The organism is Cyanobacterium sp. T60_A2020_053 (assembly GCA_015272165.1).
Classification (GTDB): Bacteria; Cyanobacteriota; Cyanobacteriia; order Cyanobacteriales; family Cyanobacteriaceae; genus Cyanobacterium.
In genome coordinates this window covers 1-57,671 of sequence record JACYMF010000098.1, presented here as the reverse complement: position 1 = coordinate 57,671, position 57,671 = coordinate 1, and the positions used below count along the sequence as shown (strand labels likewise).

53 protein-coding genes and 4 pseudogenes (1 of these 57 running past the window's edge) are annotated in these 57,671 nt (G+C 35.7%); 30 read left to right on the top strand and 27 right to left on the bottom strand.

Going from position 1 to position 57,671, the window contains the following annotated elements; all coding sequences use genetic code 11:
• The 12 genes and pseudogenes from IGQ45_13255 to IGQ45_13200 form a co-directional block, all read right to left on the bottom strand.
• Positions 1-635: pseudogene (locus IGQ45_13255) on the bottom strand (ABC transporter ATP-binding protein) (it extends 1,131 nt beyond the left edge of the window).
• Positions 636-730: 95 nt separating this feature from the next.
• Positions 731-1,183, bottom strand: a complete 453-nt coding sequence (locus IGQ45_13250; protein ID MBF2058144.1) for a hypothetical protein — start codon at positions 1,181-1,183, stop codon at positions 731-733.
• Complete coding sequence (locus IGQ45_13245; GenBank protein MBF2058143.1) at positions 1,183-1,422, bottom strand: hypothetical protein; 240 nt, start codon at positions 1,420-1,422, stop codon at positions 1,183-1,185. The genes IGQ45_13250 and IGQ45_13245 overlap by 1 nt, the downstream gene beginning before the upstream one ends.
• Before the next feature lie 198 nt (positions 1,423-1,620).
• Positions 1,621-2,001: a type II toxin-antitoxin system VapC family toxin gene (locus IGQ45_13240; GenBank protein ID MBF2058142.1), complete on the bottom strand. Its 381-nt coding sequence runs from the start codon at positions 1,999-2,001 to the stop codon at positions 1,621-1,623.
• A 237-nt stretch (positions 2,002-2,238) separates the two neighbouring features.
• A complete protein-coding gene (locus tag IGQ45_13235; protein MBF2058141.1) occupies positions 2,239-2,571 on the bottom strand; it encodes a DUF1636 family protein in 333 nt (110 codons plus the stop codon).
• A gap of 4 nt (positions 2,572-2,575) precedes the next feature.
• Entirely contained in the window at positions 2,576-3,400 is an 825-nt protein-coding gene (locus IGQ45_13230) for an iron-siderophore ABC transporter substrate-binding protein (protein ID MBF2058140.1), read from the bottom strand.
• 235 nt (positions 3,401-3,635) lie between these two features.
• Positions 3,636-5,168: a TonB-dependent siderophore receptor gene (locus IGQ45_13225; GenBank protein ID MBF2058139.1), complete on the bottom strand. Its 1,533-nt coding sequence runs from the start codon at positions 5,166-5,168 to the stop codon at positions 3,636-3,638.
• Entirely contained in the window at positions 5,117-5,659 is a 543-nt protein-coding gene (locus tag IGQ45_13220; GenBank protein ID MBF2058138.1) for an AMIN domain-containing protein, read from the bottom strand. Before IGQ45_13220 ends, IGQ45_13225 begins: the two co-directional genes overlap by 52 nt.
• 228 nt (positions 5,660-5,887) lie before the next feature.
• Positions 5,888-6,034, bottom strand: a complete 147-nt coding sequence (locus IGQ45_13215) for a hypothetical protein (GenBank protein MBF2058137.1) — start codon at positions 6,032-6,034, stop codon at positions 5,888-5,890.
• A gap of 61 nt (positions 6,035-6,095) precedes the next feature.
• Complete coding sequence (locus IGQ45_13210) at positions 6,096-6,896, bottom strand: Rpn family recombination-promoting nuclease/putative transposase (GenBank protein ID MBF2058136.1); 801 nt, start codon at positions 6,894-6,896, stop codon at positions 6,096-6,098.
• A gap of 34 nt (positions 6,897-6,930) precedes the next feature.
• Positions 6,931-7,968 carry an iron ABC transporter permease gene (locus IGQ45_13205; protein ID MBF2058135.1) on the bottom strand — a complete coding sequence of 346 codons (1,038 nt, stop codon included), beginning with the start codon at positions 7,966-7,968 and terminating at the stop codon, positions 6,931-6,933.
• A gap of 6 nt (positions 7,969-7,974) precedes the next feature.
• Positions 7,975-8,685: pseudogene (locus IGQ45_13200) on the bottom strand (iron ABC transporter permease).
• Between IGQ45_13200 and IGQ45_13195 the strand changes: the two are divergent.
• The 14 genes and pseudogenes from IGQ45_13195 to IGQ45_13130 all read left to right on the top strand — a co-directional run bounded on the left by IGQ45_13195 (position 8,684) and on the right by IGQ45_13130 (position 22,802).
• Positions 8,684-9,445, top strand: a complete 762-nt coding sequence (locus IGQ45_13195) for a TonB-dependent receptor (protein ID MBF2058134.1) — start codon at positions 8,684-8,686, stop codon at positions 9,443-9,445. The pseudogene IGQ45_13200 and the gene IGQ45_13195 sit on opposite strands and share 2 nt — an antisense overlap.
• A gap of 504 nt (positions 9,446-9,949) precedes the next feature.
• Complete coding sequence (locus IGQ45_13190) at positions 9,950-10,990, top strand: iron-siderophore ABC transporter substrate-binding protein (GenBank protein ID MBF2058133.1); 1,041 nt, start codon at positions 9,950-9,952, stop codon at positions 10,988-10,990.
• Positions 10,991-11,108: 118 nt separating this feature from the next.
• Positions 11,109-11,390, top strand: a complete 282-nt coding sequence (locus tag IGQ45_13185) for a hypothetical protein (GenBank protein ID MBF2058132.1) — start codon at positions 11,109-11,111, stop codon at positions 11,388-11,390.
• Positions 11,390-11,746, top strand: coding sequence for a hypothetical protein (locus IGQ45_13180; GenBank protein MBF2058131.1), 357 nt, complete (start codon positions 11,390-11,392; stop codon positions 11,744-11,746). Before IGQ45_13185 ends, IGQ45_13180 begins: the two co-directional genes overlap by 1 nt.
• A pseudogene (locus IGQ45_13175) lies at positions 11,676-13,362 on the top strand (TonB-dependent siderophore receptor). The gene IGQ45_13180 and the pseudogene IGQ45_13175 overlap by 71 nt, the downstream one beginning before the upstream one ends.
• 143 nt (positions 13,363-13,505) lie before the next feature.
• Positions 13,506-14,483: an iron-siderophore ABC transporter substrate-binding protein gene (locus tag IGQ45_13170; protein MBF2058130.1), complete on the top strand. Its 978-nt coding sequence runs from the start codon at positions 13,506-13,508 to the stop codon at positions 14,481-14,483.
• Positions 14,484-14,491: 8 nt separating this feature from the next.
• Positions 14,492-14,872 (top strand): DUF1636 domain-containing protein, encoded by a 381-nt coding sequence (locus IGQ45_13165; GenBank protein ID MBF2058129.1) that lies wholly within the window; start codon positions 14,492-14,494, stop codon positions 14,870-14,872.
• A gap of 220 nt (positions 14,873-15,092) precedes the next feature.
• Entirely contained in the window at positions 15,093-16,376 is a 1,284-nt protein-coding gene (locus tag IGQ45_13160) for an MFS transporter (protein MBF2058128.1), read from the top strand.
• 162 nt (positions 16,377-16,538) lie between these two features.
• Positions 16,539-17,531: a sucrase ferredoxin gene (locus IGQ45_13155; GenBank protein MBF2058127.1), complete on the top strand. Its 993-nt coding sequence runs from the start codon at positions 16,539-16,541 to the stop codon at positions 17,529-17,531.
• A gap of 52 nt (positions 17,532-17,583) precedes the next feature.
• On the top strand, positions 17,584-18,579 hold the full coding sequence (locus tag IGQ45_13150) for a helix-turn-helix transcriptional regulator (protein ID MBF2058126.1): 996 nt from the start codon (positions 17,584-17,586) through the stop codon (positions 18,577-18,579).
• Positions 18,580-19,090: 511 nt separating this feature from the next.
• A complete protein-coding gene (locus IGQ45_13145; protein ID MBF2058125.1) occupies positions 19,091-19,912 on the top strand; it encodes an ABC transporter substrate-binding protein in 822 nt (273 codons plus the stop codon).
• A gap of 3 nt (positions 19,913-19,915) precedes the next feature.
• On the top strand, positions 19,916-20,680 hold the full coding sequence (locus tag IGQ45_13140) for a hypothetical protein (GenBank protein ID MBF2058124.1): 765 nt from the start codon (positions 19,916-19,918) through the stop codon (positions 20,678-20,680).
• Positions 20,681-20,971: 291 nt separating this feature from the next.
• Positions 20,972-21,889, top strand: coding sequence for a cyanoexosortase B (gene crtB, locus IGQ45_13135; GenBank protein ID MBF2058123.1), 918 nt, complete (start codon positions 20,972-20,974; stop codon positions 21,887-21,889).
• A gap of 1 nt (position 21,890) precedes the next feature.
• Complete coding sequence (locus IGQ45_13130) at positions 21,891-22,802, top strand: cyanoexosortase B system-associated protein (protein MBF2058122.1); 912 nt, start codon at positions 21,891-21,893, stop codon at positions 22,800-22,802.
• Positions 22,803-22,834: 32 nt separating this feature from the next.
• On the opposite strand, the gene IGQ45_13125 is transcribed toward IGQ45_13130, so the two are convergent.
• Positions 22,835-23,398 (bottom strand): 50S ribosomal protein L25/general stress protein Ctc, encoded by a 564-nt coding sequence (locus IGQ45_13125; protein MBF2058121.1) that lies wholly within the window; start codon positions 23,396-23,398, stop codon positions 22,835-22,837.
• A gap of 77 nt (positions 23,399-23,475) precedes the next feature.
• Positions 23,476-24,810, bottom strand: coding sequence for an adenylosuccinate synthase (locus IGQ45_13120; GenBank protein MBF2058120.1), 1,335 nt, complete (start codon positions 24,808-24,810; stop codon positions 23,476-23,478).
• Between the two features lie 347 nt (positions 24,811-25,157).
• On the opposite strand from IGQ45_13120, the gene IGQ45_13115 reads away from it, so the two are divergent.
• Positions 25,158-25,412 (top strand): SemiSWEET transporter, encoded by a 255-nt coding sequence (locus IGQ45_13115; protein MBF2058119.1) that lies wholly within the window; start codon positions 25,158-25,160, stop codon positions 25,410-25,412.
• A gap of 119 nt (positions 25,413-25,531) precedes the next feature.
• Here IGQ45_13115 and IGQ45_13110 read toward each other — a convergent pair whose 3' ends face one another.
• Positions 25,532-26,542, bottom strand: coding sequence for a penicillin-binding protein activator LpoB (locus IGQ45_13110; protein MBF2058118.1), 1,011 nt, complete (start codon positions 26,540-26,542; stop codon positions 25,532-25,534).
• Between the two features lie 222 nt (positions 26,543-26,764).
• On the opposite strand from IGQ45_13110, the gene IGQ45_13105 reads away from it, so the two are divergent.
• The gene (locus IGQ45_13105; protein MBF2058117.1) at positions 26,765-27,625 is read left to right on the top strand and encodes an alpha/beta hydrolase; all 861 of its coding nucleotides are present in this window, start codon (positions 26,765-26,767) and stop codon (positions 27,623-27,625) included.
• Positions 27,626-27,783: 158 nt separating this feature from the next.
• Here IGQ45_13105 and IGQ45_13100 read toward each other — a convergent pair whose 3' ends face one another.
• Complete coding sequence (locus tag IGQ45_13100) at positions 27,784-29,154, bottom strand: SGNH/GDSL hydrolase family protein (GenBank protein ID MBF2058116.1); 1,371 nt, start codon at positions 29,152-29,154, stop codon at positions 27,784-27,786.
• Positions 29,155-29,223: 69 nt separating this feature from the next.
• Between IGQ45_13100 and IGQ45_13095 the strand changes: the two genes are divergently transcribed.
• Entirely contained in the window at positions 29,224-29,514 is a 291-nt protein-coding gene (locus tag IGQ45_13095; protein MBF2058115.1) for a DUF2288 family protein, read from the top strand.
• A gap of 225 nt (positions 29,515-29,739) precedes the next feature.
• Here IGQ45_13095 and IGQ45_13090 read toward each other — a convergent pair whose 3' ends face one another.
• Positions 29,740-29,832 (bottom strand): hypothetical protein, encoded by a 93-nt coding sequence (locus IGQ45_13090; GenBank protein ID MBF2058114.1) that lies wholly within the window; start codon positions 29,830-29,832, stop codon positions 29,740-29,742.
• Positions 29,833-29,850: 18 nt separating this feature from the next.
• Here IGQ45_13090 and IGQ45_13085 point away from each other — a divergent pair, with 18 nt between their 5' ends.
• From IGQ45_13085 to IGQ45_13075, 3 genes are all read left to right on the top strand, one after another.
• Entirely contained in the window at positions 29,851-31,053 is a 1,203-nt protein-coding gene (locus IGQ45_13085; GenBank protein ID MBF2058113.1) for an anion transporter, read from the top strand.
• A gap of 635 nt (positions 31,054-31,688) precedes the next feature.
• Entirely contained in the window at positions 31,689-34,175 is a 2,487-nt protein-coding gene (locus tag IGQ45_13080; protein ID MBF2058112.1) for an EAL domain-containing protein, read from the top strand.
• Between the two features lie 232 nt (positions 34,176-34,407).
• Complete coding sequence (locus IGQ45_13075; GenBank protein ID MBF2058111.1) at positions 34,408-35,553, top strand: chromate transporter; 1,146 nt, start codon at positions 34,408-34,410, stop codon at positions 35,551-35,553.
• A 202-nt stretch (positions 35,554-35,755) separates the two neighbouring features.
• Here the strand turns inward: IGQ45_13075 and IGQ45_13070 are convergent, their stop codons facing one another.
• Positions 35,756-36,388, bottom strand: coding sequence for a HEAT repeat domain-containing protein (locus IGQ45_13070; GenBank protein ID MBF2058110.1), 633 nt, complete (start codon positions 36,386-36,388; stop codon positions 35,756-35,758).
• 295 nt (positions 36,389-36,683) lie between these two features.
• Between IGQ45_13070 and IGQ45_13065 the strand changes: the two genes are divergently transcribed.
• Positions 36,684-37,211: a hypothetical protein gene (locus IGQ45_13065; protein ID MBF2058109.1), complete on the top strand. Its 528-nt coding sequence runs from the start codon at positions 36,684-36,686 to the stop codon at positions 37,209-37,211.
• 14 nt (positions 37,212-37,225) lie between these two features.
• Here IGQ45_13065 and IGQ45_13060 read toward each other — a convergent pair whose 3' ends face one another.
• The 4 genes from IGQ45_13060 to IGQ45_13045 all read right to left on the bottom strand — a co-directional run bounded on the left by IGQ45_13060 (position 37,226) and on the right by IGQ45_13045 (position 42,651).
• Positions 37,226-37,426, bottom strand: a complete 201-nt coding sequence (locus tag IGQ45_13060; GenBank protein MBF2058108.1) for a DUF3285 domain-containing protein — start codon at positions 37,424-37,426, stop codon at positions 37,226-37,228.
• Positions 37,427-37,576: 150 nt separating this feature from the next.
• Entirely contained in the window at positions 37,577-38,719 is a 1,143-nt protein-coding gene (locus IGQ45_13055; GenBank protein ID MBF2058107.1) for a citrate synthase, read from the bottom strand.
• A 496-nt stretch (positions 38,720-39,215) separates the two neighbouring features.
• Complete coding sequence (locus IGQ45_13050) at positions 39,216-41,048, bottom strand: DNA phosphorothioation-associated putative methyltransferase (GenBank protein ID MBF2058106.1); 1,833 nt, start codon at positions 41,046-41,048, stop codon at positions 39,216-39,218.
• Between the two features lie 520 nt (positions 41,049-41,568).
• A complete protein-coding gene (locus IGQ45_13045; GenBank protein ID MBF2058105.1) occupies positions 41,569-42,651 on the bottom strand; it encodes a glycosyl transferase in 1,083 nt (360 codons plus the stop codon).
• Between the two features lie 58 nt (positions 42,652-42,709).
• Between IGQ45_13045 and IGQ45_13040 the strand changes: the two genes are divergently transcribed.
• Positions 42,710-43,168 (top strand): hypothetical protein, encoded by a 459-nt coding sequence (locus tag IGQ45_13040; GenBank protein ID MBF2058104.1) that lies wholly within the window; start codon positions 42,710-42,712, stop codon positions 43,166-43,168.
• 82 nt (positions 43,169-43,250) lie between these two features.
• Here the strand turns inward: IGQ45_13040 and IGQ45_13035 are convergent, their stop codons facing one another.
• Entirely contained in the window at positions 43,251-44,897 is a 1,647-nt protein-coding gene (locus tag IGQ45_13035) for an acetolactate synthase large subunit (GenBank protein ID MBF2058103.1), read from the bottom strand.
• 125 nt (positions 44,898-45,022) lie between these two features.
• Between IGQ45_13035 and IGQ45_13030 the strand changes: the two genes are divergently transcribed.
• Positions 45,023-45,547 carry a 2-dehydropantoate 2-reductase gene (locus IGQ45_13030; protein MBF2058102.1) on the top strand — a complete coding sequence of 175 codons (525 nt, stop codon included), beginning with the start codon at positions 45,023-45,025 and terminating at the stop codon, positions 45,545-45,547.
• A gap of 169 nt (positions 45,548-45,716) precedes the next feature.
• The gene (locus IGQ45_13025) at positions 45,717-46,310 is read left to right on the top strand and encodes a YdcF family protein (protein ID MBF2058101.1); all 594 of its coding nucleotides are present in this window, start codon (positions 45,717-45,719) and stop codon (positions 46,308-46,310) included.
• A gap of 60 nt (positions 46,311-46,370) precedes the next feature.
• On the opposite strand, the gene IGQ45_13020 is transcribed toward IGQ45_13025, so the two are convergent.
• Both IGQ45_13020 and IGQ45_13015 read right to left on the bottom strand, forming a co-directional pair.
• Entirely contained in the window at positions 46,371-48,065 is a 1,695-nt protein-coding gene (locus IGQ45_13020; GenBank protein MBF2058100.1) for a DUF87 domain-containing protein, read from the bottom strand.
• Positions 48,066-48,181: 116 nt separating this feature from the next.
• The gene (locus IGQ45_13015; protein ID MBF2058099.1) at positions 48,182-48,409 is read right to left on the bottom strand and encodes a hypothetical protein; all 228 of its coding nucleotides are present in this window, start codon (positions 48,407-48,409) and stop codon (positions 48,182-48,184) included.
• A 177-nt stretch (positions 48,410-48,586) separates the two neighbouring features.
• Here IGQ45_13015 and IGQ45_13010 point away from each other — a divergent pair, with 177 nt between their 5' ends.
• From IGQ45_13010 to IGQ45_13000, 3 genes are all read left to right on the top strand, one after another.
• On the top strand, positions 48,587-49,198 hold the full coding sequence (locus IGQ45_13010; protein MBF2058098.1) for a PEP-CTERM sorting domain-containing protein: 612 nt from the start codon (positions 48,587-48,589) through the stop codon (positions 49,196-49,198).
• A 103-nt stretch (positions 49,199-49,301) separates the two neighbouring features.
• Positions 49,302-51,668, top strand: a complete 2,367-nt coding sequence (locus IGQ45_13005) for a DUF3488 domain-containing protein (GenBank protein ID MBF2058097.1) — start codon at positions 49,302-49,304, stop codon at positions 51,666-51,668.
• Between the two features lie 606 nt (positions 51,669-52,274).
• Positions 52,275-53,558, top strand: coding sequence for a homoserine dehydrogenase (locus tag IGQ45_13000; GenBank protein ID MBF2058096.1), 1,284 nt, complete (start codon positions 52,275-52,277; stop codon positions 53,556-53,558).
• 352 nt (positions 53,559-53,910) lie between these two features.
• On the opposite strand, the gene IGQ45_12995 is transcribed toward IGQ45_13000, so the two are convergent.
• Positions 53,911-55,386, bottom strand: a complete 1,476-nt coding sequence (locus IGQ45_12995) for a leucyl aminopeptidase (GenBank protein ID MBF2058095.1) — start codon at positions 55,384-55,386, stop codon at positions 53,911-53,913.
• A gap of 205 nt (positions 55,387-55,591) precedes the next feature.
• Between IGQ45_12995 and IGQ45_12990 the strand changes: the two genes are divergently transcribed.
• Positions 55,592-55,933 carry a hypothetical protein gene (locus IGQ45_12990; GenBank protein ID MBF2058094.1) on the top strand — a complete coding sequence of 114 codons (342 nt, stop codon included), beginning with the start codon at positions 55,592-55,594 and terminating at the stop codon, positions 55,931-55,933.
• A gap of 2 nt (positions 55,934-55,935) precedes the next feature.
• On the top strand, positions 55,936-56,172 hold the full coding sequence (locus tag IGQ45_12985) for a DUF4926 domain-containing protein (protein MBF2058093.1): 237 nt from the start codon (positions 55,936-55,938) through the stop codon (positions 56,170-56,172).
• Positions 56,173-56,401: 229 nt separating this feature from the next.
• On the opposite strand, the gene rsmG is transcribed toward IGQ45_12985, so the two are convergent.
• The gene (rsmG, locus tag IGQ45_12980; GenBank protein ID MBF2058092.1) at positions 56,402-57,124 is read right to left on the bottom strand and encodes a 16S rRNA (guanine(527)-N(7))-methyltransferase RsmG; all 723 of its coding nucleotides are present in this window, start codon (positions 57,122-57,124) and stop codon (positions 56,402-56,404) included.
• A 367-nt stretch (positions 57,125-57,491) separates the two neighbouring features.
• Between rsmG and IGQ45_12975 the strand changes: the two are divergent.
• Positions 57,492-57,581, top strand: a pseudogene (locus IGQ45_12975) (DUF4277 domain-containing protein).
• Positions 57,582-57,671: the final 90 nt, after the last annotated feature.

Here is a 57,671-nt window from a genome sequence, read left to right as displayed (position 1 = left end):
CGGCTATTAATCAATCCAGCTTTGTCTCGTACATCGGCATAACGGGGAGCGAGTCTTTTTTGAAATGCTAATGATCCCCATAAGATAAAGGGTATAGGTAAAATGGCTAACCATGCCACTTTTGGAGCTATCAGTATAAATGAACCACCTACTACTAAAACTGTGGTGATAAATTGCAAGATACTCGCCGCCCCAGAATCGAGAAATCTCTCTAATTGGTTGATGTCGTCGTTTAAAATTGAGAGCAATGTCCCTGTTGAGCGTTCTTCAAAGTAGTTTAGTTCTAATTCTTGTAAGTGGCTATAGGCAGAAAGCCTTAGTTCGTGTTGCAAAGTTTGAGCAAGGTTGCGCCAAAGACGATCGTAAATAAACTCCGATACTGATTCTAGTGTCCAAATCAGTAAAGTTAAGAAGGATAAAATTGCCAATTGTCCAATAATGTCAGTAATACCAAATTTAGCTATAAGAGAATCATCTTGTTCTACTACTACATCCACTGCTACCCCAATTAAATAGGATGGTGCGAGGTCAAAAATTTTATTGAGAATAGTGGCAATAGTGGCGATCGTAATTTGATTTTGATAGTTTTTGCTGTATTTTAATAGTCTGAAAAGAGGATGATTTTTTGATGTCATAAAAAAATTAATTAGTAGTTAAAGTTTAAACTCTAGTTTTAAAATCATCAGTTGCACTTCAGTTTTTTCTGAAACTTAAAGCAAATGTTTATTAATTAAAAATATTTATTAATAAATTCAATAGGAGTTAAACATTCAAAATCAGCAATAGATTTAATTAAGCCTCGATTTGATGAAATAAAACAATCACATAAACCTAATTTAGCTGTTAAGTAAATTTCTACATCTTCTGTAGGAATAATGTTTTCCGAGACAATTTTTGACGATAATTCACGCCACCTAGAGTCAACATCAACGTAATGAAAATTTAATCTTGACCAAATTAAACCAATGGCAAAACCTGCTTTATCTTTATTCCATAAATACTTGCCTACACGCCTAACTTGGTCTATAACTTCATGGGATAAAATAATTTCAGCAGTAATTTTAGTATCTTCTTTAGCAAAATATCCTATGGCTTTTAATATTTGAGCTTCTGAAGAATCTGCATCTTGAATACCAATGATATAAATATTTGTATCAAGACATAAACGCCGAAGATTAAACATTACTTAATTCTTCCTTTTTCTTCAAGCATTTCTAATTTAACTTGTTGAATTAAGTCCATAATTTTCTCCCTAGAATCATAACCGTTTTCCTTTCCTAATTGGCACATAATTTCAAATTCATCTACTTCTTGGTTTTGTTTTACGATGATTAAATCAACTTCTCCATCGGTGATTTCTAATGGAGTTTTTATCTTTAATTCACCTTGTTTAATTTCGCCTTTTACTTGAATCATTTTCATATATTTATTTTTTATTACATTGATTATTTTGTTTCTATAATACTATTTCTACCTTCTATCAATATTTCCTAGGAGTTGAATAATATTCAATCCTTAGAAAGCTTTAGCCCTAAAATGTTAAGTGTTTGTTGCCTCAACCCAACCTACAAAGGCGAAATTTGGGCAAAAATAAAAGTGTTTTTCGAGTCATCAAGAAAATTATAATGATCGAATTTGAACGGTATTAACATTGATTTCTGTGACTTTTGTTAGTTGAATATCATTACTAAGCAAAACTGCATCACAAGTCAAAGCAGTAGAGCAAATAATGGCATCAGGTAACTTTAACCGATACTGTTTACGAAGCCTAATTGCCGTATTCTTCAATTCTTCATGCAAATCAATGACTGTCACCTGTGATAAAAATTGTCGAATTCTTAATTCTTCTGCTTTGTCAAGTCCTGGATAAGAAAGCATTTCCATTTCGCTGATCACAGACAAGTAAAATTCCCCAACAGGTAGGGGATTTAGCAATACTCCACCTAAAAGATACAAGACAATATTTGTATCTAAGACATATTTTGTAATTATCACGTCCATTCATTCCGAATTTGATGCTGAAATGAAAGCGGATCTTGACTAACTTGAATGGTACCAGCAAAGCAATTTAGATCAACGACTTGAGGAGAATAGTGAGAACTTTTCTTTTCTAGTTGTTCCTTTAACCAGTTCTGCTCTTCTAGTGATAATGTCAATATCATTTGTTTAATTGATTGTACGAGTTGAATGTTCATTGAGAGTAGCGATTGAGAATGGATACTATAAATTATACTGCGTTCACCTACTCCTCCCTTCTGGTGTAAAGTGGCCAAACTGAAGTAGGGCAGAGGCGGTTTCATTGGTTGGTAACCTTGTGAATAGGTAGGCTTCGACGTGAACGCTCAGCTGAACGGTGGGTTTATCTGCACTAGCCACAGATACAACGCAACCACGATCGCACGCCCATAAACAGCCGATCGATCGAATTTCCATCTCATCATTGAGGAATTTTGAATGGTATAAAGTTTGAATTTTATCAAGGAAAATATCACCATCAAAAGGTGGATTTTCAGGGCGTTGTTCTGATGAACGATGACAAGATTTACAGACGAATAAAGTATGTTTAGTCATAATTTTAAGGAGTATTTACAAGGTATTTATAGAGATCATCAATGACGGCATCAGCCGCCAGCAGGTTTGAACCAATCCAAGTCAGGGTATTCACGTAATATACTTGTCTACTTTTGACAGCTTTAAGGTTTCTTGCCAAAGGAGAGTCAAGGATCTCTTCAAAGCTTTCATCTTCACCTTCTTTTAAGGTTGCTACAAAAAGTATATCGCCATCTATCATCTCCAGATTTTCTAGAGAATTAATAAAAATACTTCCTGTTGGAGTACCTATGTTTTGCGATTCTGGCCTCTCTAGTCCAACATCCTCAAGAATAGAACCAATAAATGAGTTGCTCGCATTCAAAAAAAATCCCGAAGGTAAATATGGAAAAACAACAGACACTGTTTTATTTTTGTATTGATCACCTAAAGCAACCTTTAGCTCATTAACTCGTTGATGATAGTGCTTCCAGGCTTGCTCCGCTTCTTCTTCCTTTCCTAATGCTTTAGCGACAACTTCAAACTGTTCTCGCCAACCAGATGAACCGTGCCAAGGGACGATTACCGTAGGGCTAATTTCAGCTAATAGTGGATAAATTGTCTGAATATTTTGCCAAGCCAGAATTAAGTCAGGCTTAACCATCAATATTCTCTCTAAATTAGGTTCATTTTGAGAACCCAATGGTTGTATGCCTCCCACTTGATTTTGTAAGTATTCAGGAAATGGATTCTGTATATCATCTACACTACTGGCAATTGGTTTAACACCTAACACTAATGCATTTCCTAAAGTGCCATGAAAAACAGTAGCAACACGCTGAGGATTTTTGGGGACACACGTTTCCCCCATTGTGTGTTTTACCATTCGACAGTCAGTACCAAAGGATAATCGACTAACATTGGTTGGAGTATTTATAGATTGGTTACCGCCATTTTGAGTGAAAATAATAGCTAGACCAACAAATACAAACAGTATAATTAAATTACAAATTCTCTTGAGCATAGGGAAAATCCAAATTTTTGGAAAGAGTCACTATCGGATTAGATTTAGGATAACTGCCAAAATGGGTTAAGCTAAAATTGCATCAAAGCCGCCAGGAAACGGTTGCTTGTATTTCAAAGGGCGCACCAGGGAACACCCGATTGATGTTAAACGCTGATTCATAATATTCAATGTTGAAAAGGTTCCTGAAGTTTAGACCTGCTCGGAAGCGATCGCGCTCATAGAAAATAGCAGCATCTGTACGAAGGTAGCTAGGAAGCTGAAAAGTATTAGCTAAATCTCCTTGACGTTCTCCTTGGTAAAATAGCCCTAAACCAAATCCTAAGCCCTTTAGATCACCCTCTTGAAACTTGTATGTTGTCCAGAGGTTAAAGCTGTTTTCGGGGACCCCATTGATGCGATTGCCGACGGGAAAACTGTTGTCTTTGGCAACACGAGCATCGGTGTAGGCATAGCCTGCAACAACGTTCCATCCTGGCAAAATTTCACCTGCAATGTTCAATTCAATGCCTCGGCTCTTTTGTTCGCCCACTTGGATTGTCCGCAGTGGATTGCTTGGATATTCGGTTCGGATATTGGTTCGAGCTTGATCGTAAAATGCTAAAGTTGCCGAGATATTATTGGTTATATCTGCTTTAACTCCCACTTCATACAACGTACCGCGCTTAGGCTGGGATATGGTTCCATCTTCAAATACATTGGTAACTGGTGTGAAAGAGCGTCCATAGGCAGCATAGAGAGAAATTTCAGGAATGGGTTGGTAGACTAAGCCAACTCTGGGGCTGAAAACTTCTTGTTGGGCAGAACCATCAGTGGGGTAATTATTGACAATACGCTGATTGGCAATGTCAAATCGACCTCCTAAAAGCACCTTGAAGTTATCTGTTAGAGAAATTTGATCCTGAATGTAAAAACCATAGGCATTTGAACTAGATTCTCCTTCGAAACGAAAGCTAGACGGTGCTCCAAACGGTTGACCATAAACAGGATTGAAAATATCTATAGGAGCCAAGTCAAAGCCCGAACCAGGAGATTCGATCGATTTTTGGTCTGTTCGAGCATAATTAAACCCAGCGAGTAACTGATGTTGAATACTGCCTGTAGCAAATTTACCGACAAGGTAGTTGTCAAAAGTGATATTTCTAGCATCGATTGGACTTATGTTAGCCCCCCGTCTCATATTCCGATTGTCCGCTTCTAGCCCAAGGGGGAATACGATTATCCTGTCCTGTTCGAGCCAAGCAATATCGAAAACGCTACGCATCTGCCAATTGTCATTAAATTTGTGTTCAAGGTCATATCCGATTCGGAACGACTTCACATTATCTCTGTCAAAAGGTTCACTCAAGTTGGTACTTAAGCGGACTTTGCCATTAGGGTTAGGCAAGAACGTCCCCCTTGCTGGAAGTCCCATTTGTCCATAGGAGCCAGAAATATTGATGTATTCAGCAGATAGCTTTAGGTTGGTGTTGTCGCTAATCTGCCAAGAGATTGAAGGCGCAATAGTAAACTGTCTTCGATCAAAATTGTCAAGAAAACTTCCTGTGTTTTTTCCAACAAAGTTCAAACGATAAAGTACCTTTTTATCATCAGTGAGCGGACCAGTAAGGTCGATCGCACCTCTATAAGTATCAAAGCTTCCTGCCCTTCTTGGGTTGCCACAATTTCAATTTCTACCTCGGAAGTGGCCGTATCTCCAGCCGTCAACCCCAATACTAAATTAGTTTCAGAAGGGATAACCTGAGCCGTTGGTATTCCTGTTGTACCCGTGACGGTAATTCTGATAGATTTGGAATCAAAGGAAGTCGCCCTAATTTCTGTGATGTCGTTACTGGGGTTTTCTACCCTAAACTCCTCTGCTAAAATCCCATCTAAAACCTCAATAACGAGGGTATTTTCTTCAGAATAGATTAATGGTTGTAAACTTGTGGGGGTGTCGGTTTCAAGGATAATTTGTAATCCCGTTTCTGATGGTTCTATGCTAATACCCCTGATTTGTATTACATTTTGACTTAAAAGTAACTGTGCTTCTTGAGAAACAGATTCAATCTCACTTAACCTAAGCGCCTTATTTTCCGATTCCTCACTTTGAGCGGGGGTAGCCATAAAAGCTATTATGAAGCCCGATACTAAAAAATGTTGGGAATACTTGTTTAATTTCATCTAGCTAACTGCAACTCCTCACAATAATTGAACAGTATTAAGAAAGTTTCTTAATTAGGCTGACATTGTTCTTATGATAAGGAATTGATGGTTTTTTTTGAACGCTAGAGGGATTTATCTTGCGAAATTACTTTTTTTTCTCCCGCAAAGTCGCAAAGGAGATGGTATTCATTAAACAACTAAGCCATGAATCAGCATAATTGCGATCATATTTTTTCTGCCACAAATAAATCGACGGAGTATTTCGAGAGTAAGATTTTTGATGATTTCAGTTTGTTGATAACCGAGGGTGATTTCTCTTGCTGATAATTGTGTCATTGATTATTGAGTGTTATCTTGCTGATTTTCTTTTTTTGGTGGGCATTACCCACCCCATTTTTTATATTTCATTGATTAAATTTTGTGCTAACTCCTCCACAGAGTCTTGAGGTAAACCAGTAAACATAACGACTTGGGCAATGGTCATTTGATTCCTGAGCAAATTTTGGGCTATTTCTATTTTTGCTTCGAGTTTACCTTCAAGTTTGCCTTCGAGTTTACCTTCAAGTTTACCTTCTCGGAGTATTTCTTGATAAATTACAGATTCTCGCATAATGTCACTCCTTAATATCTGTTTGATAGTTGTTTCGTTTAAGACTAATCCAGCCAGAATGCTTGATATTGCCAACAAATTATTTTTTGTCGTGGTATCCGATTGTTGTTTGATAGTTTGAGCTATCTGAGTTAATACTATTTTAGGATTTTCTACTTCACATAGCACCGCTAGAGGTAATAAACCTAACTGATTCATCAATAATTCTGGCGGTTGCTCCCAAAGTCTAATGACATCAAATTCATGGTAAGTTTTTTCTAGGCGAAAATTATTTTGTTGTGTTAATTCGGAGCTTGTTTTTCGCAAGTAAATAACTACTTGTTTCATCTGCTTTTGGGGATAACGGCGATATACTCTCAATCGATAATCAATCATCCGAAATGCCATTGTTTCATCAGCGCCCGTCTGAAATTCCAAATGCAAAACGAGGTTTTCTGATTGTAATAAAATGAGAGAATCTGCCCGAATGGGTTGCAATGATAATTCTGTGGGTTTCAATTCTGTTAAAGTCACTTTATAGCCTAATAACCATTGGGCAAAGTCTTCGCTATAGTTTTCTGCTAAAAATTTGCAAACATTATCAAACATGGATTTTCTGGAAAATATTTATACTAATTTGATATTAACGAGACTTAGAGAGTAAAAAGAGGAAATAAGGCGCACCAATAACTGCCGTAATAATACCGCAAGGTAACTCAATGGGAGTAAAGAAAAAGCGCCCTCCCACGTCAGCCGAAACCACTAATAAAGCACCAATAAGCGCAGAAACAGGAATTAAACCTTGATGGGTATTACCCACCAAAAAACGGGCAATATGAGGCGCAATTAAACCGACAAAACCAATACTTCCAGCAATGGCAACACTCGCACTAGATAAAGCTACACTGGTAATCAATAAAATTACTTGCACTTTTTGTAAAGATAACCCCAAACCAAGGCTAAGATTTTCCCCCAAATGAAGGCTGTTTAACTCCTTACTCATTAGCCAAGTAATTACCGTTAAAACCACCAGCCAAGGCAACAAAATTAATACTTGCTCATTGGTTTTGCCATAAACACTTCCAGCTAACCATACCAAAGCCTGAGAAACGCTATTAATCTCTCCAAAAGTAACCACAATATTAGTGATAGCAGAAACAATAAAATTAAAACCAATACCCACCAACACTAAACGAATTACCGAATTTTCCCCCTGCCATGCCACCAAATAAATAGCGATTGCCACCATTAACCCCCCCAAAAAAGCTGAAATTGGTAAAAGGGCAATAGGTAAACTAGGAAAAACCACAATACATAACACCGCCGTCAAACTTGCCCCAGCATTAATGCCGATAATACTAGGATCAGCTAAAGGATTACGGGTGATAGTTTGCATAATACAACCTGCCATAGCCAATCCCATGCCCACGAGGAGGGCGCTGAGAGTGCGCGGTAGCCGTAAAGTATTGATAATAAATTGATGATCAGAATTACTATCTAATCCCAACAAGGTTTTAACTACTGCTAGAGGGGGAATAAAATACTCTCCCTGGACGATACTTACTGTTACCATAATGATTAAACTAATCATTAAAATTAACAATATTTTTGGTAATCGAGCATCTAACCATAACGAAAAAGGCGGTTTTTGAGAACGAATTACTAGCCAAGGACTTTTCATAATAAATTAACGAGTAATAGTTTTCCAACGGATTAGATAAATGAAGAAGGGCGCACCCAAAATCGGTAAAATCAAACCCACAGGCACTTCTTGCGGTTGAATGATGACTCTTGCCAAAATATCAGCATTAAGTAACAAAACAGCGCCCCCCACCATAGCAAAAGGTAGTATCCAACGATAATCATTCCCCACTAACAGACGCACCAAATGAGGCATCACCACACCAATAAAACCGATAGGTCCAGCAATAGCCACACTAGCACCAGCCAGAAGAATTACCGCCACCATAGCCAACACCTTAACCAATAAAGTATCTTGCCCTAATCCCTTCGCCGTATCTTCTCCCAAGCTAAGAATCGTAATCTGTCGAGACAACAATAAAGCCAAAATCGAACCCACCACAAAATAAGGGAAAATTTGCGTAACTAAACTTATATCTCTCCCAGCAATACCACCAGCTAACCAAAAACGGATTTCTTCCAACGTGCGCTGGTTAATAATTAAAATCCCACTGGTAAAAGAAGAAGTAAAAACCGTCATAGCCGAACCAGCTAAAGTTAAACTGAGAGGAGATAAACCCTGCTTGCTCAAAGAAGCAAAAAAATAAACCAACAGCGCACTCCCCCCAGCGCCCACAAAAGCAAATAAAGCATAAGTAGTCAAACTAGCATTACTCAATAATACAGAAATCAAAATAATTAGTATTTATGCACCCATAGATTATTTTGATAAATTTGTCATAGAAGAAAAAACAATTTCTGAACCATTACAAAAACTATTCAATGGAGATAATACATCCAAATTTCATTTTCCACTAGGGAAAAATACTCCAGAAATGCTAACGACATTACATCAAATTTATCAATTTAACAATGATTGGAGTTTAAATCACGGTTTTCGCTACAAAGCACAAAACTACCAAGTCAATACTGTACTACCTTTCAATTTTAATGAAGTTACAGGAGATTTAACTCGCTTTTTTGCCAATCGGGCTTTTCGTTCTGATGATTATAGTATTAATACAAGTGTAGTTGGTGAATTTGAGACAGGAAATATTAAACACCAGTTAGTGACAGGAATTGACTTTAATTTTAATCGTTTCGACGATCAAATCACTAAAATAAATACTTCTATACCAACAACAGTAAATATCTTTAATCCCATTTACGGTGATCATAGTTTCGGATTATGGAGTAGTTATCAAATTCAACAAGGAGATTTAGAGGGTTTGGGTTTAGGTTTAGGTTTTAATTATGTGGGGAAGCGCGCTGGGGATTTAGATAACAGTTTTTATGTTGATGGTTACTTTATCACTAATATGGCAATTTTTTATGAAAAAAATGATTGGCGTGTGGGTTTAAACATCAATAATTTATTTAACACTGAATATATTAGCAGTACCAACAATGCTCGTTTATTTGGTAATTCTCCGGGGCAACCTTTTTCTGTAATTGGTTCAGTTTCTGTCAAATTTTAAGCTACTGCTAAAAGAGATTTTTTAACCTCTACGGGTAACTCAATTAGAGAAAAATAAGTGGCAGGAGGGGAGGTGGCAGGTAAAATGCTTATAAATCAAGGATTTTCACCAAAAAGTAACTTTTGATAAGTTAAACATACTGCGAATTGATAGTTTTTCATAACTTTAGTCGGAATTAATATCAGGTCCGCTTGATCAGCCGAAGGCTGCCGCTGCGCGATCAGTTACAAATCAATTAAAAACAATCTTAGTTCAATTTATTGAACGAGATACTACTAGCCGTGTAATTCATTACACGGTGGGTAAAATGCGAAGATATAACCTATTTATAACGAATTATCCGAACTTGATATAACTCACTTTTTTGGTAATGAAATTTATTTCATTGTCCGGTAATGATTTTTTACAATAAGTCCCTTTGCAATAAATTTACAAAGCTAATAGCAAAAGTCTGCTAAAGCGACTAACAAATGACATTTTTTTATCAAAATTAAAATGATTTATCTGAAAGATTTTAAGTATTTTTTAGTAATAATAATCAGCTTTTTATTATTTTCTTGTAATAAAAGTATTGATAATTCTATCTCTGATAATAATATTGATGATTGCCGTGAAATTAGCCATAAAATGGGTACAACTAAAGTATGTGGCGAACCAAAACGAATTATAGCATTAGGTCCTAACGTTTTAGAACATCTTGTTGCCTTAGAAATTCAACCTGTAGCTTTTGCAGATCAAGTTAATTTTTCTAGCCAAGATTATACCAATCCGGCTCAACAAATGCCTTATCTGGGAAACTATATCAATGGTTCAATGATTAATGTTGGTCTTGCTTATAGTCCTAATTTGGAAAGTATTTTAAAGGTTAAACCTGACTTGATTTTAGGTATTGAAAGTAATAATGCTCAACAGTATGAAAATTTATCGAAAATTGCACCAACGATTATAGGGGATTGGGCGCAACCGGAAGAAACAATGAAGGCGATCGCTCAAGGGGTTAATCGTGAAACTCAAGCACAAGAGATATTAGAGATCAATGAGAAGAAAATTGCGGAGGCAAAAATAGAATTTGCGCCCGTTGTCAATAAATTCCCCAAAATGCTGTTGTTAAGGGCTACAGGGGTGCAAGAGTTTGTTTCTGATAATGATAGGGGATTATGTAGTTCTTTGGTGAAGGATTTAGGGTTTGAATTAATCTCGCCACCAAATTCTGATCCATCTCAGCCTAATAGTTTAACCACGATTTCATTGGAAGTGTTACCCCAATTAGAAAAAGCTGATTTAATCTTGTTGTTGGGTTATGACTTTACTCGTTTAGAAACTCTTAAGGATATGGATAATTTTGGACAACATCAGGTGACTAATTTACAACAGGAATGGTCAAAAAATGCTATTACTCAATCTCTCCAAGCAAGTCAAGAAGGAAATGTTTTTTATCTCCCTGCTTACTTATGTTTTGGTTTGACGGGCGCTATTGGCACTGAATTATATTTGCAAGAGTTAAAGCAACAATTACTCCCGTCGGTTGGGTTAGCAATAGCATAAGCCAACAAAACTTACAGATAATTTAGAAAATTGATCATGTTGGGTTTCATTCTTCAACCCAACCTACAGTTTTATTTATAAAATATTGATTTTTGTGGGCAATGGTCACCCTACAAATGTGAAAACTTTTATTATTCTTTGGTTAGGGCAATTATTTTCCTCCGTGGGTAGTGCCATGACTTACTTTACTCTTACTCTGTGGGTGTGGCAAAAAACCGAGTCAGCTAGTGCCATAGCTTTTATTTTGGTTTTTTATCAATTACCTCAACTTATCATTGTAGTCGAGGTCTTTTTGTTGGTTTTTTGGGGACTGGTGTTAGTATGCTTGTGGTGGCTTTGGTTACTATGCCTAGTTTGTGGATTTTGTTTCGATTTACTTGGTTATTTTATCATCCTCTAATGATTAGTTCTTATATGGCGATATGGTATGCTAAAATTCCTTTGTCGTTGCAGGGTAGGGTGATGGGCGCTGATTATTTTATCGGTATTGTCGTGGCGACGGGCGCTGGTTTAACTGCTGGTGTGTTAGCAGATGTAGTGGAGGCACTTCGTGATCAATTTTTTGAACTTTGGCTACAATCTCCGTTTTTATTAGGACAACCTAAAATAATTACTGATAGTGGAAAGTTAGTTATTGACTTCACCGCAGTAATAACGGCGGAAGATGAAACCTTGATTAATCCTCATGAAAACATCAAAGAAATCAAGTGTGGAAGTTTTGAAAGGTCCAGCCTCTGTATTATACGGCGCGGCTGAACCGGGAGGTATTATTAATTTAACCTCTAAAAAGCCCTTAGATCGTGAATTTGCAGAAATATCCCTCACCGCTGGTAGTTTTGATACTTATAAGGGCGCTGTGGATGTCAGTGGACCTTTAAATGAAGATAAAACTGTTAAATATCGTCTTAATTTAGCTTATAAAACCTATGGTAGTTTCCGAGACTTTGTTGATGGTAGAACTTTGTTTATTTCTCCTAGTTTAACATGGGATATTACCCCCAAAACCTCCGTTAATTTTTATGCTCAATATTTTGATATTAGCGAAACTAATGATGAGGGTATTCCCGTGTCAGACAATGGCATTATACCGTTACCAAGAAATCGCTTTTTAGGGGAAGATTTTGCCGAATTTAGTCAAGGTCAATTTACTATTGGTTACAATTTTAACCATGAATTTGATGATAATTTGAAATTACGCCATCAATTATAATCCCCTTCGGTATATTCCCTTTTTTGATGATTTTGCCAATGAATCTACAGGGGATTTACCAAGGTTGGCTTATGCCGCTGACGGGCGCTATAATCGCTTTTTTAGTGATGTACAATTAGAAAGTAAATTCACCACAGGAAATATTAATCATAAACTATTATTAGGAGTAGAATATCAAAGTTTATCCGAACGTCCGGGCTTCCAATTTAGTGACTCTTATCCTAGTATTAATATTTTTGACCCAATTTATACAGCAGTGCCTTATGACATCGAAAATGAATTTTTTCGAGATGATTTTGTTAATCGTTTTGCTATTTATGTACAAGATCAAATTGATTTTAGCGATAATTTAATTTTCTTGGGCGGAGTGCGCTATGATCATGCCTATCAATTTCGTACTGCTGGTTTTGTGGGTGAGCCACGTAATGAGTTTGAACAAAGTGACAGTAAGATTTCTCCTCGTTTTGGTTTAGTTTATAAACCTCTGCCAAACGTCTCTTTATACACATCTTATACCAGTTCATTTAATCCTACTTTTGCAGCAAGTCGTCATGGAGACGATTCTAGTTTCGCTCCTGAAACGGGACAACAATGGGAGTTAGGAGTTAAAGCTGATTTATTAGATAGATTGAGTGTTACAGCTGCTGTTTTTGATATTAAAAAGCAAAATATTGTTACGGGAGATCCTAGTGATCCTGCTTTTAGTATTCAAACGGGAGAGCAAACCAGCCGAGGGTTTGAAGTGTTTGCGAATGGAGAAATCATGCCTGGATGGAATATAACAGGAGGGTTTAGTCATCTAAATGCTTTTGTTAATCGGGATAATGACGGGTTAGAGGGTAGAACTTTGGATAATGCCCCTTCTAATCAATTTAGCTTATGGACTACCTACGAAATTCAACAGGGGAATTATAAAGGTTTAGGCTTTGGTTTAGGTTTATTTTATGTCGGAGAAAGACAAGCTACTTTATTTGAGCCTCTTTATACTGTACCTAGTTATTTCCGTACGGATTTAGCTCTATTTTATAAGCAAGATAATTGGGATGCACAAATTAATATCGAAAACTTATTTGATACTAATTATTTTGAGTCAGGAGAGTTTTTCGGCGCGCGCCCGGACGCACCTTTCAACATTTCTGGTAAAGTTTCTTGGCGCTTTTAACTCAATGTGCGTAATAAAATATTAAAGTTCGTAGGGGTTGAATAATATTCAACCCACACAAGGCTTTATTTCTTTAAGAAGTATAATCATACTCTAATTTGAAATAACTTTGTTGGGGGTCAATTTATTCAATCTGTTAAAAAATTTATGCTGAAAAATATGGATTACTATTAACTTTAACTTTGCTTATTTTTGGTTGCCAAAGTCAAAATATAGAAAACAAAAATATATCTTTATCTCAAGAAAATTGTCTCGAAATTGAACACAGTCAAGGAAAAACTTGTATTCCCAAAAATTGGCAAACAGTGGTAACTCTTGATTCTGTAACCGCAGAAAATTTAATTGCTTTAGGTATTAAGCCAGTTGGCACAACATTTTCTAGTCTTTCTCAACACTTTGAAGATGAGTTAATTAATGTAACTAATATTGGTGAAATTGGTGAACCTAATTTAGAAAAAATTTTACAACTAAAGCCAGACTTAATAGTAGGAATAGACAGCAATGAAAATATTTATAATCAATTATCGCAAATAGCGCCCACCGTCCTAGTTAAATTTAATCATAGTGGTGAATGGCGAGAAGTTTTTAAAAATTTTAGTATCTTGATTAATAAAGAAGAATTATGGCAAAAATCTATAACTGATTATGAAAATCGCTTAGTAGAATTTAAGCAAAAAATGGGTAATAATTTAGCAGAAATAGAAGTTTCTGTGGTGAGAATTTATCCTGATAGTATTAATCTTTATTTGCGTGATTCTTTTGCAGGGACTATTCTAACAGATGCTGGTTTATCACGTCCAGAAAGTCAGAATATCGGTGCAGAAGAAGCCCAAAAAATAACAGGTAATCCTATTCAAATGAAGATTAGTAAAGAGGCATTAAATCAAGCTGATGGCGATGTGATTTTTATTTGGACAGGAGAAAATGATCCACAAATTAACGCAGAATTACAGCAAAAAATTATCGAATTACAAAAAGACCCACTTTGGCAAAATTTAAAAGCTGTTAAAAATGGTCGAGTTTATCAAGTGCCTAGCTATTGGATCGGCTCAGGTCCTCTGGCAGCTAATCTAATTTTAGATGATTTATTTAAGTATTTAGTACCTTTAGAAAATAAATAGTAAATATTATGAAAAAAGATAAATTATTCATTTGTAAGTCTTGTCAAGTATCATCAAATCAAGAAAATTTAGAGGGAAAATCAGGAGGTTATTATCTTTATAAGAATTTGCTTAAAAATGCTGAAAAATCGTCAGTAGAAATAGTTAAAAGTGGTTGTTTATGGACTTGTGGTCAACCTTGTACGGTGTCATTTTTAGCTAATAATAAATATACTTATCATTTTGTTAATATTCCACCTTTAGATGAAAATTATCATCAAGCTCTATTAGAATTTGGAGAATTATATACAGATAGTGAAAACGGTTATATTTTACCTGCAAAAGTACCAGAAATTTTACAAGAAAAATTATTAGTCAGAATCCCTGCTGTTAATACTTATTCTTCATAGTATAAAATACTAATTACTTTTTTTCTGCTTTTAATAAAAGTTATGGTGGGCAATGCCCACCCTACAAAGATAATAATTTACAGCGCATTTCAAATGAATAAACCACGTTTTTTGTTTCTCGCAGAGGCGCAAAGACGCAAAGATAATATTTGTAATAATCCAAAGTGTGGTTTAAGGAAATGAAAACTGCTGTAAGCAATTTTCACGAGATTACAATTAAGTGGATAAACCAAAAAATCTCAACACATTTTTAATTTTATGGGTAGGTATTACCCTATCAACTATTGGCTCACAAATGACTAATTTTGCTGTGACATTGTGGGCTTGGGAAGCTACAGAAAAAGCAACGCCTTTGGCTTTAATTGTCTTTTTTGTGCAAACTCCGCGCATTATTGCTTCACTTTTTGCGGGGGTAATTGTTGATAGTTATAACCGCAAATATTTAATGATGCTGGGGGATAGTATTGCTGGTGTTTCTACAATCATTATTTTATATTTATTAGTTACTGATAATTTACAAATTTGGCATTTATATTTTACGGGCGCTATTAATGGTTTATTTAGCTATTTTCAAGACTTAGCTTTTTCTACTTCTATGGCGATGATTGTACCAAAAAAAGACTATACTAGGGCAACGGTGATGGAAGATTATTTGACTTATTCAGCTGGAGAAATTTTAGCTCCTTTTTTAGCTACTTTTTTTTATTATCGTAGTGGTTTAAGTAGTGTTTTAATCATTGATTTAATAACATTCTTGATAGCAATTTTTACTGTTATCATTGTAAAAATACCCCAGCCGAAAAAAGAATTTAATCACTATGAAAGTTTACCACAAAGATTAAGTTTTGGTTTTCGTTATATTTTTAATCATCCTAGTTTATTGGCTCTTTTATTATTTCTTTTAACTGCTAATTTTTTTAGTAATATTGCTTGGGGAATTTTTCCAGCGATGATTTTAGCCAGAAGTAATAACTCAGGGGAAGTTTTGGCTTTGGTGCAGGGGGCGCTAGGTGTTGGCGGTGTGGTTGGTGGTATTATTTTTACTTTGTGGCGTGGTTTTAAAAATAGGGTAAATGGTTTATTACTTGGTAATATTTTAACAGAATTTAGTAGTTTTTGTTTGGCTTTATTTAATGTTCCTGCTTGGTGGATGTTGTCAGGATTTTTTATGTCTTTTTTCTCTCCTTTAATTGGTAGTTCTAATCAATCAATTTGGTTATCAAAAGTTGATCCTTCTTTTCAAGGAAGAGTTTTTGCTTCTCGTTATTTCATCGCTCAGGTTATGTCACCATTTGGCTTATTGATTTCAGGTTTATTAGCTGATAATTTTTTTGAACCTTTATTTAATAATTCTAATATTTTAAGCCCTATCTTTGGCACGGCGGAGGGCGCTGGTATGGCTTTTCAATATACTATATTTTCTTTTTTAGGTATTATTATTACTATTGTTTTTTGGCAATTAGATATATCTAAAAATTTAGAAAAAAATGTGCCTGATATATAATTTTAAATGAGACGCTATTGTCTCTTTGAAAAAGCTATTCACCTAGAAAAGCAATGAAGTATCTTCGGACTGTTCATAATCTGTTATAATTCTTATTGATAATTTTTCTTAAAAGTTTGATCTTAATGATCAGATTCAAAATAAAGTTTCTCAAACAAATTTATGTTATTAGAATCACCCTTCAATGTAAATGATTGTCAATTTTGTAATCTTATCTCCCAAAACAATGGAGAAGACCCATTAGGTAGTGCAGGATGTTATGATCGATGGCTAATAATAGAATTACCCCAACCATGGGAAGCAAAATTTTGGACGAGTAGGGAAGAATTAAAACCCTTTGTTTCTTTCATATCTGAGTTAATGTCTCAGGGAAAATTAAACAAATTTCGTCCTTTAGCCATCGCATCTGATAAAATGTATTCTCAACAAGGATTAACTAGGGTGATTCACTACCAGCGCCCTTCACCGTTATTTAATAACCTAGAGAAAAAAGAATATTTGCTACCCCTTGACAAAATCAATGACTTAGCGATTAGCTTAATTACCTCATCGAATCTTGATCAATTTGAAGAATATCAACAAAACTCGGATTATATCAGAGAAATATTAGTTTGCACCCATGGTAACGTGGATATAGCCTGTAGTCGCTTTGGCTATCCTGTTTACGAAAAATTAAGAAAAGAATATAGTAATAATAACTTAAGAATATGGCGCTGTAGTCATATTGGTGGACATCGTTTTGCACCAACTTTAATTGATTTCCCTAGCGGTAGATATTGGGGACATTTAAACTTAGAAATTTTAAATACTTTAGTTAATAATTCCGAAGATATTAACAAATTGCGTCCTTATTATCGGGGATGGAGTGGAGTTAGTTATTTAGAGCAAATTTTAGAAGCTAAATTGTGGCAAGAAATTGGCGGAAAATGGTTAACTTATCCTAAAACTGGTCGAGTTATTTCTCAAGAAATAGTAAAAAATCAAGAAGAAGATGAACCAAATTGGGCAGAAGTAGAAATAAGTTATTGTGACTTAAAAAGTGAAAAAGTTATCACTCGTCAAGGAAGATTAGAAGTGACGAAAGAGATCATGACAGTGGGGCAATCAGGAAAGAAAGAGTTATTTTCTACTAAGCAATACCGAGTTATTAATTAATTATTCACTTCTGAATAAAATCTTTTTTTACTTACTCAATTATCCTTTATTTATGACTATTAAATTTGATAATACCGAATTAAAAAATCTATCACGACAATACACTCTTAACACTAATCCTGACTTAATTAAAGATAAGTGCGATCGCACTTTTTTAGCTCCTGAATGGCTAGGAAAAGGCTATAAAAGAGAAATCATACTACGAAATGGAATTTCCATCGTAATCCATGATTATCAACTATATGAAAACGTCATTATCGATAGTCGAGGAAATATAGAAGAAACCCTAGAAATTGCCTTTAAATTAAGTTTACCCCAATATATTCCACCTAATATTAACACCAATTTTAAAGAAGGATTTTGTTATGTAATTGAAAAAAATAATGAGGGGGATATATGGCAAGAATTAGCTAATACTCCCTCTAAAGCAGTGGATATACATTTAAGTCAATCTTTATTAGACTCATTAATTAATGAGTATGGTGATAACTTTCCAGAGGATTTAAAACCCTTTTTTTATGGGGATAATACTTTACCTATTTCCACACCGCAAATCATTATACCTTCCATGAAAATGGTTATTTTACAAATGCTTAATTGTCCTTTTTATGGTTTGACAAAAAACTTGTATTTAGAAGCTAAAGTCTTAGAATTAATCGCTTTAAAACTTGAATATTTATCAAATCAAAATCAAGTAAAAACAATAAACAAAATTAAACTGAATCAAATAGATAGAGAAGCAATTTACCAAGCAGAAAAAATATTAATTAATAATTATCAAAATCCACCATCTTTAACAGAATTAGCTCATCAAGTGGGATTAAATGCCCGTAAATTAAAAGAAGGATTTAAAGAAATTTTTAACAATACAGTATTTGGTCATTTATATTATTATCGGATGAATATGGCTCAAAATTTACTAAAACAGCAGAAAAATGTGGCTATAGTTGCCGAAAATGTTGGTTACAATAGTGCCACTTCTTTTAATGCCGCCTTTCAAAAATTATTCGGAGTAAATCCCAAAACCTTTCAATTAGCCCATCGTTAAAAATTTTTGTTTAGCATTTTACTTTATGAATTAGGAAATAAATATAGCGTTTTTCATAATGATGAGGTACGTTGATTATTCTCAAGTCCCCCTTATTAAGCAGGGCGTTTTCATTCTCAAAAATATTAGTTTCTCAAACTAGCTAATAGTCTGAAATTCAGAGGTTTTTAACTACTATAGCAATCCTAAATGAGTCATGAGAATATTATCCCCCTTAACCCCTTTTTAATAAAGAGAAAACTTAGTTTCAATTTCTCACAAATGATTTAGGACTGCTATAATAAATCAATTAATAGTAAAAAATCCTCCTGTCTCCCTGTCAACCTGTCTTCTTGTCAAAAACAAATCAATTTTGATCCTGACTTTGAAAACACCCTGCTTTTTAAGGGGGATTTAGGGGATCGTTTTGTATCTCATAAGGCTGATAATTGCTATATCTTATCTTAAAGAATTAAAATATTTTTTAATATCCTCCAATACTATTTCTCTTGATACGTTTTTTGGGAAAGAATTGTTCCATCTTTATTTAAAGAGTTATTTTGGTTTTGAAAAAGAAAAAAAAATCACTAATGTAAAAGAAATTGACCCTATTTTAGGAAATTTAATTACCACTGAGCCTTATAATTTAGGTAGTGCAAATAATCCTTCTTTAGAAGTCTTAGCAAAGATAAAACCAGACTTAATCTTAGGGGAAACTCGCAATCAAAATCAATACGAATTTTTATCGAAAATTGCCCCTACTTTGTTATTTAAAGATCGCACCATTAAGGGCAAATGGCAAGAGGATTTAATGACTTTAGCTACAGCTTTAAACGAAAAGGAAAAAGCTCAAACAATTCTCGATGATTATGAAAATCAATTAAATCAAACAAAAGCAGATTTTAAAGATGTTATTAATAATAAAAATAAAGTACTGATTTTAGCAGGAAATGGCTTGAATGATAATTTATTTATCCTTAGTCAAAATAGTGATTTAGCTAGTATTTTCAATCAATTAGGTTTTGAGATAATAACAATCCCCCATGATGATGATAATGTTGGGGTGAGTGCGCCGATTTCTTTAGAAAGTTTACCGGAATTAGCCAAACAAGCGGACTGGATTTTTATTCTTGGCTATAATGCGGATGTGAAAAATAAAAGCAATGCTGAGATTATAGCGAATCAAACAGCGCCCTTCAAACAAGATTGGCAGGAAAATTCTTTAACAAAATCTTTACCAGCGACTATCAATAATCAAGTTTATTTTGCTAACTATGGTTTATGGAATGGCTTAAATGGTGCGATCGCCACTAAATATATTTTAGAAGAATTAAGGGAGTTTATTCTAAACTAAATTATGAGGAAATTTTTAACTATTTGGATAGGTCAATTATTGTCAACCATTGGCAGTAATATGACTAATTTTGCCCAAATCGTTAGGGCATGGGAAAAAACAGGCACAGCTACCGCCTTAGCTTTTATTTCCTTTGCTTTTCTTGCCCCAACCTTAATTACAGGGTTGTTTACTGGCATTATTCTTGATATTGGCGAAAGTATTTTTAAACCGTTAATTCTTTCTCGCACCGATGGAAATACAATTATTCTGGGTAGTATTAGCACGGCGGCAGGAATTGGGGGGGTTATCGGTGGGTTAATTATTATTTTTTGGGGAGAATTTAAAAATAATTTTCGAGGTTTCGTCTTGGGGATGATGGGCGCTGGAATTTGTAAATTTATCTTTGGTTTTGGTCAATCTACACTAATTTGGATACCGTTACAGTTTTGTTCTAGTTTAAATTTTCCCTTGATTTATAGCTCTCTTCAAGCTCTTTATTTAAGTAAAATTAATACTAATTTACTAGGAAGAATTTTTGCTTTTAGCAGTTGGTTGCGATTGGGAGTAGGTGCAATTTCTGCTTTACTAGGGGGGATTTTAGCTGATCAAATTTTTGAACCTTTGATGATGACAAATAATATTTTAACCCCAATTTTTGGCACGGGGTCGGGCGCTGGTATGGGTTTTCAATATAGTTTATTTTCCGCTTTTGGTATTTTTATTAGTATAATTTTCTGGAACTCAAAAAATTTAAGCGATTTGGAGAAAAATCTACCTGATATATAGCATATAGCAATACTAAATCGGTTCTGGCAATTAAGTTAGTTAAAAAGGCGACAGGTAACAGGGGTGATACTTTCAAGACTTTTTAATAGTAAATAGCAATTAACAAATCATGGGAAAACGATCCTTCCTATGCCTTAAAAAAGGGGAAGTTCATTACAAATTCTCATAAATAATGGGGAATTGTTATAGTTTCTAAAATTATATTTCTCCTCATAAGTACTGTATGTAAAAAAATTATTCTTGAGATAATTTAGGCTAAAATTAAAACACCTCAAACTATAGACAATAATCATGGAATTAGTTAACCAATTTTCTCCTCATAAACAGGGAAATAAATTTAATTATTTAATTTTGGCAATTTTAGCGGTGATGTATGCACCAGTGTTATGGCATTGGTATGATGGGTGGTTAAATAAAAGTATTGGCATTGAGCATGAATACTTTAGTCATGGCTTAATTGGTATTCCTTTCGCTAGTTACTTAGTTTGGCTAAAAAGAAAACCATGGCAAAAATTATCCTATCAATTTAATTATCTTGGGTTATTTGTAGTGGCTTTAGCTGGAGTATTTTTTCTCACAGGGGTGAGTGAATTTGTTAATTTTTCTTTCACTCTCATGATTATTGGTTTAACTTATTTCCTTAAAGGTAAACAAGGATTAAAATTATTTTGGTTTCCGTTATTACTGATTATCTTAGCTGTGCCTAACTCCATACCCTATTTGATTACTCCTTACACTCTGTGGTTACAAAAAATTATTGCTGGAATTTCGGGTTTTATTCTCTTTCATTTGGGTTTTAATGTCACCGTCAACGGTATTTATGTGGCGGTTAACGGGCGCTTGGTGGAAGTAGCGCCCTACTGCGCAGGGTTAAAAATGCTTTTTACCACTTTATATGTGTCTTTAATTTTGCTTTATTGGCGAGATTTACTAAACCAGCGCCCGAAGCCGTTTATATTAATCATCATGGCAGTCATTACCAGTGTCATGGGTAACATCATTCGCAACACGATTCTAGCATTTTTTCATGGTGCCGGTTATGATGATTTATTTACATGGTTTCACGACAGTTGGGGGGGGGATGTATATTCAGCCTTAACTTTAGGGGTAATTTATTTGTGGGTTTTATGGTTAGAAACATGGCAGTTGACTCCTAGAGAAAATAACCATCAAGAAAGTGAAGTAGAGGAATTTAATTTTAAATTTTAAAATGTCAAAAGCAAAATTCACTTATCCCTTACCTGTTTTATTACTCTTAATATTGCTAGGATTATTAATCATTTTTGGTATTTTACCGGGCTACCTACAAGGGGGTAAATGGCAATGGTTAGAATTAGGCACTCCCAGTAATACCCCTCAATTAAATCGCCTTAGGCAAGAAGGAATCACTCTCACGGGTTGGGAAAAGGGTGAAGGGCGCCCCTTAAATTTAGGAGGTAAAACATGGCTGTGGCAAACTTTCACTCAAGGAAATACCACCATTGATGTCATTCTTCGCCCTCAACCTTACTACACAGATAAACCTAGCGTGGAATGGACCGATCTGCAAAATTTAGATATTAAAGCTAGTTATTGTTTAGAACAAATGTACGAAAAACTAAACGCACCAGCCGTCAATGTTTTTCCCGATAGTCAAGAGCCTAATTTGTTAGAGATAATTCGTCAAGAAGATGTCAGCAGAGATACCCTAGAGAAAATTATCAATTCTTTACCGTCATTATGTCATTCTGCTTTTGGTATCAATCGAACAGAAGGAAAAAATAGCTTAATTCCTAGGGTTGATCCCCAAAATTGGGATACTGATGCCCCCGAAACCTTCACTTTTACTAACGATGCAGGGAAAAATATTACAGTTTTACTACAAAGAGGATGGAACGAAAAACAAACCGTTGCGATGGTTAATTGGTATAGTTGGCACGGTGGGGGTAATTACCAACCAGAAAACTGGTTTTTTCATGACTTATTTGCTCAATTAAAACAACAGCGTGTAGGGTGGGTTGCTGTTAGTCTTCGGATTCCTCTGTCTCCTCTTGCTGAAATTACTCCGATTATTCCTCAGGCACAAACCCTCTCTAGGGAAGTACAACGGGCGCTGGAACAATCTTTACAGGATAACCGATAGGGTGGCGGGCGCCCACCACCATAAAGCAGAAATTAACCTTTCTTACGAGGTGCAACAATGCCGATGATATTTTTATAAGGATCATCTAACACATTAATACCTTCCGCTAAGACTAAATCCGCTACGGGGAAAGTATCACCAATATCAACCTTACTAATGTCCATTTCTAAGACTTGAGGAATATTATCAGGAAGACAACGAACTTTTACCTCAGTAGTCATTTGTTCCATAATGCCACCTTTTTTGATACCAATAGCAGTACCAACAATTTTTAAAGGCACAACCACAACCACATAATTTTCAGGAGAAGGAGAAAAGAAACTAATATGATGTAAAGTTCTTTTCCAAGGATGGCTTTGAACTTCTCTAATTAACACTTTACCATTCCATTCCAACTCAGGAATAGACATTTCCACGAGGGTATTATTGATGGAAGCATTTTTGAGCAAATTAAGCGCATCCTTATGTCCTAAAACCAAAGAAATCGCTTCAGCGCCCTCATGCCCATACAAATTAGCAGGTAAAAGCCCTTCACGACGTAAAGCGCGAGGTTTGCTACCTTCTGGTCTAGTTTTACACTCTAATGTAACTTGCATTTGTTTACTAATTTAATTTATATATTTTATATGCCGTGCCAATCAAGACAACGGACAAACTTTATGATAACTAATTCTTATGACTGGAGGGGATTAACCATCGCATTCAATAAAGCCCGTTTAGGACCATGAATCGGGTCTTCCACAATAATAGTCTGGTCTCGGCGCGCGCCTAAAGACACAATGGCAATGGGTAACTCCATCAAACTTGCCAAAAACTTCAAATAGCTTAAGGCATTTTCTGGTAACTCATCCAAAGTACGACACTCCGTCGTTGACTCTTGCCATCCCGGTAAAGTTTCATAAATGGGCACACAACGGGCAAACTTATTAGCATGGGTAGGTAATTCAGTGATTCTTTCCCCATCCACCTCATAAGCCACACAGACCTTAATTTCTGCTAACTCATCGAGAATATCTAACTTAGTAATTGCTAAACAGTCTAAACCGTTAATGCGAGCCGCATAACGACCGATTACCGCATCAAACCAACCACACCGACGACGGCGCCCGGTAGTTGTGCCAAATTCCGCCCCACGATCTCCCAATAAAAGACCAATTTCATCATTTAACTCAGTAGGAAAAGGTCCTTCTCCTACTCTTGTAGTGTAAGCCTTCGCCACCCCGATAATACGGTCAATGATGGTAGGACCAACACCGGCACCCACACAAGCACCACCAGCAATGGGATTAGAAGAAGTCACATAAGGATAAGTCCCATGGTCCAAATCTAATAAAGTACCTTGAGCGCCCTCAAATAAGATATTTTTCTTTTCTTTGACGGCTTGATTGATTTTGAGAGAACTATCAATAACAAAAGGGCGTAACCTTTCCGCATAACCGAGATATTCCTCGATGACCTTTTTCGGGTCTAACGGTGGTAATCCATAGAGTTTTTCAAGGACGGCATTTTTATAATTAATAGTCCACTCTAACTTATCAGGATTACGATTACCGTTGATTAAATCAAGCATTCTAATGCCGATTCTCTCCGCTTTATCGGAATATGTCGGACCGATGCCTCTGCCAGTCGTACCGATTTTGTACTTACCTCGTCTTTCCTCTGCCGCCTGATCTAAAATACGATGATAAGGCATCGTCACATGGGCAGTTTGCGAGATGTATAAATTGTCAGTAGAAACCTTCAGATTAATTAACTGATCAATTTCTTCCAACAATTCCTGCGGGTCTATCACAGTACCAGAACCGATAATACACTCGGTTTCAGGGTATAGTATCCCTGAAGGAATGAGATGCAATTTAAAGGTTTGACCTTCAACGACCACAGTATGCCCTGCATTTACGCCCCCTTGAGAGCGCACCACGACATCTGCTGATTTACTGAGTAAATCCGTAATTTTTCCTTTTCCTTCGTCGCCCCATTGGGCGCCTATAATAATAACGTTAGCCAAGAGTTTATTAGTGCTAAACTTCACACAAACTATTATTATCGCAGTTTAATACACTTATGTCAAGTTTTATTTTTGGCTAGTTTTTGCTGTAATTATCGTTCGCACGGAAATACGATGGACCACAATAACATCAAATAAATTAAGATTAACAACAAAATGGATCGGTTTTAATAATTTCTTGGAATAACTGTATGAATTATTTTTGAGTGGATAGATTTATTACTTTAGTATTACTTGCTTCTGAAAGTGACCAAAAAAGGTTAACAAAAATGGCGATTTAAATTAATCTTAGCTTAAAATTAGAGGTTGAGATAAGATATTTTTAAGAAAAAAAATTTTAAGAAATTATGACGACTGCAACGGTAATTGGCTTAATGGCAGGGGCGCTGACGACTATTTCATTTTTACCACAAGCCATTAAAACATGGCGTAGTAAATCAGCTAAAGATATTTCTTTGACAATGTTCCTAACTTTTTGTATTGGAGTAATCTTATGGATCATTTACGGTATTTCGATCCAAGATTTACCAGTTTTAGTTACTAATATTGTTACTCTAATTTTAGCAGGAAGTATTTTATTTTTTAAATTTAAATATAAATAAAAAATAGGGTGGGCATTACCCACCAAAAAAAATAGACATCTCTATTTACAAAGCACTGACAAAGTTGTACCGTAAGGAAAAAGGGTTGTGATAACTACTTTCATACAGCCTTGCTTTTCCTACTGCATCGGAGAAGCAATATCACCCACTTTAAAACCAGCGCCCGTCACCACTTTACCCACACTAGAAGTGCCATCAACTTCCGTTAATTCTACGACACCTAGCTGACTCGTAACACGGCGAATCACCTTACCTGTAGCCGGGTCCTTAATTTCCCGACTAACCCTCTCAATGGACAATTTTAAGCCCTTACCGTAGCCATGCTGATTGCCCTTATTGATAATTACAGTATTGCCCGAAACATCGGCAATCAAACCAGTAGTAGTGGGTAAAACTTTAGCGATAGTCGATAATTCCCCTTGTTTTTCATCCATTTTGGCGATAATTTGTTTTACCGCATCTTGGGTAGCAACAGTTAACAGAGTAGCATCATTATTGGTACTTGTGCCAACACCAACTCCTCTCACTCTGATTTGCCCATCTACCTGTGCCACCTCCGCTTTACCCTCTGCCGTCATCAAAATTTCCCCTGTGGTGGTATTAACCAGACGACTATTGATGGTGACAAGGGCTTTTTTGGTCTGATTACCAAAACCAAAGCCAAACATCCCAAAACCTGTGTTACGATCCTGTAAGTCAAACTGAGTAATTGAGCCTAACATCACCAACTCAACTCCCAAAAGTCTGCCGATTTCTGCCGCCGTAGAAGCATCCATTCTTCCAGAAGCCCCCAAATTTTGTTCTTGTAACACACTATTAAGGCGACTTCTCTCAATAACTCGATATTTACCGGTTTCTACCAATTCAGTCACCACCACATCACTGACACCACGCCCAGCGCCCTCAATCAAGTTAAGATAACTAGGGTTACTAATACTACTATAATCAAAATCCATTACCGCTAATCTGACCTTTTCTTGGCTATTTTGAGCCACCATCACAGGGGAATTATTTGCCAAAACAGGAGAAAGACTTGTTTCAATACCTATACCCACTAAAGATAAGGCAATGACACCAGAAATTATTTTTTTAGGGGTGTTATAAAACTGATTAAGTTTATTTTTGTTCATGTATTTTTACCTATAATTATTGAAGAATAAAGGGTTTCAAACCCCGTCTTTTAAAACGTGAGCAAAGAAACACGGTAGTTAAAGCTATGTTTAAATTTATCTTTGCCTTTTTGATTTATCATCTTAAAGACTTTTTTGATTATAAAACAATCTTCTTTCAGTTATTAGCAACTAACCATTAAAATCTAACATAGCTTACTCAATACTATAATTTTTTATCCAATGACCATTACTCAAGAAGGCACAGTTAATATTAGAGGAGTTAATCACTACTACGAATGGATTACTACTGACACTCCTCAGCAATCAAAACCCGTGATGGTATTCATTCATGGCTGGGGTGGTTCATGTCGATACTGGCGTACTACGGCAAGGGCGCTGGTGAATCAGTTTGACTGTTTATTATACGATCTCAGGGGCTTTGGCAAATCAGCGCCCTCCACCGAAACAGGAGAATATTTAGGCTATGAATTAATGGATTATGTGGAAGACTTAAAACTATTATTAGATGCTTTTAATCTCGACAAAATTTATCTTAATTCTCACTCCATGGGGGCATCCATTGGGGCTCTATTTGTGGATTCAGTGCCCGACAGAATTATCAAAGCAATTCTCACTTGTAACGGTATTTTTGAATATAATGCCCTAACATTTTCGGCATTTCATCAAGCAGGAGGATATGTTGTAAAATTGCGATATAACTGGTTTTTAAAAGTACCTATGGCAGATAAACTTTTTATGGCAAGATTCTTAAATAAACCCATAGATAGTGAGATGAGTATGGCATTTTTAGAAGATTTTTTATTAGCAGATTATCAGGCAGCGTTAAATACAATTTATACCGCCGTAAGTAAACAAGCTGTGGAAATTATGCCCGAAGCCTATAAAAATATTAAAGTGCCAACTTTATTAATTACAGGAGAAAAAGACCAAATTATTCCCCCTCGTTTAGGTAAACCAGCAAGTATCTTAAATAAAGAATATATCAGCTATGTAGAAATTCCCCAAACGGGACATTTTCCTATGTTAGAAGATGAAAAAACTTACTTAAATATTATTAATAATTTTCTTAAATTGAACTAAGATAATAAATGCTCAAGCCAACTTAATATAACAAGGGGCTGTTTCAAAGTAGGTATCAAAACGCTTTGCCCTCACCCCCAACCCCTCTCCCACAGGAGAGGGGAGTAATATTTCCTATTAATAGCTTTAATGACACAAAATGACAATATTTTAGTATATTAAGCAAATACAAAGTTACTATCAGCAATGGTTGTATTGAGTAAAATACCCACATCTTGACCAAATGCCGTAATAATTACATCGCTACCATCTTGGCTATAGCTAAAATCACTACTACCTAAACTGAGTGTAGTATTGAGGAAACCGATAACATCTTCATCAGGGTTAAAGTCACTGATAATATTCGGGTTATTAGGAATAGCGCCCTCATCCGTATATAACCAAAATTGATCAGCGCCCTCCTCCCCAGTAATACGATTACCACCACCACTGGTACTAATAAACAATTTATCGTCACCATCACCCAAAATAATACGATTATTTGTCCCCGCAAAAAGAGTATCATCACCACTACCGGTATCAATACGGCTATTGCTTCCTACTTGGCTAATATCAATAGTATCCATACCACTGCCGGTAAAGAGAATTTGATTATCCCCTGTAAACCCATTATCCATAAAAGCCGAGTCAAGATTATCATTTTCAGCACTTCCTGCCGTTACCAAAGATAGCTGAGGAGAAAGGGGAGGGGCGCTGGAAATAATTTGTTGACTAAAGGTATCCGAGAAAATTTCATTTATCCTGCCGGTGGGATGAAGGTCATCCCACCAAAAAAACTCATTCGGATTACCCACAGGAGTTAAAGTTTGTGCATCGAGGACTTGATCTGTTAAATTAGTAAGACCAAAACTGTCCGGATCATCCACAATAGTTGCAAAAACTTCATCAGTATCAAACTCATAAATTGTTACCCCCAAATCCTCTCGTAATTGGTCAAGGGCGCTGTCTAAAAGAGTGTTATATTGCAATTGGACGGCTTTTGTTAGTTCACTTGCCCCCAATGTATTAACAAAAGGACTTGCATCAATGGGCGGTGCGTTAAATACCCCAAAAGCATCTGCTCCAGCTTGAACTAATGTTGAAATATGATCAACGACATTGTCAACCATAATTTGTGGTGACACTTCAGAATTAAAAACAATATCGTTACCGCCACCAAAAAGGAAAAATAAATCTCCCTCTTCCGGTGTATTATTTTGTAAATAAGTGTTGATTTGTGTACCGAGGTTAGGGGCGCTGAGGGCAGAAAATCCTTGACCTAATTCAGCGCCCCCCACCGCAAAATTATCCCCTCCAAGGAAAGAAGGAGTAGAAACAGAACCGCCCAAACCGATTTTTTCAGCCACTAACTCCACTATATTAAAGCCGTTGGTTGCCCGACCATTATTATAGGGAGGAGAAGGAAATTGAGTATTATTAGTGGCAATATTAGCATTACCCACATCAGATAAACTGTCCCCGAAAACGATAATATCTTGATAGGGGATGATGATCTCATTATTTTCCATAGTTTCTGTGAGAATTTCCATTAAATTATTGATTTTTATCTAAGTTTAAAGATAACCTGAAGTAAAGAAAAGAAAAATAATTTTATTTCCATGTCTAATATTACAACTCAATTAGAAGAACAGTTAGCCGAAGTAAATTGGCAAGATTTAATCCCCCATGCCCAAAGAGATGTCATCATTGTGGTAGATGAAAACCTCGATTTACTCACCGTAGGAAAAGCCATCGCCCTTGATGATACTCAAAAAGTACAAAATTGGATTAGCGAACAATTAATTCAAAAACCGACACCTCAGCAGTTAAGTAATTGGAATGGTCATCAAGATAGTAAATTTGATACTATTATTGTTCAACCTTTTGTTTTAATCAAGCCAATTTTTTAACTGACGTTACGCACTGATTCAAGTGTTAAGTTAAGGGAGGTTTCAGGTAGCAGGTGGCAGGTTTCAGGTTTAAAACCCTTCTCTCAATAAACTTTTGTACAAGAAAAAGATCAATAAACATAAGTTTCTTGTCAATTCTTTAACCTAACGACACCCACAATTAATTTTATTTTTGCATAACATCAGTTTCTAATATAAAGTAATCCTATTTAAGTTGTTATATTATCAACAATTAAATTTTGATAACAAGGGGTTTAAACTCCTTGTCTGGTTAATTACATGATAATTTTCTTTATTTTTACATTTCTCACAAATAATTTAAGACTGCTATAGCTTATGTCTGAGGAAAACTTTGTTTGGTGGCGAGGATTACAAATTTTTTGTTTGGTGTTGAGTTATGTCGGCTTGGGTTTGGGTTTTATTCCATTTCTCAAAATGAATCGCGCCACCATTGCCTTAGTTGGTTCAACTTTGATGATTGTTTTAGGGGTAGTTTCCCTTGAGGAAAGTTGGCAATTAATCGATGTTAATACCATTGTTTTTTTACTGAGTATGATGATTATTAATAGTTATTTATCCTTTTCTGGATTTTTTAACCTAGTTATTTATCGCTTATTACAATTATCTTTAACACCTTTTTCTTTATTAATTATTCTCAGTATTAGCACTGCTTTTTTATCGGCTTTATTTCTCAATGATACCCTTGTTTTAGTGACAACTCCCCTTGTTTTAAGGTTAACAGCTAGTTTAAATTTAAATCCTATACCCTATTTGTTAGCGGTAGCTTCAGCCACCAATATTGGTTCCGTGCCAACTCTTAATGGCAATCCTCAAAATATTTTGGTAGCTTCTTTTTCTGAGCTTTCCTATGCACAATTTACCCAAGCACTGTTACCGATAACTATCATTAGTTTAATCTTACAAATAGTTTGGTTATATTATTTATATCCCGAAGTGCGCTGTCGTCATGTGTTAAAATTCGATCATTCTACCCCCGTAGTTATTCATAAGTCTTTGTTGATTAAAAGTCTCATCGTTTCTACTCTCATGTTAATTAGTTTTGTGTTAGGAATGCCTCTGGGGCGGAGTGCGCTGGTTACAGCTTCATTATTATTAATCACTAAACATCTTGAATCGGAGCAAGTTTTAGAGGAAATTAATTGGTCTTTATTATTGATGTTTTCTGGTTTATTTATCTTAACAGGTTGTGTTCAGTCTTTGAATTTACTAACTATTTTTGCGCCTTTCGTAGATTCTAAGGTGGGTTTGGTATCTGTTACGGTAATTTTAGCTAATTTAATTTCTAATGTTCCAGCAGTTTTATTATTAAAAGATATGATGGTGGATAATCAACAAAATTGGCTTTTGTTGGCTTCTAGTGCTACCCTTGCTGGTAATTTAACATTATTTGGCTCTGTGGCAAATTTAATTATGGTGGAGGCAGTAAAATCTCAAGGTTATAATTTATCTTTTTGGCAACATTTTCGTTTTGGTTTTCCTTTGACTATTGTTAGTTTATTACCATTGCTCATATTGTGATTGGTTATGCTAAATTAATTAGATATTTTTACCAAAATATTAATTCATCAAAACTTTAAATTTTTGGCTCTTTTACTTTGAATATAATAGATTACTGGCTAATATTAAAGCATTTTTATTCTCAAAAATGTTAATTTCTTAAACTAGCTATAAGTCTAAAATTAAGAGTTTTAACGACTAATAAATCAATGATTAGAAAAAATGGTCTCTTTCTCCCGTGCTTCCCCTTACAAAATTTAGATTTTGGTTCCATTTTGAAAAACACCCTCAACTTATCAGTGGTGTTTGATTAAACTATAATGGGTCTTCACTAGATAGTATGCTACCGAGACTGTAAGCCTTACTCTCTCGTTCTCAAAATGCAATTTGCATACCAAGTAATGAAGAGCCACTATAATTGATATTTTTAACGAGCTAATAGTTAGCTAAAATAAGAATGTCAACAAAAATAATGTGATCAAACTTAATGAAAAATAAAAATTAGTGACATTACTTTAGTTGTTTTAAAAAACTATTTAAAAACTATAAAAATGTTAAACAATAAATTTTCTAAATTTCACTAGCGGTTACTGAAAAATTATCTTGGCTTCATTTTCACTTAATCATTTATTTAAAATTGATTGTCTTTCCTCATTATGTCTGAAACTTCTGATTTTCAACACATTTTAACCATTGAATACGACAACAAAACTAAAAACATTGGACTTAGTAATGATGTTTATTCCATTGGCAGACACTCTAGTAATTCTATCGTCATTTATGACACAACAATTTCCCGCTATCATTGCACTATTTTACCTGTCAAATATAAAGATAGTAAAGGAAAAGAAGTTTTTTGGATTATTGATGGCGATTTAAAAGGAAATCGTAGCGCCAATGGTATTTTTGTCAACGGTGATAAATGTTTGTCCCACGAATTAAAATCAGGAGACATAATCAATATTGGTAGTGGTGGCGTTAAGGCTAGCTACAATATCATTCAAAAAGGTGAAATAGTTATTAGTGAAGATAATCTTTTTGAAGATGAAATTTTTGTTGATACGAATATCAAAACTATTCATATTATTGACTCAGATAGTATTGAAAAACAAACTTATTTTACCAAAGAAGGCTTACCTTTTGTTGAACAAATAATCTATTTATTATCCCAACAACAAACTATTGCTTTTTATGCTACTTTTGATGTCAATTCGGAGCGACAAATAATTAATTCAAATACTGTATTTAGGACTAAATTTCCTGATTTTAGAAGTAAGTATCATGATAATCCTTTCTTGAAAAATCTTTCAGAAGATTTATCTAGTAATGAATCTCAAATTATTCTTAGGGAAATAGAATATGATGATAAAAATTTGACTCAATTAGCTTTTTACAACGAAAATAAAACAGTAATTAAAAATTATTTATTTGAATTTAATCAGCACGAAAAAGTGGAGAGGGCGCTGAGAGAAAGCGAAGAAAAATATCGTGCCGTAGTACGTCAAATCTCCGAAGGAATCATTTTAATTGATCCTTTTTCTAAACAAATCTTAGAAGCAAATAACGCTTATTGTAGTTTAACAGGATATACAAATCAAGAAATTTTAAGCCTTAAAATTTATGATTTAGTGGCAGTAGATGCTGAAGTAACTGATAGCATTATTCGCAAAATTCATCGAGATAGATTAGATTTAATTCAAGAATCTCTTCACCGTTGCCAAGATGGGAGTTTAATTCCTGTGGAAGTTAGTATGAGTGTAATTTACTACAGTGCCAAGGAAGTAATTTGTTACGCCGTCAGGGATATTACCGAGAGGAAAATATCAGAAGAAATGTTGCGTTATCAAGCCTGTCATGATGTATTGACAGAATTAGGTAATCGTAATTTATTTAACGAGCAATTATACAAAGCCATTGCTAATGCACAAAGATATAAACATCAAATGGCGATTTTATTCATTGATTTAGATCGTTTTAAGAATATTAATGATACTTTAGGACATGAAATTGGTGATAAATTTTTAAAGAATGTTGCCAAAAGATTACATAAATGTTTACGCACTGCTGATGTTATCGCGCGCTGGGGGGGAGATGAGTTTACTATTCTTCTTTCCGAAATCAGTCACAGTCGAGATGCTTCGGTAGTTGCCAGAAGAATTTTAAATAGTCTTAAAAAACCTTTTCAAATCATTGACTATCAACTTTATGCCAGTTTAAGTATCGGCATTGCTATTTATCCTCAAGACGGTGATAATCCTGACACACTACTAAAAAATGCTGATATTGCCCTTTATCGTACCAAAGAGGAAGGCGGAAATCACTATCAATACTATCTACCGAGTATGAATCATCAGCGCACGGAGTTATTACAAATCGAGAGTTATTTATACGATGCGCTGGAAAATAACGAGTTAGAGTTATGTTATCAACCGCAAATTGATATTACCAAAGGGGAAGTGGTAGCCATGGAAGCGCTGATTCGGTGGCAACATCCTCAGTTAGGTAAGGTTACCCCCAGTAATTTTATTCCCATTGCCGAGGAAACGGGGTTAATTATTCCCATTGGTGAATGGGTAATTTCTCAAGCCTGTCGTCAGGGTAAAATATGGCAAGATTTAGGTTATTATAACTTGAGTGTAGCAGTTAATTTATCTCCTCGACAGTTTCAGCAAAGAAACTTTGTTAATGTAGTCAAAAATATCTTAATAGAAACGGGTTTATCTCCACAGTTTTTGGAAGTAGAAGTCACGGAAACAATGATCATTCAAGACCCTAATTTGGGTAAACAAATTCTGTCACAATTAAGTGATTTAGGTATCTTGGTGACTATGGATGATTTTGGCACTGGTTATTCTTCTTTGAGTTATTTAAAACAATTTCCTTTTAAAAAGATTAAAATTGACCAAAGTTTTGTTCGGGAATTAAAAAATAATCAAGAAGATTTAGCCATTATTTCTGCTATCTTGATTTTAGGAAAAGGACTTAATTTAGAAGTGGTGGCTGAAGGTGTTGAAACAGAAGATCAGTTAACTTTATTAAGAGATTTAAAATGTGAGCAAATGCAGGGTTATTTTTTTAGTCAACCTTTAGACGTTAATGAAGCTAATCTTTTTTTACAACAGAAAGATATCGCAATTATGTAGGCAATGGATAATGGATAATATCAAGTTCGGATAATTAGTTACAAATAGATTAGAGTTGTTGCGAAATAAGAGATAATAAAAAAGGCGTTGCATCATTGCGGGATGATATGCAATTTTCTGATAGGTTGAAACAACTGTAATATTAAAGGCGATGACCTTTTTAAAATAAGTGACAATCTCTCATAAACTTATGTTCGTGCATAGTTTTATTTTTTAGATAATAAATTAGTATATGTCAGAAAATCAACAGCCTTCTTTGAAGGAAATTGCTCAGGTTTTTTTACGTCTTGGTATAACGGCATTTGGTGGACCAGCAGCGCACGTCGCCATGATGGATGACGAAATCGTCCAAAAACGACAATGGATGACCAGAGAGCGTTTATTAGACCTATTAGGAGTAACAAATTTAATACCCGGACCTAATTCTACAGAATTAGCGATTAGTATTGGTTATGACAAGGGAGGATGGCGCGGTTTAATCGTTGCTGGTAGTTGTTTTATTTTTCCTGCCATGGCGATAGTGTGGATTTTAGCTTTTTTATACTCTCAATATCGTACTGTACCCCAAGCTGATGGGTTATTATACGGCATTAAACCTGTAATTATCGCTATCGTTATCCAAGCATTGTGGAAGTTGGGAAAAAAAGCGGTAAAAAATTGGTTAACAGGGTTAGGAGCGCTCTCCGCCGTGATCGGTTATTTTATGGGTATAGATGAAATTGTGGTTTTGTTAGCAGTAGGTTTGGGAGTAATGTTAATTCAACTGCGCTCCAATTTTAATGCTAATGGTTTATGGTTGCCTTTATCTCCTTTGGTGGCTCAAACTGTTGTTGGTAATAGCATTAATAGTCCCTCTCCCCTTAATGTTTTTTTGTTTTTCCTCAAAGTAGGTTGTTTTTTATATGGTAGTGGCTATGTACTATTAGCATTTTTAGAACGGGCGCTGGTGACACAAAATCAATGGTTAACATCTCAGGAGTTATTAGATGCTATTGCCATTGGGCAGTTTACCCCCGGTCCGATTTTGACCACTGCCACTTTTATTGGTTATCTTTTAGCTGGTAATATGGGCGCTATCATGGCTACTTTAGGCATTTTTCTACCTAGTTTTATCCTTGTTTTGATAATTAATCCTTGGGTGGATAAGTTACGCCAATCCCCCGTTACCAGCGCCCTCCTCGATGGCGTAAATGCTGGTTCGGTTGGTTTAATGGTAGGAGTAGCTTTTATTCTCGGTAAAGAGTCTTTATTTGATATTCCTACCATAATTATAGGGTTGGGGGCGCTAATTCTGCTTTTTCGTTTTCAAATTAATTCTATCTGGTTAATACTGGGGGGAGGGGCGCTGGGCTTTCTTTTATATAATTATGAATTATGAAATAATAATTTCCTTTGCCCTTTTAATATCAAGTCCGTTTGCTCACTTGCAAATTAGTAAGATCAATATCTTAGTTCAATTTATTGAACGAAAAACTATTAGCCGTGTAATTCATTACACGGTGGGTAAATTACGAAGATATAGTCTTTTGTAACAGATTACCCGAACATGACATAATTTTGCCCTTTGCCCTTTTGATCAATTATTCCGTTTTATGCAAAAATTCTAAAGCCTTACTAGCTCGACATTGTAAAGCTATTTCTTGATCTTTTTTGCTAATAGTGTGCAATTTTTGCTCAATTTCTTCTTGCCACTCAGAATTATTAATGGTTTTGTAGAGATTCTCCAGAGAAACAATACTAGCATAGCGCACGACCCACTCCCCATCATCAATGGTAGTAAAAAGAGTATCGAGGACTTGCTTTTCAGCGCCCTCCCTCTCTGACAATGGCAACTTGTGCCACTGCAAACTACCTAACCCTTTAGCGGCGGCGCGCCTCACACTAAGGGAAAAATCACTGATGGAGGCTTTTATTAATAATGGTAGCGCACGAGGGTCGCCAATTCCAGCAAAGACCCGAATCATCCAAGCCCTAGCGCCATAATTATAATCATCAATATTCGCTAAAAGAGGTGTTACGGCGCTTTCTCCCAAGGAAATTAATCCCTCTGTGGCACTTACCGCCGCCCCCGGATTATTAAACCCTAAAACTTCGATGAGGGTAGGAATAGCTTGAGGTGATTTCGCTTGAGCCAATTTACTGACGGCTAAAAATAATTTTTGGGCAGAATCCGCTTCATTTACCCCTTTGATTAATTCATCAATATTAGACATTTATTAAAAAACTCTTTTGTATTTTTTACCACTGAATATTTTATTTTAACGGTGGAGGGCGCTGGTATTTTAAGTAAGAAGTAATAAGTAATATCAAATTTGTTTGATGACTTACAAATGAGTAATATCAACATCTTAGTTCAATTTATTGAACGATTGGGCTATTGGTTCCGTGTAATTCATGACACGGTGGGGTATAGGACTTGATATTATCTATCATCCATTGTCATTTTTCCTAATTATTCACTTTTGAAATTTGATATACAATGAAAATACATTAATTTTAATCAGAACTATGAGTAAGTTAAAAACCCTCAAAGAATATCAACAAGAAGAGCAAAAACTCAAAGAAATTTTATTACTATTGGATCAGTTATTTAAACGAGAAGAAGCCACAGCCAAAAGTATTATCGGTTGTCTTTATGATATTGCTACCATTAATTTAATCAATAAATATTGTCCCTTATGGGGTATTAATCCTACCTTAAAATATTTACGCCGTTTTCCTCGCCCTGTGGCTAAAAATCTCGGTTTAAAATTGTATTTACAGCCGAATTGCCCCCAATTAATCACCGATTGGCTTTACACTTTAGTAGAATTTCCTGATCAAATTCCCACCAAAGAAGCAGAAGTAATTAACAATAATATTTTACCTGCCCAAGAAAAAGAAATTAAATCCTTACGAGGTAAAGTTAGGGTGTTGGCAGGGGCGCTGGTGGCTTCGGTGGCAATTTTTGCTGGTAGTTTTACTTGGATTGCCCACAATTTGCAGTTAAGCCCCATGGAGTTATTAAGGGTAACTGAAGTTGCAGACAGTAATTGACAATTATCAGTATTTTATCGAGTGAGATAGGAAATACCAATGAAAAAAGTCATCAAGCCAATGGTAGTTAAAAAGAAGTGTTTTAAAGATTGATTCTTCTTTTTTACCATGTTACGCATGGCTAATTTAACATAGCTATCTTTGGCTTCTTGATTTTTGGTTTCTGATGTTTCAGTGATGGGTGATGTTTCGGTGGAGGGCGCTGGATTATTCATAAATATATTTTAATAATTGCAATTTTACATCGATTGTAACTTATACATCGAAAAATACTCCCCTGCTAAACAAATCAATTTTGTACCTGACTTTGAATATCCCCTGCTATGGGAGAGAGGTTGGGGGTAGGGTAATAATTAATTAATAATTCAGCGCCCTTCCATCGGTATATAAACCCCTTCTTTTTCGCCAATATAGACTTGAGTTGGTCGAAAAATACGATTTACTGCCAACTGTTCGCGCCAATGAGCCAACCACCCTGCTACCCTAGAAATAGCAAACATAGGTGTAAACAAATCACGTTCAATACCTAATTTTTTATAGACTAAACCTGAATAAAAATCAACATTAGCGTATATCCCCTTATGTCCCAAATGTTCAGTGACAACCTTTTCCACTTCGAGGGCAATATCATAATATTCATCATGCCCTGTCAACTCAAAAAGTCGCTCCGCTAACTGTTGTAATATCTTAGCGCGCGGATCCTTCACCTTATAAACTCGATGACCAAAACCCATTATTTTCTTTTTGTTGGCAATGCAATTCTCTATGTAAGGGCGCACGTTTTCCACGCTACCGATTTCCTCTAACATAGTCAATACCTCCTCATTAGCGCCCCCATGGAGAGGTCCAGCTAAAGTGCCTACGGCAGAAGCCACCACCGCATAAGGATCAGTTAAAGTAGAAGCCGTCACCATAGCAGAAAAAGTAGAAGCATTCATGGTATGTTCAGCATGAAGCATCAGACACACATCAAAAATTCTCGCCTCCAACGGCTCGGGTTCTTTTTCCGTTAACATATACAAAAAATTAGCAGAATAGTTTAAATTATCATTGGGTTTAACCGCATCATTGCCTTCACGCATTTGTGAGAAAGCAGCTACCATGGTGGGAATTTTTGCTAATAATCTAACTACCGCATCTCTAATATATTCTTCCTTATCTAAGGCACGGCGGGAGTAAAATAAACCCAAAGCCGCCGCCGAAGTTTGTAAGGCATCCATGGGGTGTCCACTTTCGGGAAAACACTTCATCATGTCCCGAATGTGATATTTGATGCGACGATGATTATTAATATCTGCTTGAAATTGGTCTAATTCTTCTTTATTCGGTAAACGCCCCCAAATTAAGAGGAAAGCAGTTTCTAAAAAGGTACTTTTTGTCGCTAATTCTTCAATATTTATGCCTCTATATTTCAATATCCCTTGTTGACCGTCCACAAAACTAATGCTAGATTGTGCCACAGGTACTCCTTCTAAACCGGGTTTATATTCACAAGCTGGTTGAGCCATTTTTATACCTTAACAATTTCAATATAACTAGATGAAAATAACGGTTTTTGCTGTCTTAATAAGTCATAGTTGATACTTTTTGACGGTTATGGACAGGTTTTCTCTTTCCATTGTGAACTTTACCTTGTACCTTGTCAATGTTAGTAAAGTGACTAAGGAAATTTTCGTTAACTTTATCAAAAATTTACATAACAAGTTCAGTACATATACTGTTACACAAACTGACACTCTTAATGTTATGTTAAGTGGTTCACCTACTTCGGCTGGTGTTTTGTTCGTTCATGCACCAAATGCCAATGGTGGAGGGCGCTGGTTTTTAAGGAAGGGTGGAGGGCGCTGGATTTTTTGTGGAGGGGTTTTATCCCTCATCCGTCACTTTTCGAGCAAGTTTTTTTTCTTTATATGCTCAGAGCCACATTCTGAAAATTTCATTTCTTTTCACTTTACTCTTTGTTTCCCTACATCATACCTTGATTCAGGAACGCCAATAATTAAATTATTGTAAACTAGATTTACAAGTAATTTTAGGAGCTTTGTCGGTATTATTAAAATTTTGATATTGTACTCTTAAATCTTTTAAATTAATAGTCATAATAGTTTTAATCATCGGTTCTTTTTCTGTATTAAAATTAGGAGCGTATAAATAACCAATTTGAGCAACATCGAAATAAAATCTAATTAAATTAGCGCCCTCCAGCGCCCCTACCACTCGACTAGCGCAACTTTCATATAACCTTAATAAAGTGGGTAATTGATCTAATACAGAATGATGAATTAAAAAACTACGGTCGAATACTTTACCAACTTCACAAGTTTGACACAATTTTTTAATTAACTCTAAATTTCGTAAACTAATTAACATTTCATCGGCTAAAAAACACGCCACTTGATAATTACCAAATAACGCTTTTATATCCGCTTTTAATTCAGAAGATAATTTGCGCACCGAAGGGCGCTGGGTGAAACGACTAAGGGCAAGATACAATAAAATTTCTTGGCGACGACAGTCTTCAATACGTTCCCATTCAGTATCATTAGTCACCTGTAAAATCACTCTGAAAGCCCTTTTAAATGTACCAAATTCAGCTTTAATGGCATCTTCTTGAGAAATTTCACCTTTTATCGGTAATCGACCCCTTTGGATGTAAAAATCCATGAGAGGCGTTAATAATTCTTGGTAATCAGCAAAGTTTTTGAGAGGTTTGTAGATGCGAGGGGCGCTGAGGTTAGAATGAAAACGAGAGGCTCGAAAATTGTGGGCTTTAGTTTCATCTCGAAAGACAAAATACACCCCTAATCCTCCGGCAACAGGTTCAGTTTTTAGAATTTGTTCAATATAGTTTTTTAACTCGTCTTGTAAATAGTATTTTTGAAAAGTATTTCTTTCTGTAATAATGCCGTCACCGTATGGCATTAAACCCAGTTGACGATCATCAACTAATACTTGGGCAGAAACGATTAAAATATCTTCAGTTAATGACCATGCTTTGAGTAAAGATTCTCGTCTTTCTTGTAAATTTTCGATCACATTAATCACATAACCTAAGTTAACAATATCTGCTTTTTTAAAAGGATTTTTAGGCTGATAATATGGATCCCAGCCATCACTTTGATAACCTTTTTCTGCTATAAATTTAATATCTTCACCATGACCACAACCATAGTCAAAAAATGTCGATTCAGGTTGAAATAATTGTGCTTCAAGAGCTAATTTAACGGGGCGAGAAATATTTTTTCGGACAATAGCAGCACGATGACGGTCAATTTCTATCAAATTAGTGGGGTTTTGACTCAAATGACATACTAAGTTATGATCAATAAAACTAAGGTTATGATCTTGTAATAATTGTTGCCATTTTTGTTGAGTCCCTATATAACGAGAGTTGTCTAATAAGCCTATTTTTTCTTCAATATTAGTTAAGTAAGCAAATTTTTGATAATGGGGATAATCAGAGGTAACAAAGGTTTCTTTGCGATGTAAAATGGCAGGGTTTTCACTTTGATTATATTCGTATGTTTTAATGGTATTTTCAGATAAGTTAACTAAAATACTTTTACTGATGCTGGGGTGAGGATTGATGTCAAATTCAGGATAATAAAGATAGGATAGTTTTGCTTCCTGAAGATTAAATTTAACCAATGTAAAATCATTCTTCAATTTAAAATGTTGTCTTACTTTTTGTTCAAACTTTTGTATATCCTCATGGAGTGCGGGGAGGGCGCTGGTATGAATATAAAGATGATTAGGCAGTTTTTTTCCTACTTTACTATGGGAAATAAGTGGAATAATTTGGGCAAATTCATTGATTAAATTTAGATATTCATTCATATTTAATCTGTATTAATATTGTAGTTCTATAAGGAGACTTAGCAAAATGACAACTTGTTTACAGCGCATTTCAAATGAATAAACCACGTTTTTTGTGTCTCGCAAAGGCGCAAAGACGCAAAGATAATATTTGTAATAATCTAAAGTGTGGTTTAAGGAAATGAAAACTGCTGTAAAAAATAAAGATAATAATAATCTTCAATTTATTAATAACTTTCTCCCTCACCCTATTTAATAATAAAAAAGAATTATATCAAGTTCGGATAATTAGTTCTTGAAAGATTATATCTTCCTTACTTCCCCACCGTGTAATAAATTACACGGAACCAACGAGATTACGTTCAATAAATTGAACTAAGATTATTTTGATTGATTTATTTCTAAGTTATCAAACAAAATTGATGTTAAACGTTATTCAACAACGAATTAATAATATTTTATCTCAAGAAACACTTAGCCAAAATGATAAAAATTATCTTCAAGTTTTAGGCTCTTTGATATATGATTATATTGAAAATTTTTAATTAGGAATAAGAAATTTAATAACTTCTTGGGCGATGGTTTCTGTGCCGTCTTTTTTAATTTTTTGATTACTTTGAGGTGGAGTTAAGTCTTCTGTTAAAAATGACCAATTTCCCTCAAAAAAATCCTGATTATCAAGGATTTGATGATAACTATATTGTTTTAATCCTTCTATTAATAATGGGGTTTCCGCAAAACCTTCACGGTTGAGAATAGTTAGAGGTAGATTGAGGCGCATGGCTTCGGAAAAAGTGCTAAAACCGGGTTTAGAGATAATTCTGCCACAATAATGCATAAAGTCCACTGGTCGAAAATAACGGTCTTTTATTTTAATTAAGTTAGGTAAATCTGGGGCATTTTGATCAAAACTAATAAATTGCCAATCACTAAAACGAGTTAAATTTTCATAGGGAATCGACTGTAATCCTAAACCACCAAAGGTTAATAATGCAGTTTTTTCAGAAGGGGAATTAAGGTTAAATTTTGTCCTAATTTCTGTTTCTGTATAGCGCGGATTTCCGCCAGTTAATCCTACATCTTCTTGGTGAGGAAAACTTGCCATTTCTTCACTCATTGGTAAGCGAAATAATCTAGCGCACTTCCCGTAACATGACTCTAACCATGAGACAATTTCCGCAAAATCTTCCCCCCAAGGGCGATAAATATAATCCCAGCCGAAGTTACTCATCATCCAACAGGGAATCCCTGCTTTTTCAGCGATTTTTGTCACCATAGCCGGTATGTCAGCTAAAATTAGGTTAACTTGATTGATATGGATAAATTCCACTTCTGAAGCAATAATTTGGGCTTCCCTGTATTTTAATTCCATCATTTTTTCTCTAGTCGCACTAAGATTCATTGTGATGCTATCGGTTTGAATTACGCCAATATCAAAGGTGCGAGGGCGATAAATAAAGTCTCCTTCGATGTATGATTCTAGTAGCCAACGGGGGGCGCTGGTAACTACAATAAGCAGTATGTTAGGATTTAATTTTTGTATGGCGTTGGCAACAGAGGCGATGCGCACAGCATGACCAAAACCATGATTAGTAATAGCTAGGTATAATACTGGTGAAGACATGGTGAATTTTGTGATAAATTTAACCTTGTTAAAAGCATAAAGGCAAATGGTAAATTTAATGGATCAAATTAGCACTGCAAATATTGATGAGATTCAAAAAACTGTTATTTTATTGCAGTATTACCATTTTGAGAAAAGCCTTGAAAATTTACAAATTATCTTGATTAAATGGTTGGGTAAATATCCTGCTTCATGGTTGCCTTTAGCTGTTACTGAAGCTATTTATCAGGGAAGATTAAAATTGGTTTCTGTGGAACATATTTTAACTTTATGGGAGAGGAAGGGCGCTGTTAATGTTGGTTTTGATGTTAATTTTTGTGAGTTTATTTATCCCCATGATATTGATAATTCTGCGTTAGAGTCACAATTAAATACTTTATTTTCTTTAGCAACAAAATCAACTCATCATAATAATTTTTCTAAAATAAATAAGGAATTTTTAAATAGATTTAAACCATCCATAAAAGATTCTTCTAGCTTAGAAAAATTGAAAGCATTTATCGACAATGAATTATGAGTTATGAATTATGAAGTTTTAATACTTAATCATTGGTTCGTAAATTATCCATTATCAATTATCAATTATCCATTATCAATTATTAAATGGGGCAACTTAAATCCCCTGCTTTTTCTGAAAAACGCAAATTTTCGGCATAATCTACAGGGCAATCAATTACCGCAGGAATATTTTGAGCTAAAGCAGTCTTCAGGGTAGGGATTAAATCGTCAGCAGAGTTGACTCTATAGCCCTTTAAACCCATGCTTTCCGCAAATTTGACAAAATCGGGGTTATTAAACTCAATGTAGCTAGATACCCCAAATTGATTGGTTTGCTTCCAACCAATTAAACCGTAACCGCCATCATTAAAAATCAAAGTGACAAAAGCAGTTTTAGCGCGCACCGCCGTTTCCAACTCCTGACAATTCATCATAAAACCTCCATCCCCTGTCACCGCTACTACTTTTTTATCAGGATAAATCAATTTAGCAGCCAGCGCCCCCGGCATAGCAATTCCCATGGCGGCGAAACCATTAGAAATAATACAAGTGTTCGGGGCTTCACAGTGATAATGACGCGCCATCCACATTTTATGGGCGCCCACATCACAAATAACTATATCTTCAGCGCCCATCACCTGTCGCAAATCATAAATAATTTTTTGCGGTTTAATAGGAAAACCAGTATCATTGCCATATTGCTCATAATCTGCTTTGATAGAAGGGCGCAGAGATAAAGCAAAAGGTTCTGTTTTATTAGTGCGATCGCAACGGCGACTAATTTCCTGTAAGGCATCGGCAATATCGCCGATAATTTCCACTTGGGGGATATAACTACTATCAATTTCAGCCGATTCAGCACCAATATGAATAATGGGGATGTCTCCTTGAGGATTCCACTTTTTCGGGGAATATTCAATTAAATCATAACCCACAGCGATGATTAAGTCTGCTTGTTCAAAACCGCAGGTAATAAAATCCCTTTGCTGTAGCCCTACCGTCCATAATGAGAGAGGATGGGTATATGGTATAGCGCCCTTCCCCATAAAAGTATTCGCCACAGGGATATTTAAACGAGTGGCAAATTCACTCAAAGCCTCCGAAGCATTTGCCCGAATAATACCATTTCCAGCAAGAATTAGCGGATTTTTACTGTTAGCGATGAGGCGCGCCGCTTCGTTGATACTTTTGAGAGAAGCATAAATTTTTTCTTGGGTATCTTTCGATAACGGTTTTCCTTCCGCTTCCATCCCAGCGATATTTTCGGGTAAATCAATATGCACCGCGCCCGGTTTTTCTTTTTGTGCTACCTTAAAAGCCTTGCGCACCACTTCGGGAGTAATACCCGGGCGCACGATTTGTTTATTCCACTTCGTCACCGGGGCAAACATAGCTACTAAATCGAGGTATTGATGGGATTCGATGTGCATTCTATCGGTGCCAACCTGCCCTGTAATTGCCACAAGAGGGGCGCCGTCAAGATTAGCATCTGCCACTCCTGTCATTAAATTTGTCGCACCGGGGCCTAAAGTAGAAAGACATACTCCGGCTTTTCCTGTCAAGCGCCCATAAACATCCGCCATGAAAGCAGCGCCTTGTTCGTGGCGCACGGTGATAAACTGAATAGGTGAATCTCTCAGCGCCTCAAGAAGATATAAGTTTTCCTCGCCGGGGAGTCCAAAAATATATTTTACCCCCTCATTTTCTAGGCATTTAATCAATAATTGGGCGGTGTTTGGTTTGCTCATCAGAAAACAGTTATCCTTTTATTAAGTGCAATAATTTTTAATTCGTAATTAGAGTGAATCTTGACAGCCTATCTCCTTCCCATGCTACTCAATTTTGTCTCGATTTTGATCCTGTTTGTGATCTTATTCCGCCACCCTATCATCCTAAACAGTATCGGGCGCTGGGTGTTATGGAAGCGCAATATACCCCTATCGATAAATTCACGAGGGGAATCATGGTTACTCGCTCTCAACAGCAATTTAATACTGTCGTACTACCTAGAGCTATTGCCAGTGTGAAAAATCATGTGGATTTCAATAGTATTCACCGTTGGTTAGTATATCCTCATGGTGTGAAAGACAGCAATCAATTACATTTACAAATTATGGGGGTGATTCCCCCCTCGCAAATGGTGGAGGGCGCTTCTTCAGTGGATTATTTTTCTATTCGGGGGGAGGTGTTATACTCTAATCGTAAAACTCAAAAAGTTATTGTCAAAATTCGTCAAAAAAAGAAGGGTAAAAAGAGTAATTTTTTTAAGCTAGAATTGCAAGGGGCAATACCTTCCCATAGTGTTCACCATTTTTATAATTTTGATGTTATTTTAGAAGGGATTAATTTTGTTATCTATAAATCTATTGATATGGGTTTTATTGCCGTTAATTATTAATTATTTAAAGCGACTATAAATCATCAGTCAAAAATAGTCAAAACGGTAAAGGTAAATTTAAAGATAGCTTGGACTACCATTAAATTTGCTCACTTATTAAAAAACGTAGTTTTAAACCCTTGATTCTTCGATAAATAGTTAATTGTTTTAGTATTAACAAAGAAAAATTATGTTGTTTGTCAATGAAAAAAAGAAGTTTTGGTTAATATTTAATTTAGTTATCTTACTACTAATTATCGGTTTTATTCCCATGAGATTAACCAGCGCCCGTCTCCTCAATCCTAAACCACAAGCAATTTTTATGTTGGGGGGGGGGAATAACCGAGAAATTTATACTGCTCAATTTGCCCAAAATCATCCTAATTTACCTATTTGGATTTCTAGTGGTATTCCTGTTAAAGAATCCAAAAAAATCTTTGAAGAACAAGGTATTAATTTAGATCGTGTTAATTGGGATTTAAAAGCGACAGATACCGTCACAAATTTTACTACTTTAGTAGATATTTTTAAGGAAAATAATATTAATCATGTATATTTAATTACCTCAGCTTTTCACATGGAAAGAGCCAAAACTATTGCTTATTTTGTCTTTGGTAGTAGGGGAATTGCTTACACTACTGTTTCAGTTTCAGATGTGAATATTACTGAGTCAAATTTGCGTATTTTTCGAGATGCCATACGTTCTGTGGTGTGGATTTTTACTGGGCGCACAGGTGCTAATTTAGGTTCAAAATTACAAGAGTTGTCCTACTTATTTCATTAATTTTCATCATATCAGTAAATATCATTGATGAAGACTTTTTCAGCAGACCCTATTTATTATTTAAAACCCTAAGTCAGCTTTGGCAGTTTCTGCCTCTAATAATAATTCTTCATCACTCAGCGCCCGATAATCCGCATCGCCAATTTCGCTGTAAAATTGTTGATCATAGGCGCGCGTGCGCACCACCACTGGCATCGGCACAGCATGACCTAAAACCAGCGCCTGTTGTTTAGAATCTAGCTTGGCTAATACTGATCTTAAACCACTAGCGCCCGACACCCCAGTAAAAATCGCATCAATATCTTTATCATCATTAAGTAAACAAGTAATTCTAGTACCTACTTGTGACATGACTTCGTTATCAATACCCGAAGGGCGCTGATCTACTACTAACAAGGTAACAAAATATTTCCGCATTTCCCGCGCTATTGTGCCAAAAATAGTTTGATTAACGATTTTAGAATCAAGGAAACGGTGCGCTTCTTCAATGGTAATTACCAACGGGCGCGGTTTATCAAGGACATTTTTAGACTGCAAAAAACGCTCTGCTTTTTTGACGTATTCTCGGTGAATACGACGAGTAATCATATTTGTCACCAACATATAAGAAAGCATATTACTCTGAGAACCAAATTCGATGACAATGTGTCTGCCACCATCTAAAGTTTTGAGAATTTCATCGATATAATTATGGGGAGAAGCAGAACGAATATACTTTAAATTTTCTAAACGTTTTAACTTTCTTTGTAACGCCATAATTGAGCCTTTATGTCCTTGTTTTTCGTTACAAAAAAGCTCAATATCCTCATTAGTCATATTGATTAACTGATAAATCCAATCTTTGCCAAATTCAGAAGCAAGGATATTGGCATTATCGATACTCGCTTCCGATAAACCCAACTCTTGACTAACAAGGCGTAAATCTTCAATGTCAATTTGGTTATAACTCAAATACAATTCACGGGCGTTATTTACTCCGCGCCGATGGGTGGATTTGGCATCTAAAGTGTAAATTTCTACTTGATCATGGAATAATTGTTTTAAACCCTTGACGGTATTCATGCCTTTGGCTTCGCTGACGGCTTCCCAACCGTATTCCGAGTGCATATCAAACATCAAGTTAACGGCGGCTTCTTTACGGATGATGCCCGATATTAATAGTCTTGTTAAAAAAGATTTTCCTGTACCAGATTTGCCGAAAATACCGTTACTTCGTTCCACAAATCGATCTAAATCTAAACAGATTGGTACATCCATATCTAAAGGTTGACCGATGGCAAAATTGCGCTTATAAGGATCATTTTCCCAACCAAAAACCGATCTAAAATCTCTTTCGGTGGATTCATAAACCTGACTGAAATGGCTAGGAATAGTTTTAACGGGTAATAGTTTTAAATCTGTATCAAATGACGGTAAATCTTCACGGGGAAGGGCGCCTTTTTCGTATTCATCCACGGAATCCGCCGTCAACATGAGCATGGGCGCTATTTCTACGGTGCCGTAAGTGTCGCTACCAGCTAAAACTTCTGTCCAAAAATCATCGTTAGGATCGGGAGGATGAGTAAAAATACGGGGGGTAGAAGTACCTAGAGAAACATCGGTTAAGAGACAGAAAAATTTGGCTCTTTTGCCCTGCACTACCAAAAATTTACCGACTCTCATTTCTTCTACGGAAATATCGGGATGTAATCTTACTTCTAATCCTTCGCTCAATGAGCCTTGAATAACTGATCCTAATGGTTGATTTAAGTTCATTTCTACATCTTTTTTTGATCTTTATTGTAGTATTTTTTAACTTAAAATTGACATCTTGTCACAGTATTTAGGGCTTTTACCTCAATTTTTACACTGATAATCAAATCTATCAAACTTTATACATCGTTTCTTACTTCTCGCCAATGTGTTAATTCTTCATTGGCAATATCTTGTTTTGCTAACTCAATATCTTCTAATAAATCAGGAATAGCTAATAATTCTTTGGTGGCTTCTTCTTTTTCTGTTAAGTCATTGATAAATTTATAAGTAAGTTTCAAATTAGCTTCTGATAATTCATTTAATGAATCATAAACAGATGATTTTAATTGCTGAAGTTGTGACATAAAAGAAAAAATATTAAATTTTGGGGCAAATTGTCGTTTACTCAATTATATTTTATCAATCATTTTAAATAATTCATACTACAATATTTTTATTGATTAACCATAAAAATACCATGAAAAAAATCGCTAAGTTTACCCCCCCCCTGCAAATATAAGGCTTTCAGCTATTCTCTAGCTTTGTTAACGTCTCTTTCTGTGTTTGGTGTGATGGCTAAGGCGGAGGGCGCTAGTTTCGTTATTGACTTTGAAGCCTTGCGTAATGATTCTGCTGGTTTGACGAATGAGGGCGCATCCTACAGTGAGGATGGCTTTACTTTAGTTACAAGTAATCCCAATAACTCCAATTTCTTTTCTGTTAATGCCCAAGATACTCCCCGATACCAAGGCTCAGTTTCCTTTTTCGATAACAATGTCAATGGGGAGGCAACATTAACTAAGGATGATGGCAGTGCATTTGATTTACTGTCTATCGATTTGGATCAGTTAAATACGACGGGAGGTGCGCCTGTTAATTTTACTGGTACAAAGGCAGATTCTTCCACTGTAAATCAAAGTTTTACTCTTGATGGTGTTGGTGTTACTGACGATAGCACCAGAGGATTTCAGACTTTTAATTTTACAGGGTTTGATAATCTGTTATCTGTGAGTTGGATTCAACAAGCCCCATTTCATCATTTTGATAATATTACTTTATCTGCCAGTAATAGTCTGACTACTCCTGAACCTTCTCTGGTTTTAGGTATTATTAGCTTTGGGGTATTGGGTTTTTTAGGCAAAAGTAAAAAATAATTAAAGTAAGCCATAATTTTTGTTTTATGGTAGGGGTTGAATAGTATTCAACCCATTTTTTACAATTGATAGGATATACATACTTGTTAGTAAGGCGATAATGATGGAGAAATTGAAGCAAGTATTGCGGTTTGAAGAGATTATCAGTCAAATAAAGGCGTTACCAGCGCCCCTCACCGAGGAATCAATTTTGTTGCGGGTGTTGGTACAATTAATGGTAATTGTGGGGGTAATTGCCACCGATGTGGCGGCGGTGACAGATTTTCCTATGAGTATTTGGGCGATACCCCTAAGTGTGACGGGCGCTATTGTCAGTTGGCGCCGGAGAAAGAAAAAAAATATTGCCCTCAAATTCATTCTCGCCATGACGATGATTGCTACCCTATTTTTCTTTTTAGGAAATTTAGTGCGCAGTTTATTTGATAATCGCCTCGTTTTAGCAGGATTTTTAGTACAACTACAGGTTTTACATAGCTTCGATTTACCGCGTCGTAAAGACTTAGGTTACTCCATGGTAATTGGTTTAATTTTAATGGGGGTAGCTGGTACTCTATCACAAACGGTGGCTTTTGCTCCTTGGCTGTTGCTGTTTCTCCTCATCGCTATTCCAGCAATGATTCTGGATTATCGCTCTCGCATGGGTTTACCTATCTATGAAAATGAGTACAAATCTTCTCAAAAAAAAGGTAATGGCTTAAAAAATTCGTCCCTCGCACCGAAAAAAATTACGGCTTTTATCTCCATCACCGTGGTTATCGGTTTAATTATTTTTGCTATTATGCCTCGTTATCCGGGTTATCAACTGCAAACTTTTCCGGTTAGCGCCCCTGAAGCCTTAGAAAACCTCGATTTTAGTCAAGCAGAAGCTGGGGGAGGTATTGTTAACCCCGGTTATAACCGTGAGGGAGAAAATGGCAGTGGCACAGGAGGAAATGATAACGTCATGGGTGGTGATGACGAGGGGAGGGGCGCTGGGCAAGTTGACGATACCTTTTATTATGGTTTTAATACTAAAATTAACCAAAATCTGCGCGGTAGCATGACTAACCGCAAAATTGTGTTAAGGATTCGCTCTCAAGCGCCCGGTTTTTGGCGCGCCATGGCGTTTGATCAATATAATGGTACAGGGTGGGAAATATCAAGGGAAAATCAAATCCTCGAAGTAGATCGTAATCCTTGGAATTATCAATTTAACTTCGCTATCCCTGACATCAAAGCCGACACGGAAGGAGTTATCCAAACTTTTACCGTGGTTTCCGATTTACCGAATATTATTCCTTTATTACCTAATCCCCGTTTTCTTTACTTTCCTACAGATCAAATCGTACAGGATACCGAAGATAGTTTAAGGTCTCCTGCTGGTTTAATTGAAGGTTTAACCTATACCGTAGTATCAAAAGTTCCAAAACGTAACCAAACGGAATTATCTCAAACTGGCAATAACTATCCTGATTCCATCAGCAAATATTATTTGCAGATTCCCGAAGAAAGTCAAGAAATAATCAGCCAAAAAACTCAAGAGTTATTGAGTAAAGCCAATCGGGAGTTAAATTCTAACTACGACAAAGCCTTATATTTAGCTCAAGCTATCAAACAAAATTATTTTATTAACGGTGATATTCCCCCTTTAGCAGAAGGAGAAGATTTAGCCACTGCTTTTTTAACCAAATTTGAGGGCGGTTATCCCGATCATTTTTCCACTGTTTACACTCTTATGTTACGCTCCATTGGCATTCCAGCGCGCCTCGTCGTGGGTTTTGCACCGGGTCAATTTAATCCTTTTACGGGTTACTATATTGTTCATAATACCGATGCTTATGCCATGACTGAGGTTTATTTTCCTGAATATGGTTGGTATTATTTTGATCCAATTCCGGGTAATGAAATTATTCCTCCTTCGGTAGATGATGATAATACATTTGGCATTTTAGGACAATTGTGGGATTGGGTAGCTAGTTGGTTGCCATCACCCATTACTGCTTTTATCACGATCTTTTTTGAGAAAATTGTTGATAGTATCTCTGATTTTTTATCATCGCCTTGGTTATTCCGTCTCTGGCGCTTTTTAACCGGTGGTTTTATTGGTTTTTTGGTGGGCGCTTTTGGTTTAATTATTCTTGCCTTTTTGGGTTGGTTAGGGTTTAGTTTTGCCCAAAAAATGCTTTATCGTCAGCGCCTGTCACAATTACCACCTATGGCGAAGTTATACCAACAAACCCTCGATTTTCTAACAACCAAAGGCTATCCTAAACATAAAGCACAAACCCCTAGAGAATATGCTGACAGGTTAAGAGAATTTTTACAACCGGAGCAAGTTGATATTATTATTCTCATTGCTGACGGTTACGTGCGCTGGCGCTATGGCAAGGAAGGGGTTAACGTGGAGTATTTAACCCAACAATTTCAATTATTACAAAGGAGTTTTAATCATCAAAAGGGCAAAAAACAACTGATAATGAATAATGAATAACTGATATTACGCATCAAACGAGATATTAATAAATAGTTTCAGAGGTTAAATGGGAACGAAAAATTAGTATTTCAATGTTGATTGTGCGTAACGTCAGTTAAATAATCGCTATAAAGTTCCATCAGTTGTTTGTTCATTTTTTTATCATACCTCTTCTATTACTCCCCTGCGTAACATCAGGTTTTAATTTAGAGTCCACCCATTTCAATGAGCAAGACCGATTGAGTAAATTATTTGCTTTAATGAGTTTAGCTCTGTGTTGGGCAATTTTGAGGGGAGAATGGCTACATGAACAGACTCGTTTAAAAATCAAAAATCATGGTCGAAGAGCAAAGAGTATTTTTCGCTATGGTTTAGATTATTTGAGATCTCTTCTCATGGATTTAGACCTCAAACATCATGAATTTATCCACACTATCAAATTTTTGTCCTCCTGTCATAAAACTTTTTCCTTCATTATAAATCATCCCATAAAAATGCAACGCCCCCTTTGCCTTTTACTCTTTTGACAAACCGGTTTTTCAGCAAAGTGGAAGACAATTAATAAATTTGAGGAAAAAATCTGGTAAGATTTGGGGTTAGATAAATTTGTGAAGGACAGACATTGTGGCTTTTAACATCGGTTTACTAGGATTAGGCACTGTGGGGAGTGGTACTGCGGAGATATTAAACAATCCCGAAGGCAGACACCCCTTATTAAAGGAAATTAATATCAAAAAAATTGGCGTTAGAACCTTAAATAAAACCCGAAATATCGTAACAGCGCCCCTCACCACGGATTTAGAATCCATTGTCACCGATCCAGAAATTGATATAGTGGTGGAATTAATCGGCGGTTTAGAACCAGCTCGAACCTTGATTTTAAAGGCAATCGAAAACGGTAAACACGTTGTCACAGCTAATAAGGCAGTAATCGCCAGATATGGGAAAGAAATTTTTGCTGCCGCCCAACAAGCGAAGGTTTATGTCTTAATCGAGGCTGCCGTGGGTGGTGGTATTCCCATCATTGAACCTCTCAAGCAATCCCTCGGTGCTAACCGCCTAGAAACCATTATCGGTATCATTAACGGCACAACTAACTACATTTTGACCGAAATGACGGAGAAGGGCGCTGATTTTGCGGAAGTGTTAGCAGAAGCCCAAAAATTAGGTTACGCTGAAGCAGACCCCACCGCTGATGTGGAAGGCTATGATGCTGGGGATAAAATTGCTATTCTCGCTTCCCTTGCTTTTGATCGTCAAGTGGCAAGAGAAGCGGTAATTTGTGAAGGTATCACCAAAATTACTAGCAGTGACATTGATTATGCGGAAAAATTAGGCTATGTCATTAAATTACTTGCTATTGCCCAAAAACAACCGAATCAACTAGAATTAAGGGTTCACCCCACCTTAATCCCCAAATCCCATCCCCTCGCTAATGTTAATGGGGTGTATAACGCTATTTTGGTACAGGGTGAACCTCTTGGACAGGTGATGTTTTACGGACCGGGCGCTGGTTCAGGACCTACCGCTAGTGCCGTTGTGGCTGATCTACTTAATATTGTGGGAGTATTACATAGCGGTAATTGCGGAGAAAATTTAGACCCTCTGTTAAGTAGTGCGCCCGTCACCCCAGCCGTTATTGCCCCCAGTGAAGATATATCGACTTGTTTTTATGTTCGTTTTCTCTGTGCCGACGTGCCGGGGGTGATTGGTTATTTGGGTACAGTATTCGGTAATTTTGGGGTAAGTTTAGCTTCGGTGGTGCAAATTGGCTTTCAAGATAACTTGGCGGAAATTGTCGTTGTTACTCATGATGTCAAGGAAGGAAACTTCCGTGAAGCTATCGAAGAAATTCGCCGTTTAGAAGCCGTTGAGCATATTCCTAGCATCATCAGGGTTTTACAATAAATCCTTGTATTGTGCCAAAAATTTCTCCTTCAATCTAATCTATAAGCGCTTGGTTGAGATTTGAATAACCAATAATTATTCATCTACTTTGCCTTCACCCCCAACCTTTCCTAGCCTCCCCTTAGCAAGCAGGGTGTTTTCAAAGTCAGGATCAAAATTGATTTGTTTTTGACAAGAAGACAGGTTGACAGGGAGACAGGAGGATTTTTTACTATTAATTGATTTATTAGTAGTTAAAAACCTCTGAATTTCAGATTATTGGCTAGTTTGAGAAACTAACATTTTTGAGAATGAAAACGCCCTGCTTAGCAAGGGGAGGAAGAAATAAAGAGATAATTAATTGTCCATTACCTTAATTCTCAATAACCCAATTAACAAGAGTGCGCACGGCAAAACCAGTACCACCGCCATTATTGACACCGCTAGGTTTATCACCCCACACAGGTCCAGCAATATCAAGATGCACCCAAGGAGTATCTTTAACAAACTGTTCTAAGAATAGCGCGGCGGTGATTGAACCGGCAGAGCGACTACCGGTATTTTTCATGTCAGCGATGGGACTTTTCATGATTTCAAAATACTTGGTTTCCATGGGCATTTGCCAGAATTGCTCTCCAGCGCCCTCCGCAGCGATTTTAATTTTTTGGGCTAAATCATCATTTCTTGTCCACAACCCAGCTATATCATCCCCTAAAGCCACGATACAAGCGCCCGTCAAGGTAGCCAAGTCCACCATGGCATCAACTCCTAATTTATCGGCATAAACTAAAGCATCAGCGAGGGTTAAGCGCCCTTCGGCATCCGTATTATTTACCTCGATGGTTTTGCCATTGGAAGCGGTGAGAATGTCGCCGGGGTGCATAGCCTTGCCACTAATCATATTTTCTGTGACGGCGCTGATGAAATGCACTTCTACATCTGGCTTCAGTTGGGCAATAGCTTTCGCCGCGCCAAAAGTGGCGGCAGCGCCTCCCATATCCATTTTCATGGTTTCGATACCACTACCAACGCCCTTGATATTTAAACCACCAGAATCGAAGGTTAAACCTTTACCAATAATAGCTAACTTGCGTTGAGGGGCGCCTGAAGGTTTGTAAACGAGGTGAATAAATTTCGGGGGCAAATCGGAGGCTTGGGCAACCCCTAAAAATGCGCCCATGCCCAATTTTTCGCAGTCTTCTTTTTCTAAAACTGTTAACTCTAACCCGTATTCTTGGGCTAAATTTTCTACCATTGCCGTCATGGTGAGAGGGTTAATATCATTGGCGGGGGAGTTGACTAATTCTCTGGCTAAAATTACCCCATCAGCGATTTTTTGTCCTTTGCTAATGGCTGATTCTGAAGCTTTAATACCTAATAATTGAACGCTATTTAAACTTATTTTGCTTTCTTCTTTGTCTGATTTGAAGCGTTTATCTTGATGTAGTGCCAGAATAATTCCTTCGGTGACAACTTGAGCAATTTTATCCCCTTCGTAGTCATCTGTAGGTAAATAAAGAGCGATATTTACACCTTTTTGATCTCTAGCTAAACGCGCAATAGTGCCTCCTGCTATCCTAAAGGTATTTAAAGTAATGTCTTTTTTTTCTCCTAAACCCACCAGAATGATTTTTTTGATACTGCTTTTTGAGCCGATTCTAGTGTGGAGGGCGCTGGATTCTTTGCCTTTAAAATCTTGCTCTTTAATTAATTCACTGATAATACCATCAAATTTTTGATCCAATGATGATAAATCCCCGTTTAACTCTACTTCATTGGCATATAAACCCAGCGCGATAATATCTCCACTCCAATCCAAAATTGATTGAGAACTAATTTTTATATCCATGCTAACTCAATAATCTGTTTAATATATCATTGTAATTTTAGCAATAAAAGCCCTAAAACTAAACTAAGTCTAATTTTTAAGTGATTGTATTTAGCCTTTTTAGGCAGGGAATTTTTAAAGTTAAAGATAAATTACAGTTATTTTCTCAATAAAATTAATTTTTATTGGTTTAATATTATCAATATTTTTTACAGCCATTTTTTCCATGAAACTCCAAAATATTGTTTCTGAAGTTTATATTCCTTTACAAAAAATCACAATATACGCTCTCAATCCTAATCATCCCTATGGTGGAGATAAAGCCTATATGTTCAAAAAATATTTAGGATATACTCAAGATAATTATGGATTTCTAAAACAGCAAATAGAAAGAAAAGCATTAACGGCTAATGCCCTAGAACTTACATCTAACCAATATGGTAGAATATTTCAAATTGACTTAGAAATACAAGGAAACTATGAAGGACAAAAAGAAAAAGTTAGGACAGGATGGATCGTTAAAAATAATAGTAATATTGCTCAATTAACAACTTTATATATTATTTAAAGATGAATAAACCTCAATTGTTAGATGTTATTGAATTATTAGTTGATATTCCTGAATTTAGTTTGCGAAAAGGAGAACAGGGAACAATTTTAGAAGATTATGAAGACGGTTATTTTGAGGTAGAATTTGCTAATAAAAAAGGGAAAACTACTGCTTTATGTACAATTAATCAAAAAAATTTTATGGTTGTTTGGTGTGCTGAAACTCAAAAATGGATTACTGCCATAACCCTTTCCTAAATTTATTGATTAAACTTCTATAAATATTATTCAGTAGGGGTTATTAAAATTATTTTGGCTTTTTTACAGTAGTTATGACAAATTAATAATAAATAACGAATAAAACTTTTGATATATAATAGTTTTAGTATTTTAAAAATGCAATTGTTATAAATTTATAGTTTGCATTTCACCTAATACCTGACACCTTTTTTAGATATAATTTATCATAACCAATGTAGAGGAGATTTTAACCGAGAGGATATTTAACGGGTTTACCCACTGGGCGAGGATATTCTTTGGAGGTTTTAGCCACTTTTTGCACATAAATATTATGGCGAGTGTAGTTATTTAAAGGAGTATTTTTATTAATTACTTCAATAATTTTACCTCCTAATAAATGAGCTACTTTTTGAGCTTTATTTTCTTCTTCTACATTCCAATTTCCTCTATATAAAACTGCTATTCCATCTTTTTTTAATAGAGGTAAAGTATATTCTAAACAAACAGAAGTTTCAGCTACTGCTCGAATTAGGGCATAATCAAAATTATTTCTATACTGTTTATTTTGTCCAATATTTTCGGCTCTTTCTACTAAAGTTATGATATTTTTTAAGTTTAATTGAATAGCTAATTCATTGATAAAATTAATTTTTTTAGTAGTAGAATCTATTAAGCAAAATTCAGCATCGTTAAAAATGATAGCGCCCACCACCCCGGGAAAACCGCCTCCTGTGCCAATATCAATTACTTTTTTATCACTAAAATTTAAGTGAATGACGGGCGCTAGGGAATCCCATAAATTTTTTTCCCAAAATTCTTCTACGGTGGTAATTCTAGTTAGATTAAGATATTGATTAGTTGCAAGAATTTCTTGATATAGTTGCGCAAACAATTCTTTTTGTTGCTCATTAGGTAGCCAATTAAGAGTATTCTGCCATATTTGATCGAGGTGAGGGGCGCTGATATTCATGATTTTGATAATTTTCGTTCAATAATAGAATTGTTGTAAAATAAAGGGAAAAACATCTGAAAACTTTACTATATATAGATTTGATCGATCTTGATATAAAAGTAGCTGTAAGTCTTATATGGAAAAATTTTCGACTATTTTAAGGCATTATTTCACAACAAGTTTAATATTTAACATTTGACTTTTCTCCACTTGGTCAGTTTTTTCTATTATCACCTATTTCGCAACAACTCTATTCTTCTATGGCTTGATTTAAACTCACCTTCCGCATACTTCAAAAAAAAGCAAAAATATTACAAGAAATTAAGAGTAGAAGTAGCCAGAAAATAGGGTAAATTAATTGTCATTGTCAAATTAAGCAGAAGAAATGTCTCCAGTAAATGTGGAAGTAGAAAATCTTGACCATTTAGGTATCATAGCTGGAATCATTGATGACATAGGGATTGTGGAGATTATTGAGCAAAAATTTCCCCTTAGTGCTACTGAAAAAATGGCGTTGCATTTTTATGGGATGATTTATAATGAAGGAAAAAGTTTTATGACAGGA

What these genes read in the sequence shown, in the direction of transcription:
- IGQ45_13250 (MBF2058144.1), bottom strand. Translation starts at nt 1,183, where the DNA reads ATGTTTAATCTTCGGCGTTTATGTCTTGATACAAATATTTATATCATT.
- IGQ45_13245 (MBF2058143.1), bottom strand. Translation starts at nt 1,422, where the DNA reads ATGAAAATGATTCAAGTAAAAGGCGAAATTAAACAAGGTGAATTAAAG.
- IGQ45_13240 (MBF2058142.1), bottom strand. Translation starts at nt 2,001, where the DNA reads ATGGACGTGATAATTACAAAATATGTCTTAGATACAAATATTGTCTTG.
- IGQ45_13235 (MBF2058141.1), bottom strand. Translation starts at nt 2,571, where the DNA reads ATGACTAAACATACTTTATTCGTCTGTAAATCTTGTCATCGTTCATCA.
- IGQ45_13230 (MBF2058140.1), bottom strand. Translation starts at nt 3,400, where the DNA reads ATGGGGGAAACGTGTGTCCCCAAAAATCCTCAGCGTGTTGCTACTGTT.
- IGQ45_13220 (MBF2058138.1), bottom strand. Translation starts at nt 5,659, where the DNA reads ATGGCTACCCCCGCTCAAAGTGAGGAATCGGAAAATAAGGCGCTTAGG.
- IGQ45_13215 (MBF2058137.1), bottom strand. Translation starts at nt 6,034, where the DNA reads ATGACACAATTATCAGCAAGAGAAATCACCCTCGGTTATCAACAAACT.
- IGQ45_13210 (MBF2058136.1), bottom strand. Translation starts at nt 6,896, where the DNA reads ATGTTTGATAATGTTTGCAAATTTTTAGCAGAAAACTATAGCGAAGAC.
- IGQ45_13205 (MBF2058135.1), bottom strand. Translation starts at nt 7,968, where the DNA reads ATGAAAAGTCCTTGGCTAGTAATTCGTTCTCAAAAACCGCCTTTTTCG.
- IGQ45_13180 (MBF2058131.1), top strand. Translation starts at nt 11,390, where the DNA reads ATGATTAGTTCTTATATGGCGATATGGTATGCTAAAATTCCTTTGTCG.
- IGQ45_13165 (MBF2058129.1), top strand. Translation starts at nt 14,492, where the DNA reads ATGAAAAAAGATAAATTATTCATTTGTAAGTCTTGTCAAGTATCATCA.
- IGQ45_13155 (MBF2058127.1), top strand. Translation starts at nt 16,539, where the DNA reads ATGTTATTAGAATCACCCTTCAATGTAAATGATTGTCAATTTTGTAAT.
- IGQ45_13150 (MBF2058126.1), top strand. Translation starts at nt 17,584, where the DNA reads ATGACTATTAAATTTGATAATACCGAATTAAAAAATCTATCACGACAA.
- IGQ45_13140 (MBF2058124.1), top strand. Translation starts at nt 19,916, where the DNA reads ATGAGGAAATTTTTAACTATTTGGATAGGTCAATTATTGTCAACCATT.
- crtB (MBF2058123.1), top strand. Translation starts at nt 20,972, where the DNA reads ATGGAATTAGTTAACCAATTTTCTCCTCATAAACAGGGAAATAAATTT.
- IGQ45_13130 (MBF2058122.1), top strand. Translation starts at nt 21,891, where the DNA reads ATGTCAAAAGCAAAATTCACTTATCCCTTACCTGTTTTATTACTCTTA.
- IGQ45_13125 (MBF2058121.1), bottom strand. Translation starts at nt 23,398, where the DNA reads ATGCAAGTTACATTAGAGTGTAAAACTAGACCAGAAGGTAGCAAACCT.
- IGQ45_13115 (MBF2058119.1), top strand. Translation starts at nt 25,158, where the DNA reads ATGACGACTGCAACGGTAATTGGCTTAATGGCAGGGGCGCTGACGACT.
- IGQ45_13110 (MBF2058118.1), bottom strand. Translation starts at nt 26,542, where the DNA reads ATGAACAAAAATAAACTTAATCAGTTTTATAACACCCCTAAAAAAATA.
- IGQ45_13105 (MBF2058117.1), top strand. Translation starts at nt 26,765, where the DNA reads ATGACCATTACTCAAGAAGGCACAGTTAATATTAGAGGAGTTAATCAC.
- IGQ45_13100 (MBF2058116.1), bottom strand. Translation starts at nt 29,154, where the DNA reads ATGGAAATTCTCACAGAAACTATGGAAAATAATGAGATCATCATCCCC.
- IGQ45_13095 (MBF2058115.1), top strand. Translation starts at nt 29,224, where the DNA reads ATGTCTAATATTACAACTCAATTAGAAGAACAGTTAGCCGAAGTAAAT.
- IGQ45_13085 (MBF2058113.1), top strand. Translation starts at nt 29,851, where the DNA reads ATGTCTGAGGAAAACTTTGTTTGGTGGCGAGGATTACAAATTTTTTGT.
- IGQ45_13080 (MBF2058112.1), top strand. Translation starts at nt 31,689, where the DNA reads ATGTCTGAAACTTCTGATTTTCAACACATTTTAACCATTGAATACGAC.
- IGQ45_13075 (MBF2058111.1), top strand. Translation starts at nt 34,408, where the DNA reads ATGTCAGAAAATCAACAGCCTTCTTTGAAGGAAATTGCTCAGGTTTTT.
- IGQ45_13070 (MBF2058110.1), bottom strand. Translation starts at nt 36,388, where the DNA reads ATGTCTAATATTGATGAATTAATCAAAGGGGTAAATGAAGCGGATTCT.
- IGQ45_13065 (MBF2058109.1), top strand. Translation starts at nt 36,684, where the DNA reads ATGAGTAAGTTAAAAACCCTCAAAGAATATCAACAAGAAGAGCAAAAA.
- IGQ45_13060 (MBF2058108.1), bottom strand. Translation starts at nt 37,426, where the DNA reads ATGAATAATCCAGCGCCCTCCACCGAAACATCACCCATCACTGAAACA.
- IGQ45_13055 (MBF2058107.1), bottom strand. Translation starts at nt 38,719, where the DNA reads ATGGCTCAACCAGCTTGTGAATATAAACCCGGTTTAGAAGGAGTACCT.
- IGQ45_13050 (MBF2058106.1), bottom strand. Translation starts at nt 41,048, where the DNA reads ATGAATGAATATCTAAATTTAATCAATGAATTTGCCCAAATTATTCCA.
- IGQ45_13045 (MBF2058105.1), bottom strand. Translation starts at nt 42,651, where the DNA reads ATGTCTTCACCAGTATTATACCTAGCTATTACTAATCATGGTTTTGGT.
- IGQ45_13040 (MBF2058104.1), top strand. Translation starts at nt 42,710, where the DNA reads ATGGATCAAATTAGCACTGCAAATATTGATGAGATTCAAAAAACTGTT.
- IGQ45_13035 (MBF2058103.1), bottom strand. Translation starts at nt 44,897, where the DNA reads ATGAGCAAACCAAACACCGCCCAATTATTGATTAAATGCCTAGAAAAT.
- IGQ45_13025 (MBF2058101.1), top strand. Translation starts at nt 45,717, where the DNA reads ATGTTGTTTGTCAATGAAAAAAAGAAGTTTTGGTTAATATTTAATTTA.
- IGQ45_13020 (MBF2058100.1), bottom strand. Translation starts at nt 48,065, where the DNA reads ATGAACTTAAATCAACCATTAGGATCAGTTATTCAAGGCTCATTGAGC.
- IGQ45_13015 (MBF2058099.1), bottom strand. Translation starts at nt 48,409, where the DNA reads ATGTCACAACTTCAGCAATTAAAATCATCTGTTTATGATTCATTAAAT.
- IGQ45_13005 (MBF2058097.1), top strand. Translation starts at nt 49,302, where the DNA reads ATGGAGAAATTGAAGCAAGTATTGCGGTTTGAAGAGATTATCAGTCAA.
- IGQ45_12995 (MBF2058095.1), bottom strand. Translation starts at nt 55,386, where the DNA reads ATGGATATAAAAATTAGTTCTCAATCAATTTTGGATTGGAGTGGAGAT.
- IGQ45_12990 (MBF2058094.1), top strand. Translation starts at nt 55,592, where the DNA reads ATGAAACTCCAAAATATTGTTTCTGAAGTTTATATTCCTTTACAAAAA.
- IGQ45_12985 (MBF2058093.1), top strand. Translation starts at nt 55,936, where the DNA reads ATGAATAAACCTCAATTGTTAGATGTTATTGAATTATTAGTTGATATT.
- rsmG (MBF2058092.1), bottom strand. Translation starts at nt 57,124, where the DNA reads ATGAATATCAGCGCCCCTCACCTCGATCAAATATGGCAGAATACTCTT.